The following is a 57,671-nucleotide window of genomic DNA, read 5'->3' as shown; positions in this document are numbered from 1 at the left end:
GTCGGTGCATTCATACTGACAGATACATTGTCTACAATGCCGGCGATGTCTTTAGTTACATCTCTGCCATGATATGCATTTGCCTGCCCATTTGTATTGACACGTATATAAAACCCTTTTTCCTTAAAGTATTTAGCCACTTTAACTAATTCGTCTATCTTGATCATCGGTTCCCCAAAACCGCACATGACCATTTTTTTTAATCCCGTAAATTTTTCCGCCTCGGCTATTATTTCTTCGGCTGTCGGTTCCTTGTCAAGCCATAATTCAAATCCTGCTATACCGTTATTTGTATTCCTTATACAGAAATTGCATCTGTTGGTGCATTTGTTCGTGAAATTAACGTAGAGCGCATCTTTTATCTTATATACATAGATGTCCTTTTTATCCTTCATATTTCTCCAATACATTAAAAAGACGCTTAAAATTTACTATGTTTATTTCACGCATCTCTTCAAATGATATCCCCTTTATTTGAGACAGTTTTTCAATGGTATACCTAACATTTTCCGGCCTGTTCGTCTTGCCGCGAAACGGTTGCGGCGATAGATAGGGGCTGTCTGTCTCTGCCATTAGCCTGTCAATTGGCACATAATCCGCAGCTTCTACAACCGACACGGCATTTGAAAATGTAACCGTTCCGGAAAACGATATATAAAACCCCATGTCAAGAGCTATCTTCGCCGTCTCTTTAGAGCCGCTGAAACAATGAAAAACGCCGTTGACTCCGCTATGAGCTTTAAGTATATCGATAGTATCTTTAGTTGCTTCCCTCATGTGTATTACAACTGGAACTTTTAAGCTTTTAGCCAAAGACAGCTGTTTTTCAAAAACGTCTTTTTGAACGTCTTTAGGCGAGAACTCATAGTGGTAGTCAAGCCCGATCTCCCCAATAGCAACCGTCCTTTTAAAATCCAAAAGCTTCTTTATTTTATCAACAGTTAAATCGCCAAAATCTTTTGCCTCATGGGGGTGTACCCCTACAGCGCAGAAAACTCTTTCGTTTTCTTTGGATATTGAAACCACCTTATCCATATCATTTAAACAGGTGGCGCACTCCATAAAACCGGCCAGATCCTTATTTAAAGATAACAAGATGTCTTTTCTGGCACTATCAAGAGCCTCGTCGGTAACGTGTGCATGGGTATCAAACAGCCTCATTTAGTTCACCTTTAACCCGTCGCCTAAATCTTTGTCAGACGTCATAAGAGTAAGTTTCTCTCCTTCCCCGGCAGCAAGCAGCATGCCGAAAGACTCAACTCCCCTTATCTTTGCCTTCTTTAAGTTGGCAATCACTATTATTTTTTTGCCTATAAGCTCTTCGCAAGTATATGCATTTTTAATTCCGGAGACTATCTGCCTTGTTTCATCTCCTATTTTCACCTTAAGTTTATACAATTTATCGCTTTTTTCAATAGTCTCGCAGGATACTATTGTAGCTAAGCGCAGGTCTAGTTTAGCAAAATCTTCATATGAAATTTCACCTGCAGCAGATTCTTTTTTTTCTTCTGTTTCTTTTTTTGCCACCTCGGCTTGTTTTTTTGTCATCTCTTCTAATTCTGCTAATTCTTTTTTAACATCTATCCTTGGGAATATTGCTTTCCCATTAACAACTTTTGTAGATCCAAGCCTTCCGAATTTTGCTGTTTTTACGTCGCGCAACTCTTCACTAACACCAAGTCTTGATAATATCTCTTTTGATGTATCCATTAAAAATGGATTAAGCGCTATACCGACAATCCTAAGCCCCTCGGCTAAATGATACATGACAGACGCCAGCCTTTTCTTTTTAGTTTCATCCTTAGCCAGGACCCACGGACGAGTTAAATCTATATATTTATTCAGGCTACCTACTAAATCCCAAATATCCGAAAGCGCTTCAGGGATATTAAGTGCATCCATATCTTTAACTATCCGTGGCATAAGTGAAGTCGTTTTTTGTTCGATCTCTTCGTCGAATTCCGTCTTTTCTATATTTACCGGCACTGTTCCGTCAAAATATTTTTCCACCATTGCAATAGTCCTTGAAAGCAGGTTGCCTAAATCGTTTGCAAGGTCTGAATTTATCCTGAATAGCAGTTCTTCATTTGAAAACACACCATCCTGCCCAAACGGGACTTCTCTAAGTAAGAAATACCGTATGGCGTCAACGCCGTACCTGTCTATAAGTTTAACAGGGTCTACTACATTTCCTTTGGATTTACTCATCTTTCCGCCGTCTAAGACTAACCAGCCATGCCCAAAGACCTGCTTTGGCAGCGGCAGCCCTAATGCCATTAACATAATCGGCCATATGATTGTATGGAACCTAACTATCTCCTTTCCAACCAGATGCAAATCCGCCGGCCAGTATTTTTCAAATTTAGACTGGTCCTCTCCTAAATATCCAAGAGCTGTTATGTAGTTAGAAAGCGCATCCAACCATACGTAAACCACATGCTTTTTATCAAAATCCACGGGTATGCCCCATTTAAGCGAGGTCCTGCTTACACATAAATCCTCTAAGCCCGGACGCAAAAAGTTATTTAGCATCTCGTTCTTTCTGGATTCCGGCTGTATGAACTTAGGATGGCTTTCTATGTATTTTATCAATTTTGGCGCATACTTGCTCATCTTAAAGAAGTATGCTTCCTCCCTTGCCTTTTCAACAGGTCTTCCACAATCCGGGCATTTGCCGTCTACTAACTGCCTCTCTAACCAGAACGCCTCGCACGGAGTGCAGTACCAGCCTTCGTATTCACCTTTATAAATATCGCCTTGTTCATAAAGCTTATCAAACATCTTCTGAACGGATTTAACGTGCCGCTCATCAGTGGTCCTTATAAAATCATCGTTTGATATCTGCATTAAGCTCCACAAGTCTTTAATCGTTTCGACTATAGAATCTACATACTCTTTCGGCGAAACATTTTTTTCTTTGGCTATTCTCTCTATCTTTTGCCCATGCTCATCGCTCCCCGTCAAAAACATGACGTCGTATCCCTGCTGGCGTTTAAAGCGTGCTATGGCATCTGCGGCCACAGTACAATAAGCATGACCTATATGCAGTTTATCACTCGGGTAATAGATAGGAGTTGTAATATAGTATTTTTTCATAAATAAGTCTCCTTAAATTCCTTTGCTTATTTAAAAAGCCCCTAAAACCTTTTGGGTATAGGGGCATTATAATAACACGGTACCACCCTATTTGTCCGTTTTTAACGGCAACTTTAGGTTAGCGATTATAACGTATCGCTCAAAAAACGGCTTAAAGCTAATAAATTCACTTAAGCGGCTACAAAAACCATGTTCACATTTAAACCTGATACCGGTTTTCACCTTGCCCGGCTCTCTTTTAATAAGGCTTATAAACGTTACTCTTTTTTGTCATTGCTTTTAAAATATATATTTGTAAAAATTATAGTATTACGCCCATTAAATGTCAATATTTGAGGGCTTGTACAATATATTTTTTACTTATATGAAAGTTTTTATTACTTCAGATAATTTCTCTATTCCAATATTTATCTTTTCTTCGCTGGCCATGGAAAAATTAAGCCTTAGAGTGTTTTTATGCCCGCCAGCGGCAAAGAAATATGTTCCAGGCACAAAAGCAACTTTTGCCTTAACAGCTGCTTTAAACACTTCAACCGCATCTACATAGTCAGGAAGCGTCGCCCATATAAATAACCCACCGTCCGGATGCGTAACTTTTATTTCCTCTGGAAAATATTTTTTTATAGCAGACTGCATTGCATTGATCTTCTTGGTATACATTTTACATATTTTTTTTATATGTCCGTCTAACATTCCCTCTTTCACATACTCAAGGGCTATTTCCTGTGTAAGGTTTGGCGTATGCACGTCTATCCCCTGTTTTAATATATTAAACTTTGCAATTATATCAGAAGAAGCATTAACAGCGCCTACACGCAGCCCCGGTGAAATTATCTTTGAAAAACTCAGCAGATTAACTACTATGCCCTGCGTATCCATGCTCTTTATAAGCGGGAGTTTTTCTCCGCTGTATCTTAACTCACGATATGGGTCGTCTTCTAATATAAGTACGTTATATTTTTTACATACGTCATAAACTTCCTGCCGGCGTTTTTTGCCCATAGTCTTCCCTGTTGGATTTTGGAATGTAGGAATGGTATATAAAAATTTAGGTTTGTTTTTAACGATAGCATCTTCAAGCTCTTTTAATATTATGCCCTCATCATCCATAGCAACTTCAACTACGTTAGCTTCATAAGTAAGAAAAGTCTGCAGCGCTCCCAAAAACGTAGGGCTTTCAACAAGTACGCTGTCCCCTGGGTTCAAAAACGCTTTGCTCATAAGCTCTATTCCCTGAGACGAGCCAGTAGTTATGATAATCTCATTATTTGAAGCGTTAACGCCGTATTTTTTATACATATCAACAACTACATCTATAAACGCAGGCATTCCAAGCGTTCCGCCGTATTGTAAGATAGTATCGCCTTTTTCCAAAAGTGATTTTTGTGAGATTTTGGCTATTTCCTCTTTAGGGAAGCTTTCCGGCGCCGGATTCCCTCCCGCAAAGGATATTATATCCGGGTCTGCCAGAAGCGAAAATATCTGACGGATAGCGCTGCCGGATACATTATCAAGCCTTTTTGCAAAACTGTACATTTTATTCTCCTACTTTTAAATATTAATTTATTATAAAATGTTTTTATAAATATTTCAAATATATAAAGGAAAATTAAGAATACTATTTAATAGCATAATTTGATATAATTATCTTCTAAAATCGATATCATGTATGATATAATAAAAATGTTTTATATTTTATAAACGAAAGGAGATTTTTAACATATGGAATACTCACACGAAGTTGAGCAAATGACCTGCGTAAAAAAAGGTCCTAAACATGGCCCGGCGCCAATTCCCTGTGAAGGAAAATGGGTCGAATCAAAAGAAGTAAGTGACATTTCAGCTCTAACGCATGGCGTTGGCTGGTGCGCTCCACAGCAGGGAGCCTGTAAACTTACTTTAAACGTCAAAAGTGGAATAATAGAGGAAGCTTTGATTGAAACACTTGGATGTTCTGGTATGACACATTCAGCCGCAATGGCAGCGGAAATCCTTCCTGGAAAGACTATATTAGAAGCCTTGAATACAGACTTGGTATGTGATGCTATAAACACAGCTATGAGAGAACTTTTCTTGCAGATAGCTTACGGAAGAAGCCAGACTGCTTTTTCAGAAGGCGGCCTCCCGATCGGTGCAGGCCTTGAAGACTTAGGAAAAGGCCTTCGTTCACAGATCGGCACTATGTACTCTACAAAAATTAAAGGCCCAAGATACTTAGAAATGGCTGAAGGGTATGTCCTTGAAGTCGGCCTTGATGAAAACGATGAAATTATCGGATACAAATTTGTAAATTTAGGCAAAGTAATGGATGCAATCAAAGCCGGCAAATCCTATCAGGAAGCTTTTGAAAAAAACATCGGTACTTATGGGCGTTTCGCGGATGCAGTTAAAGTAATTGATCCGCGCAAAGAATAGGAGGGTGTTTAAGATGGTCAGATTTGAAGGATATGAAAGAAGAATTGAATCCATTAGGAAAGTAATGAAAGAATACGGCTTTGACTCTTTTGAAGAATTAAAGAGCTTTTGCGTTGATAAAGGAATAAACGTTGAAGAAATAGTCAGGGCAGTTCAGCCTATAGCATTTGACAACGCCGTTTGGGCATATACTCTTGGCTGCGCTATAGCAATTAAAAAGAATGCTAAAAAAGCAAGCGATGCAGCAGAAGCTATTGGCATTGGACTCCAGGCTTTCTGTATACCAGGATCTGTAGCAGACCAAAGAAAAGTAGGGCTAGGCCACGGCAATTTGGCTGCGATGCTACTGCGTGAAGAAACCTCATGTTTTTGCTTCTTGGCAGGGCACGAATCCTTTGCTGCAGCTGAAGGCGCTATCGGCATTGCCAGAACTGCTAACAAAGTCCGGAAAAAACCTCTTCAGGTTATATTAAATGGCCTTGGAAAAGATGCGGCACAGATAATTTCCAGAATAAACGGCTTTACACATGTTGAAACAAAATACGACTATTATACAGGAGAATTAAAAACAGTATTTGTAAAACCATATTCAAATGGCGACAGGGCATTAGTACGCTGTTACGGAGCAGACGATGTTTCCGAAGGCGTTGCTATAATGCAGCATGAAAAAGTCGATGTATCTATAACAGGTAACTCGACCAACCCAACTCGTTTTCAGCATCCTGTTGCTGGTACATATAAAAAATGGGCTGTTGAAAACGGGAAAAAATATTTCTCGGTTGCATCAGGCGGCGGAACAGGCAGAACTCTTCATCCAGACAACATGGCTGCCGGCCCTGCAAGCTACGGTATGACTGATACAATGGGAAGAATGCATGGCGATGCACAGTTCGCTGGTTCATCTTCAGTTCCGGCACACGTTGAAATGATGGGACTTATCGGGATGGGAAACAATCCTATGGTAGGTGCATCTGTTGCTGTTGCCGTTGCTGTAGAAGAGTATTTTAATAAATAATTTTAGCAAATAAAAAAACCGCTTTGTTAGCGGTTTTTTTATTTTTAGTTTAAGATTCTTGCTGAGCGTTCATTTTGTTTTTTCTGAAAGATAAAATTTCTTCTATCAAAACATAAATCGCTCCGATAAATATATTAGAATAGTAAGTTATAAGACGCCACATAAGCATTGCTAAAAATATCACATCCGATTTAAAGAACATGGCCATGAATCCATAAAAACCAATTTCAGATGCTCCTGTCGCTCCTGGCATTGGGAAAAGGGTGACTGTTACAGTTAAGAACACCTGCAGGAATATTATATCTAAAATCATTCCTCCGGTTTGCCCAAAGGCCAAATATATCCACGTAGTTATTGAATAAAGCGATAACAGATGTACCAATATCATTAAAAAATTTATAAAAACTTTAAGCTTGTATTTTTTAACATAACCTACGGCCATCCTAAAATCAGAAACCAGCTTCATAAGGCTATTAGTTGTTTTTTCCTTGTTTTTTATAATCTTTAAAAAACAGCCAAACCTGATGAGCGCCGTGCCGATTTTTAATACCCAACTCTCTCTAAAAATAGACAAAGCCAAAAGCACAACCACTATAAAGTTTGTTAAAAACCCTACAATAGAAAGCCAGAATATACTATTGATAGTAGCAAAATAATAAGACCCTCTTAATACCATTCCTAAAAGGAAAAGTAAAAAAGTGCCTAATTGATAGCATATAAATTTGATCAACATTATGCAAGTAGAAGTGCCGACCGGTATACCGTCCCTCTTCATATACATAACTTGCATAGGCTGCCCGCCCGTTGACGAAGGGGTAAGTGCACTATAGTATTGTCCAATAATCGCAATGCGAAAAGTTTTTAGAAAAGAAACTTTCTTGTACATGAAGCCGGTAACATATTTAAGGCTCACAGCATCCATGATCCAATACATGCCAATAGAAAAAACACCTAATAAAACGTATTTGAGTTTTAATGTTGGAATTATTTGTACAGCGCCTTTAAAATTTGGATCGAATAAACCAAAAGCTACTATTACTCCTACTGTTATAAGTATATAGATTAGTCTTACGAACTTCTTCATGTTGGATTTCATAAATCACTCCAAAAATAGGTGTTTTTTTCTTAAACTCTATGATCCCAAAAATAAGGCCATAACTTTACGCTTACCATTTTAGCATGCAGCAATTTACATTACAAGCAAAATGTGGCTGACTAATGTGTAATAAATTACAGTACAATATAATTATATTTATAAATAATATTTAAGATGTATATTTTAATATAAATATAGCGTTTAGGATCCCCTCGTTTCCTTGACTTTTAACTTTTATAAGTTATATAATATATAAGGTTAAAAACTGCATTTTTTCGTAATAAATGCTGGAAATTATAAATAGTTGATATTTTATTTATAACGTTTTTATCAACTACAAATTTAAGGAGGTTTGCTACTAATGGCAAAAAAACAAACGATAGACGGTAATACCGCTGCCGCCCATGTCGCATATGCCTTTTCAGATGTCGGTGCTATATATCCAATAACTCCATCATCACCAATGGCGGAATCTTGCGATGAATGGGCTGCTCATGGTAGAAAAAATCTTTTTGGGAATATCATGAAAATGTCTGAGATGCAATCCGAAGCCGGTGCTGCCGGTGCCGTACATGGCTCGCTTGCTGCCGGTGCCCTAACATCTACATTTACAGCTTCTCAGGGATTGTTGCTAATGATACCAAACATGTACAAAATCGCTGGAGAACTTTTACCTTGCGTCTTCCATGTAAGTGCAAGAACTCTTGCTACACATGCTCTTTCAATTTTCGGTGACCATTCTGACGTTATGGCTTGCCGTCAAACCGGTTTCGCTATGATCGCTTCTGCTTCTGTTCAGGAGGTTATGGATTTAGGCGCTATATCACATTTGTCTACTATAAAAAGCAACGTACCTTTCCTTCACTTCTTCGATGGTTTCAGAACATCCCATGAAGTATCTAAAATAGAACTTTTAGATTATGAAGACTTGGCTAAGCTTACTGATTTTGAGGCTATCCGCCGTTTCCGTGACAGAGGTATGAATCCTGAGCATCCGCATCAGCAGGGAACTGCAGAAAACCCGGACACATATTTCCAAAACCGCGAAGCTTGCAATAAATACTACGATGCAACTCCCCAAATTGTTCAGGGAGCTATGGATGAGTTTGCAAAGCTTATTGGCAGACAGTATCACCTCTTTGATTACGTCGGTGCACCGGATGCAGAATATATAACAGTTGCTATGGGTTCATCCTGCGACGTTATTGAAGAAGCTATAAATTATTTGAACAAAAAAGGCGCAAAGTTAGGCCTTATAAAAATAAGGCTTTATAGACCTTTTTCAATAAAAGATTTTACAAAGGTTATACCAAAGACAGCTAAAGTAATTTGTGCTCTTGACAGGACTAAAGAACCGGGTGCTGCCGGAGAACCTCTTTACCAAGATGTTATCACTGCACTTGCTGAAGAAAAAATCAATATCAAAGTCATCGGCGGAAGGTACGGGCTCAGTTCTAAAGACTTTACTCCATCTATGGTTAAAGCCATCTATGACAATATGCAGTCCTCATCTCCTAAAAACCACTTCACAGTTGGTATAAAAGACGATGTTACAAATTTATCTTTAGATGTTAAAGATTATATTGATTCTGCTCCAGAAGGCTTATACCGCTGTAAATTCTTCGGTCTTGGGTCTGACGGGACTGTAGGCGCTAACAAAAACTCGATTAAGATAATAGGTGACCACACTGACATGTATGCCCAGGGCTACTTCCAGTATGATTCTAAAAAATCCGGTGGTATTACCATTTCTCACTTAAGGTTTGGTAAAAGCCCGATACAGTCTTCTTATTTCATAGATACAGCAGATTTGATAGCCTGCCACAATCCTTCTTATGTCACAAGATACGACGTATTGGAAGGTATAAAAGAAGGCGGAATATTCCTTTTGAATTCCCCATGGTCTGCTGAGGAGATGGAAAGCCAGCTCCCTGCTCCTATGAAAAACACAATCGCAAAGAAAAACCTTAAATTCTACACTATAGATGCTATTAAAATAGCAAGAGACATAGGTCTTGGCGGCAGGATCAATATGGTCATGCAGGCAGCTTTCTTTAAAGCAGCCGGTGTATTACCAGAAGCCGATGCTTTTAAATATATGAAAGAAGCAGTTAAAAAGACTTATGGCAAAAAGGGTGATAAGATTGTAAATATGAACAACCAGGCAATCGACAAGGCTGCAACAGAGTTGATAGAAGTAAAATATCCTTCTTCCTGGGCAACTGCATCTGAAGGTGCTCCAATGGCAGAAGTTGCAGATAATGAATACTTTAAAGATTTCATTCATCCTATCATTGCATTAAAAGGCGACAACCTCCCTGTCAGTGCATTCGATCCTAAAGGATTTGTCCCGACAGGCACGACAAAATACGAAAAACGCGGAATCGGCGTTACAGTTCCAGAATGGATACCTGAAAACTGCATAATGTGCAACCAGTGCTCGCTTGTTTGTCCGCACGCTTGCATACGTCCTTTCCTCGCAACAGAAGAGCAGTTAAAAGGCGCTCCTGCCGACTACGTCGTTAAAGACGCCCGCGGCAAAGACATTGCAGGCCTTAAATTCAGGATACAGTTAAGTCCTCTTGATTGTACAGGCTGCGGTAACTGCGCAGATGTCTGCCCTGCCAAGGAAAAGGCGTTAAAGCTCGTTCCTCTTGAAACGATTTCCGATAAGGAAGATAAAAACTGGAACTTTGCTGTCTCATTAGATAAACCTCAGGTTAATGTAAATAAAAACACCGTTATCGGCAGCCAGTTCTTACAGCCGTTGTTCGAGTTCTCAGGCGCTTGTGCCGGATGCGGTGAAACACCTTATGTTAAATTAGTTACCCAGCTTTTCGGAGACAGGATGGTAATAGCTAATGCTACCGGATGTTCTTCAATATACGGCGGAAGCTCACCTACATGCCCATACACAAAAAATGAAAAAGGGCAGGGGCCTGCCTGGGGCAACTCGTTATTTGAAGATAATGCAGAGTTCGGCTTTGGTATGAATATCGCCTTAACGCAAAGACGCGATGCGCTAAAAGACAAAGTTAAGGAAATATTGAGCTCTGACATTTGCAATGCCGAATTAAATGAAACTTTAAAATTATGGCTTGATAACGCAGACGATGCAGATAAATCCAGAGAATATGGAGATAAGCTTGCTAAATTGATACCTGAGCTTTTAAAAGACTGCAAATGCTGCAACAAAAAACTTTTGGAAGAAATATATGCAGATAAAGACCTGTTCACTAAGAAATCCGTTTGGATAATCGGCGGAGACGGATGGGCATATGACATAGGTTACGGCGGGTTAGACCATGTAATCGCTATGGGTCAAGATGTAAACATACTCGTTCTAGATACAGAGGTTTACTCAAATACCGGCGGCCAAGCATCTAAATCGACTCCTACAGGTTCTATTGCAAAATTTGCTGCTGCTGGTAAACGTACCCGCAAGAAAGACTTAGGAGCAATAGCCATGACATATGGATACGTATACGTAGCATCAGTATCCATGGGTTCAAATCCTGCACAGCTTCTTAAAGCTTTAAACGAAGCTGAAAAGTATAAAGGGCCTTCACTTATAATCGCATACTCTCCGTGTATCAACCATGGTATAAACATGAGCCATTCCCAGTTGGAAGAAAAACGTGCGGTAGAAAGCGGTTATTGGCCGTTATACAGATTCAATCCAGAATTAAAAGAAGAAGGCAAAAATCCGCTTTCAATAGACTCTAAAGAACCAACTGCAAGTTACCGCGACTTTATTCTCGGTGAGAACAGATATAAACTTTTGTCCCGCCAGGATCCTGAAACAGCTGATAAATTATTTGAGGATGCTGAAAGCGAAGCTAAAGACCGTATGAACTTGTATAAAAAACTTGCTGATAAATGTGATAAATAAAATATCATAAATAAAAAACCACCTCATATGAGGTGGTTTTTTTATATCTTATTTTTCAATAGAAATTAAAGTTCTTGGAACTATTCCTTTAATTATATCATTTAAATGGTATTTTGCATTGGCAATGATAACCGTAGTTCCAGAATCAATAGGGATCATAGCAAATTTAAGCTTTGCTGCCGCTCCGCCTGCCATCTTGCGGGAAGAGCCGTTGCAGTATGTAATGATCTCATCTACCTTCTTTTCTAATTTTTCATAGCTTTCAGCAATGATTTCGGGGATAAGGGTATTAGGATCGTCTTTATCCTTAAAAATCCCGTCTACAGACGTCAATAATACTAAAAGACGTGCGTTCAGTATCTTGGTGATAATGGCTGCAGTCTCATCGTTGTCAACACATTCTACAATATTTTCTTTCTTGTTTCTAAGTGCGGCTATTTCCATACGCCTGTTTTCCTCTGAACATACAGGATCGTTGTAGTTTATTATCGGTATGGCGTTTTGGTTTGCCGCTCTAAAAAGAAGTTTTTTTATGTGCTCCTTCTTTTCTTCGTCGTTAAAATGTGCATGTTCAACTAAGACCTGCCGTACCGAATACTTAGGATTTATGAATTTCCTATAGTTCTGCATCAATATAGCCTGTCCTTGTGCGGCATAATCTGCCTTTATCTCATCCATATCGCCTTTAAGCTCTCTTTGCCCGTTTCTCTTCATATAATCAAGCCGGCCTATCTCTGTCGCGCCGGAGCTAATTAATGCATATCCAGGCTTAAGTTCGCTTGCCAGACGCGAAAAGATGTTATAATCAAGATCGTTGTCTTCTTGACGTATAAGAGCCATAGAACCGATTTTTACGACAACATCAAAATCAAAGTTTGCCATTTTGTCATTACTTCTCCTACTTGTTTTATCTTTTAAAAAAATAAACTTAATAAATTACAACATAGATGTTATCACATTAAAGCAAAAAAGGGAATGTTTTTTACATATAAGGTAATAATATTTATATATGTTAAAATTTAAGTTTTTCGTTTTTATTAAAATAATATAACTAATAAATTTCTCGTTTTAAAAGGAGGCTTTAGTTCTTTATGCAAATATTTGAGCAGATAAACACAATAAACGACTTTATTCAAATGGTTCACTCACTAAACGATACCGTAAAAACACCTATACACTATTACTCCGAATCTTCTTTTAACCGCATATATCAAGGGCAAATAAATATATTTTTGGAAGAGTGTCAAAAAGACGGCCTATTATCTTTAAAAGATAATTTCTGCTTTTTATTGTCTCCGGGTATAAATGCAGTTAAAAACAGCAATATCAGTATACTCAGGCCAGCTTACGACCGGGCAATAAAAAGAATAAGCCGGCTTTATACTGACATAGTCATTTAATAATGCCGCCATATTTTTGTGTTTTGAATAAAAGTTTGTTTAGCGGGAAAATTTTTAAAACAGGCCTTAAATCATCAAAGACCTATAAAAATGCAAATAAATATTATTTTAACCTGCGCGGGCTACCGATTATCTCTAAAATTTTATTTAACCTATTCATTTGCTGTTCGGTAAATGAATATCCGCTAGATGCAAGCCTTAAAATCCTGTATTCTGCAGAATCGTATTTTTTTGCAATAAGCATACAGGATATTATCTCTAGTTCAATTAGTTTTCTCTTTTCATCATCAGAAGTAAACAAAACATACTCATCGAAGAACTGAACAGCAAGTTTATACTGCCCTTTGCCTTTATAATAGTAGCCTTTTTTAAGGTCTTCCTCTGCTACATCGCGAAAAATCTGTTCTACTGCCTTGACCGGGTTGTTTTTGTCTATAGATACAACGCTTACCTTTTTTGATTTTATTATATTTTTTATTTCGCTTGAAGTAGCAGGCTTTAAAGTGTGTGCTCTTGATAGGTTGTCATTTGATCTTCTACCTTGAACGTAGAAAGTATCTTTTTTATCATCTGGTACCTTATCATATAAAACGTGCTTTTTCACTTCTACCCTCTCTTCTCCCTCTTGCTCACCATTTTCATTTTTATAATAATATACTCCTCCTTTTTTGACTATAAATATAGCCAGTATTATAAGGAGCGGTATTACTATCATTATTATATAAAATACAAATAATTTAAGGTTGCTGTTAAATAAACTCGTTATAGAATTCCAAATACCAGCAAAAAATCCTGCGTCACTATCAGTTGCATTTAGCGTACTGTTCTGCGATGAGATGGTTTGAGTAAAAGAACCATCCATGTTTGCAAGTGTATTCGCTGTAGTTATACTAAATACAATTAATATAGAAATTAAAGCTATTAAACATATTAAAGATGTTTTTTTGCGATTACCCATAAAATTACATAGCTTTTATGATAAACTAAAGTTGTAATTTAAGCTTACCTCCAAATTTTTAAAACAATATCTTAACCACTTATAAATCTTATTTTATTTGGTTTCACATATTTTGTAAATACCTATAAGGCAACTTTTTACAATTGAATGTATAATATTCATAAGTTTTTAGCTATTTTCACATAAAAATTAAATATTTTATGCTAAAAAGCCCATATATTTCTTTTCTAAATCGAGCAAAAATTTTTTTCGTTGGTTTCCAGATGAGAATCCGCTTATATCCCCTGAAGAATGTATAACGCGATGACAAGGTATTAATATGGCCAATTTGTTAGCCCCGGCAGCATTACCAACTGCACGAGCTGCCTTTTCTTTTCCAATGCCTCTAGCCATTTCAGCATAGCTTCTAGTCTGCCCGTACGGTATTTTTATAAACTCATTTAAGACTTCTTGTTGAAACTTTGTCCCAATTGTGCGTATCGGCAAATCAAAACGCTTTCTTTTGCCGCAAAAGTATTCATCTAACTGCAAAGATGCGGCCCTTAGTAGATCCGTTTGCTGAAATGTACCCTCTACAGGCATTTGGCTAAATGAGGACATAATTATATACCCGCCTCTTTCGGCCAATAAAATATCGCCAATTGCAGTGTTTAATATAAAGTTATAAGTTTTTTCTTTATCATCAAAGTACATATCTTAACACTTTTTATTTTTTATTCCGCATCCTTGCGGCCCGCCGTTTTTAGCATAAGGGCAACTGCTGCAATCACCAGTGCATCTTCCTTTGTTTCTTATGATAAACCTAATAGCCAAAACAACTGCTATTAAAATCACGACAGCTACGATTATGTCAATAAGTTTTATATTTAAAAGAATCAAAAGGGACCCGCCCTGATAAATAATAAACGCAACTATCCATGCTATCAAAGTCTGTGATGCCATTGCCGCTACAGACTGCCACCACGAATTCATTTCCCGCCGAAGCGCCGCGACTGCTGCAACACACGGCATATATAAAAGAGTAAAAACTAGGAATGAAAATGCCGCCAGCATACTCATACTTTGTGTTAGAGCCGCTCTTAACATAGTTGCGTCCGAGACGTTAAACAAAATAGACAATGTGCTTATAACTGCTTCCTTGGCAGTTAACCCGGTCACTAAAGCTGTAGACATCTGCCAGTTGCCAAAACCTAACGGCGCAAATATAGGCGCAAGCAATGTACCTATGTTTGCAAGCATACTGTCTGAGCTGTTTGCTACGATGTTAAACCTAAAATCAAACTTTTGAAGTATCCATATGACTATGGTTGCCACGAATATTATAGTAAAAGCCTTTCTTATAAAATCCTTTGCCTTTTCCCACATATGGAGCATCATGCTTTTAAGAGAAGGCAGCCTGTATGCAGGGAGTTCCATAACAAACGGAACCGGATTTCCTTTAAAGATCGTCTTTCTTAAAAGCAAACCGTATAAAACTGCAACTGCCATGCCAAGCACATACAGCCCTATCATAATGACCGCCCTATATTTTACGAAAAACGCCATTATAAATACTGCATATATAGGCAGTTTTGCACTGCATGACATAAACGGCGTTAACATTATGGTCAGCTTTCTGTCTCGCTCGCTTGCAAGAGTCCTCGTTGCCATTATCGCCGGTACTGAACAGCCAAATCCTATAAGCATAGGAACAAACGACCTGCCGGATAAACCCACTTTTCTAAGCGGCTTGTCCATAACGAAGGCAACACGCGCCATATAACCAGAATCCTCAAGCATAGACAAGAAGAAAAATAATACGATAATTATCGGCAAAAATGACAAGACACTTCCTACGCCTGCAAATATTCCGTCTATAATAAGGGAATGCATCGTTTCATTTAACCCAAATGATGTAAGGGCAATATCTACTATATTAGTTACCTCACCGACCAGCCAATCCATTAAGCTGCCTAAAAACGCACCTAAAACGTCAAAAGTCAGATAAAACATTATACCCATTATCAAAAGGAAAATTGGTATGGCAAGATATTTATTCGTTAAAACTTTATCTATCTTTAAAGACAGTATTTGTTCCTTAGTGTCTCTTTTCTTTTTAACCGTTTCTTTAACGACAGATTCTATATAGTTATAGCGCATGTCCGCCACGGCGGCTTCCCTATCCGTATTAAGCGCGGTCTCCATCTCTTTGGTGATGTGATCTAAAATATCCAGTTCATTTTGATTTAGCTTAAGTGTTTGTATTGTGGGCTGATCGCCTTCTATAAGTTTTGTTGCAGCAAAACGCACCGGTATATTCCTTGCATTTGCATGATCTTCTATCAAATGCGCAACTGAGTGAATAGCACGGTGCACTTCGTTTGAGCAAAAATCCATCCTTTTTGGCTGTTCCTTTGCGCTTGCGACCTCCATGACGCGGTCTATAAGCGTACTTATACCTTGGTTCTTAGCTGCCGCTATCGGAACTACTGGAACGCCTAATTTTTCAGATAATTTGGGTATACTTATGGCCCCGCCGGAAGCTGTTACCTCATCCATCATGTTAAGTGCAACTACCATTGGGATATTTAATTCTATCAACTGAAGCGTTAGATATAAGTTTCTCTCTATATTAGTCGCATCGACTATATTTATTATACAGTCCGGACGCTCCTTTATTAAAAAATCTCTTGTTACCACTTCTTCAGAAGTATAAGGGGAAAGAGAGTATATCCCCGGTAAATCGACAACTGTCGCAGTTTTTGCCCTTTTGATTATACCCTCTTTTTTCTCAACAGTGACTCCTGGGAAATTACCAACATGCTGGTTGCTTCCCGTAAGTTGGTTAAACAACGTAGTCTTCCCGCAGTTCTGATTTCCTGCAAGTGCAAAAATCATATTTTTAATCCCCTATATTAATTCAACTTCAATATTTCTGGCTTCCTCTAAGCGAATGGTCAATTCATATCCCCGGATAAACAGCTCTATCGGGTCTCCCATAGGCGCCACTTTTCTTATCATGACTTTTGTCTTTGGCGTAAGCCCCATATCAAGCAACCGCCTTCTTAGCGCGCCTTCACCCTTTATAGCAGTGATAACTGCGCTTTTACCCATTTGTAACTTATCAAGCGTCATAAAACCCCTCTTATTTTAAAAATCTTACCTATCTAAATTTACATCAATATTTTATTATGTCAAGATACTTTCGGCACTAATTTTTCTCCATCATAGTCTATCGTTATAGTCTGCCCGGTCGACACCTTGTCTTCGATTATCATCTTAGCAACCAAAGTCTCAACTTTGCTCTGTAAGACCCTTTTTAGCGGCCTTGCACCATAGATTGGGTCATAACCCGTTTCTATAATATATTCTTTTGCGGCATCGGTCAAACTAATTTCTATCTGTTTGTCTTTTAAACGCTTTTTTATATCCTCTATAAGCAAATCTACTATCTTGCCTATTTCCTCTTTTGTTAAAGATTTATAAAATACTACTTCATCTATACGGTTTAAGAACTCAGGCCTAAAGTGTTTTTTAAGCATTGCTTCCACCTGCGCCCGCGCTTCGGCGCTTATTTCACCGTTTTTGTCCATACCTTCCAATATAAACGAAGATCCTAAGTTGGAAGTAAGGATTATAACCGTATTTTTAAAGTCTACCGTCCTACCCTGCGAATCCGTAATACGCCCGTCGTCTAATACTTGCAAAAGTACGTTCCAAACGTCTGGATGAGCTTTTTCTACTTCATCGAATAGTATTACAGAATAAGGTTTTCTCCTTACCGCCTCTGTAAGCTGCCCGCCTTCTTCGTAGCCGACATATCCCGGAGGTGCACCGATAAGCCTTGAAACTGAAAATTTCTCCATGTATTCAGTCATATCTATCCTTACCATGTTCTTTTCATCGTCGAATAACACTTCTGCAAGCGCACGCGCCAGTTCCGTCTTGCCTACGCCTGTCGGCCCTAAGAAAAGAAATGAACCTATCGGGCGGTTAGGGTCCTTTATTCCCGCACGAGACCTAATGATTGCCTCTGAGACTTTGGTTACGGCCTCATCCTGGCCTATTACCCTTTTATGAAGCGTATCTTCCAGAGAAAGGAGTTTTTCCCTTTCTCCTTCCATAAGCTTAGATACCGGTATCCCTGTCCAGCGGCAGATTATCCTTGCTATCTCCTCTTCGGTGACTTTATCCCTTAAAAGGGTATTTTTGCCTCTGCCCTTTTCGGCTACTTTTTCCTGTTCGCTTAACTCTTTTTGAAGCTGCGGCAGCTTGCCGTATTTTATTTCTGCAGCACGGTTCAAATCGTAGTGCCGTTCTGCTTTTTCCATCTCTGCCCTTAGCTGTTCTATTTCCTCCCTAAGTTTCTGCACCTTTGAAATAGCGTTCTTTTCATTTTCCCATCTTGCCTTCATTTCCTTAAATTTTTCTCTCATTTCTGAAAGTTCGCTTTGGATCTCGTGCAGATGTTCTTTTGATAATTCGCCCGTCTCTTTTTTAAGGGCTGCCTCCTCTATTTCATGCTGCATTATTTTTCTTGATATATCGTCTAATTCCTGCGGCATAGAATCCATCTCTGTCCTTATCATCGCACATGCTTCATCGACTAGGTCTATTGCCTTATCTGGCAAGAATCTATCCGATATGTACCTATTTGAAAGAACTGCCGCCGATATAAGCGCCTGGTCCTGAATCTTTACGCCGTGGAATACTTCATACCTCTCCTTTAAACCACGGAGAATGGATATGGTGTCTTCAACTGTCGGCTCATTTACCATAACCGGCTGGAAACGGCGTTCAAGCGCCTGATCCTTCTCAATATACTGCCTATATTCGTTAAGGGTCGTAGCACCTATACAGTGGAGTTCCCCTCTTGCAAGCATAGGTTTTAAGATATTGCCCGCATCCATAGCGCCTTCCGTCTTGCCTGCACCGACAATAGTATGAAGTTCATCTATAAATAGAATTATCTTGCCTTCGCTCTTTTTTATCTCTGTTAAAACTGCTTTTAAACGTTCCTCAAACTCACCCCTGAATTTTGCGCCCGCAATCAACGATCCCATATCAAGTGAAAAAAGCTGCCTTTCACGCAAATTTTCAGGTACGTCGCCCCTTACTATCCTGAGAGCCAAACCCTCGGCTATAGCTGTTTTTCCTACGCCCGGCTCGCCTATTAAAACCGGGTTGTTTTTAGTCTTTCTCGAAAGTATACGAATAACGTTTCTTATCTCCTCGTCTCTGCCGATAACAGGATCTAATTTTTGGTTACGCGCCAGTTCAACTAAGTCAGACCCATACTTATTTAATACATCGTATGTATCTTCCGGTGAATCTGAAGTAACTTTTGCGTTCCCACGGACACTTGATAGGGCAGACAAAAATTCATTTTTATTAACTTTGAAATCTGCGAATAACTTTTTTAAATTTGAAGATGCATTTTCAATCAAAGAAAGCATAACATGTTCTACAGACACATATTCGTCTTTCATATGCTGCGCCATATTCTGTGCCTGTGTTAAAACGCGCTCAACATCTTGGGAAACATACACCTTGTCTATTTCCCGCCCTGCCACGCTTAATTTAGGCATCCTTTCTATGGATTTCATTATTTCATCTTTTAAATCATCAACCGATACATTTGATTTCTTTAAAAGCTCGCCAATAAGGCCACCTTCTTGCGAAATCAATGCATATGCTAAATGTTCCTGTTCAATTTGTGGATTTTGATATTCACTGGCAAGGCTTTGAGCCTCTTTTACTGCCATCATTGTTTTTTGCGTAAATCTACTTGCATCCATTTTTAACCCCTCCTTTAAATGATAAGTGAATTCTTAAAGTAATCGATATACAGTCTTTCTATTTCGTCTATTGCATAATCTCCGTTTTCAAAGTATGCTTTTAGGGCACTGTCAAAAACATTTATATAGTTTGTTATCGCCTCCGCTACCTGCTGGGTAGATAACTTTTTTAAAGGAGTTACGAACTCTCTTTGGTATTTACCTTCCTCAATTGAGGCAAAAACTTCCCCCTCTTTAAAATGCTTTGCCGCATGACGTTTCTCAAGCGACATCCAAAGTTTAAAAAAGCCTGAGACCGTGTCTAAAAGTTCTTTATTCTGCGTTCTGAACGCGGCTATTAGCCTTCCTACGTGCGGAGCCTGGTTTCTGTTTAGACGCACGCAATAACGTATAGACGGATTATATTTATATTTAATAACACTTTTTAAAAGTAACATGCCCTCGCCGGACTGCTGAATACGGAATTGGCCTATTTCCTCTATTAAATCCTGCATTTGCAAAAAGGTATCTTCCCTTATTTTTTCAGGAGTAATAAGGCTTACGTATTCGGCCAATATCTGATTTATTAGATTAGACCGGCTTGTGTTTTTCTCATATGCCAAGCGGTCTATTTCATTTACCACCTTGTCCATAAGCACAAGGCTATAGACATTTTTATTCATCGTACTTATCTCCTTATCTTAAAATAATTGTAGCATTAATTAATAATTTGTCAAGCATTTTATATAATTTTTGTTGTAAGTTTTGCGTAAATAAAAAAGAGATGCAATAATGCATCTCTTAAAAATACTATCCTAAGTTATTTAACTGCTATACTGCCCAGTATGCCCGATTCATAATATCCATTTGGCGATGATATCACGATACTTGCTTTATATGTCCCTTTAGCAATGTCACCGGGAAGAGTCAAGCTAAACCCTCCGTTTTCCCCGTCGCTGCCATAGCTCTCAACAGCAGAGGTCTTAAAATCTTCTTTAAGTATAGGAAATGCTTCAAGTGTATACTCTTTTTCTCCGCTAAGCCTAAGAACTATGCTGTCAGTAGACGTATCAAAACAACCAGGGTCAAAATACCCGCTTACTTTAATTGTTTTTGATACGGTTTCGGTTTCAAAATAAGCATTTAATCCCCCAAGTTTGCTGCCGGAAATATCATATTGCGGTGCTTCCATGTTGGGCGCAGTAGAAATAAGCTCGTCTATATTTCTCTCTACTATCTCGGCTATAACGGCATCTGGCTCCTTAGTTTCCAAATAAGAATAATTATAAGGGAATTCTGCCGAGAAGTAGGCCCTGCCCACATTTGAACTTATAAGCGGAAAAAGTGCTTTGCCGAAAGAATCCCTGAACATCAATATCCTAAAGCTGTTTTTATCGGAAGTCGTGCCATTTAATACGTCGCGGTCTAAATTAACCGGCCTATCCGGAGTATAGTCCGTATCTATCAGAAGCTTGATACGCTCTGTCCCTCCCTTTAGTGCAGGCAGGACAAAATAATGAAGGTCCCCGCCGTAATCGTATAATTTTTCTGTTTCAACATCTTCGTATTTATTATAATCAACGCTTTCTTCAGTAGCTGCACCCATGATTGCGCGATAGGCGATTAACGCACCTAGATCATTCCAATGGGTATCTTCCTTATAGTAAAGAGTGCCTAAATCAAGGTTTTGCTCTAACTCACTTTCTAAGTCTAAATAGTTAACCCCTCTTCGTTCAAGTTCTTTTTTTAGTAAATCAATATTTTTTATATCGCTTTCCTTAACCAGATAATTCGGCATATACTCAGGGTAAATGGAATTTTTATTAGGTACTACGGTAAAGACAAAATTTATACCTTTATCGTTTAAATATTCCTGCTGCATCAAAAGTACTTTTGCTATCCTGTCGATACTTCTTTCACTTAGAACATCTTTCCCTAAATAATCGTCTAGAGTCTCTTTAAAGAAAAGCCAGCCGTCTTTTCCTATAATAGCCTTTTCATTCAACGTCTCATTAAATAAATCCATAGTAAGTTCGTTAAAGGCGGTCACCATCTCCCCTTTAAACGCAAAATTGTCAAGCAGATAGCTATCGAATTCCGAAGGAAAAGACAAATTAGCGCCATCTTCGTCTGCCAAAGAAGGCAGGCTGTTTAGCACTCTGTTTTCATAATTGGCATTTTCATATCCAAAAAGCAAAAAAACAGAAGGTATAGTGCATATGGCAAAGAATACTATTATGAATATCAATTTATATATTTTTTTATTCACTAAAAATAGCTCCTTTTAAAACCTAAAGTAAATAAACGGATTATAAGCCGACATGGACAAATAAAGCACGCTTAACCCAAACAGCATTAAAGACAAGGCATAGCTTAAAGCGTTTGCCCACCTCCCCTTTATGCGCTCTTTTATATAGCCGCAAATCGGCGTACTCGCTATTATTGCAGCAATAAATACAAAAATCGTCATCGGCGAAATAATAGTGCTTAAAAGCGAGGCCGACTCACTTGTAAAATTAAACCCTAAAAACATATTTTTAAGCATAATCATAGCACCATTTAGTGTATCCGACCTAAAAATAACAAACCCGACGACTACAACCAGCAGTGCATATATTCTAGACAAACCTGCCGGGAACTTCCTCTTTTTAAAAGCGTTGATATCTTCAAGCAGTAAAAACAAACCGTTATACAACCCCCAGACTACAAAAGTCCAGTTAGCACCGTGCCAAAGCCCTGTTAGAAAAAACACCGTTATTTTATTTACGTTTGTCCTAAGTTTGCCTCTGCGGTTTCCTCCCATCGGTATATATACATATTCTTTAAACCACGTTGAGAGTGATATATGCCATCTGCGCCAAAATTCCTTAATATTTTTTGATATATAAGGGTAGTTGAAGTTTTCAAGAAAGGTAAAGCCAAACATTTTGCCAAGCCCTATCGCCATATCTGAATATCCCGAAAAATCAAAGTATATCTGAAGCATATAAGCTATTGCGCCGGCCCACGCTATTAAAACATTTAACTCACCGGCATTAAGCGCATACACCTTATCTGCAACCATTCCCAAAACATTAGCTACAAGCACTTTTTTAGCTAAGCCTATGCTGAACCTGCGTATCCCAAGAGCTGTTTTTTCTATAGTCATCTCCCGTTTTGTCAGCTGTTCCTCAATGTCATGATATTTTACTATAGGCCCGGCTATAAGCTGCGGAAACAATGAAATATATAAAACGATATTTAAATAGTTTTTCTGCGCGCTTATCTTGCCCATGTATACGTCTAAGACATAACTCATAGCCTGGAATGTAAAAAATGAGATCCCAATCGGCATCGCGATCTTAGCAACTGCAAGGCTTAACCCTGTCAGTGAATTAAAAGTATCTACCAGAAAATTTGTATATTTAAAAATTACTAAAAGGCCTATATTAAATATAATAGTTAAAACTAGAAATGCTTTTTTTCCCTTGCCAGTACTCCTCGAAATAAAAAGGGCTAAAAAATAGTTGGCAATCGTTGAGGCTATCATCAAAAACACATATATAGGTTCGCCCCAGGCATAAAAAAGCAGGCTAAAAATAATTAAAACAATATTTTTAACCTGTATGTTTTTAAAAAGTAAATTTACCCCAAATACTATTGGAAGAAATATAAATAAAAATGTTACAGAACTAAAGACCAACTATTTACCCCCTACCTTACTTTCATATTAGCTGATATCAGTAGCTAGGTGAGTAAACATATATTTCCTCTATTTCATCGGCTGCGCCCATCAAAAACTGGATGCGCTCTGCTTCGATATCCGTTTCGTCGTTAGTAGTACTGTATGTCATATATCCATCGTCAAAGTAATCTTCGCCATAAACGGAAATTATATCGTCCTTAGTGTCACCGACTTTTATCCCTTTTGAAGTAGAGTAAGTAGAATCTGTCAAAGTAAACATCTCGACTACATCCTTACCCTCAACAGGAACCGTATTTACTATTATACCTGGATAAGTAAAAGTTTTATCCTTCCCGTCGTATACACAGCTTATAACTTCCATATACTCGTATCCATCACCTAAAGCTGCCAAGATAGGAGCTGAATCTACCCTTAATTTATAATCGGCTCCATTAACAGTAACTGCAAGATCCTCTTTAGAAAAACCGGCGGTCTGCGATGCATCGGTACTTTCGTTATTTTCGCTGCATGCTGATAAAACAGCGAAAATTAACATTAACCCCATAATTAAAGCTATTTTTTTCTTCATAATGTTTTCCCCACTCTTTATTTAAAATAATCTTTCGTGACCATGGTAATAGATGAAAAATCTATATCCGTAGTCATAAAATCATGGCAGTCAGTATCTGAAAAATGCCACCACTCACTGCTGATCGAATCAAATCCCGCTTTTTTCATTATACTTGTCATATAATCCACATTTTCTTTTGCCGTTTCAGACCACGAATCATTTCCCCTGTTTGCATCTTCGTTTAAAGTATGTATCTCGGTCGGGAATTCCAGCTCATTTCCATTCGCATCTAAAAGCGACATGTCCACGGCCGCACCGCGGTTATGGTTAGATGCCGTGGTTTCCGGATTAGCTATATATGAGCTGTTTTTCCTAATGTTGTAAAGTATCTTTTGCACAGACAAAGGGCGGTATGCATCGTATATCCTAATCGTATACCCATCTGCTGCAAACAGGTCCGCTGCCTTTTTAAGCTTTTTAGCTGTGCCTAACTGTAAAAGCGGAACTGCTTTTTTATATAGAACTTTTCCTGTAAAATTTTCATCCGTGGCAAATATTAGCGAAATATCCGCGGAGGGAACATATAACCTTACATCTACCAAATTATTGGTTAGCATTACAGGTGTTACACCATCTTCTTCATACACCAGGTTGCCGTCTTTATCTTTTTTCTGCTCGGTTTGTTTAGGCAATACTGCATAGAGCACTTCGTCCTCTTTAACTAAAAAATCAGTGTAAACGTATCCATACTGCCCGTCCTCAAGCTTTACTTTGCTGTATTCTCCATAAGAGGAAGATATAAGTCTTACCTTTTCCTCGTATCCAAGCGTTCCTATAACATTATCTTTAGAATCTTTATTTGGGGTAGACCTTACATTAGCTTCATTTACCCTTATCTTGTAAGCTTCCCCTTCTTCTGCAGTTTGGTTCTCACTAGAAACTGAAGCATTCGAAGTTGAAGTGTCCTCTGTCTGGTTATCTGTGCTGGTCGGTGTTGGTTCTTCACTGTCAGCATTATTTCCGCAGCCGCAAAACAGCAGCGCAATCGATAATAGTATTAAAACAATTTTTTTCATTAGTATTCACTTTACCTTAAAAATCTTAATATCCTGCAGCTTCAAGCGTCTCGCTGTCAGTTGGGTCTATACGCAGCCTATTTCCGTTTTTGTCTTTTAACAATGCAGGTACACTAGACGAAGTAGTACCTTTAGGTGCCCCGTTTACTATCTCGATAACCGTCCCTTCCGGGCAATTATCATAAATGAATTTAGCCGCCTCACATACCATTCTAAGGCATCCTCCGGTAGTGGGTTTCCCTATCCCGTTCTCTCCGTTATAGTACTTAGGCCAAAGTGTTTTCGGGTTTTCCGTAGCATAAAGCGCTGAGTGTAAGTAAAGCCTGTTATGATATCTGCAAGCGTACTGCACGCACCCTCCGTCTTTAAAAGAATGCCACCTCTCCTTTGCTAAAATCGTAAATGTACCAGCAGGTGTTTTATTCCCGCCATGAGCGATTTTATATGTTTTGACAGCAATAGTATAATTACCGGCATCATCTTTTTCATATATGGTCATGGTATACGAAGCTTTTTCTATGTATATGTAATAAGGAGAATCGCTTGTAGAAGAATCATTATTCGTATTCTCATCAATTTGGTTCCCCGTATCTAAAACTAAATAAGCACCATAGACATAATCTAAAGTCCCGTCATCCATTAAAATCGTATAAAAGTCTCCGCTTGCGTCCACAACCTTAACCACGTCGTTTAGCTTAAGCGAACCGACTACATTATCCATATTATCGTTATCCGCACTGGAACGAATGTAAAGCTCCTCAGCATTAACACGATAATTAGTAGTTTGATATAATGTCTGGCTTTCAGTAGGAGATGGTGATGTATCAGGCAGTACATCCGGTTCTTCTATCTCCACACTTTCAGATGAATCTTTCGTTTCCCCACTACACCCAGCTATTATTGCAAACAACATAATAAAAATCAAAAACAGCATTAGGCTTCTTTTCATTTTATTAACTCGCTTTTCTTTTTATTATAAACATTATATATTACAGATTTATTAATATCAACAGTCTTGCTTTTCTTGCCAAATTAAAAACCACCACATAAAATATGACGGTTTTTAATTGTTTTAAGTTTCTTTATTAAAAATATAATGTTTATCTTATACTATGGCATTAAATCTCTTAATGCCGTCTTTCATAAGTACAACATATAACGCTATGCTTACCAATGCTATTGCGCAAGTTGTAATTATGTTAACTAATAATATGTTTCCAAATATTATAGCCATTGCAATGGGTATGCCTATAATTATCATTCCTCCAAAGACTGTAATCATAACAGATGCGCTTTGCTTTATTACCTGCGCCTCATGCGTCCAGCTCATCTTGGGCATTAAAAGGTTCATGTATAGACCAAAAATTGCTATAAAGAATGCAAAAGCAATAGGCATTGCAAATATAAATATAGTTGTGACCAAGTCCGTTTTAAGTATTAGCGAAAATAAAATCCCGCTTATAACGATTGTCGGAATACTTAGCATTAAGTTAACTAAAAGCTTGCTCCATAAAATTTTCTTTGTGCTGACAGGCATGCTCCTTGTTAACCAAAAAGTCTTTCCCTCAATCGAAATTGAACAAGCAGTTGTGCAAGAAAGAGCAATAAAAAGCGAAATAACGAGAGGAATAAACATCCCTATTACACTTGAAACACTTGGCATCTCCAGAAAGTCTAAAACTTGTTCCGGGCCAAAAAACAATATAGCGATCGCAAAGAAAACTAAGAGAATTAGACCTACGCCAGCATTTAAAACATAAAGAGGTGAAGAGAAGAATTTTTTCATTTCCCTCCTATAAATAGCATTTAATTGAGAACTTATCTTTAGCTCTTTCATTTTGTAGTTAGAAGAAGTCCTGCTGGTTGAAAGCGCGGTATGCATAGATTTAAACCAAATGGAAACCAAATATACAAACATTGCAAAAATTGCAATAGAGCTTCCGGCAAATGAAAGTATTAATTTTAAGTTCAAATCACATATGCCATTCATGTAAATGTATGCAAACGGATAGAAATTTCCTATTGCATTTACAACAGGCTCTGCTACGCTTTCAAAATTAACAACAACGTTTTGAAGCGAAAAATTGGCTGCCATTATAGCAAGAAAGAAAAGTAGAAATAATATTATATTTAAAGCATTCTTTCGTTTGAAGTGCGATGATATCAGTGATAAAAGCGACCCTATTATAGAAGCTACTAAAATTGGTATCATAGGTATCAGAAACAGAGTTAAAATAAAAGCTACATAAAACAATACCGGCGGGTTAACTCTCAGACAATAAGTTATCATTGCAGGAATCATTATTATTAGCATCATAGCTATATTAAAGCTATAGAGAATTATTATTCTGCTGGTAATAATTGTTCTTGGCTTTACCGGCATTGACATCAGTAAATCATAATCTTTGAAATTAAATAAAATACTTGCCGCTTTATACATCGTTGTAAAAAATATAATCAAAGATGACGCCGCCATCATTATGCCCAGTAGAAAATCCATTCTGCCATATTGTTCAAACCAATTAGCCATTACCTGGCTGTACATATACGACGTAAATGCAATGCCAATAAATGCGAGTGATAAAAGCAGGCCGAACGATATCATTTTTATACGTTTGCGCCTGTCCTTTTCACGGATGGCATTTATTCCAAAATTATTAATTACATAAACTTTTAAAATAGAATTTAATTTACTCATCTTCTATAAGCTCCAAAAATACATCTTCTAAACTTTCTTCGCCCCTAACCTTTTTCGTTTCCCCGGCTATGACGAGTTTTCCGTTCTTTATGATAGCTATTTTGTTGCATATCTTTTCAGCCACTTCGAGAACATGCGTTGAAAAGAATATAGCGCTTCCCTCTTGGCACAGCTCTTTCATTATTGTCTTTAACGTATATGTAGCTTTAGGGTCCAGCCCGACAAACGGTTCATCAAGTATAAGCAGCTTCGGCTTATGTATAAGTGCAGATATTACCAGAAGCTTTTGCTTCATTCCATGTGAATAAGCAGAAATAAGATCCCCTAGAGAGGAAGTCAACTCAAACATGTCTGCATACTTTTTAATGAGCGTTTCTCTTTCATACTTGGAGATCTCAAATACATCGCCGACGAAGTTTAAATATTGAATACCTGTTAGATAATCATAAATATCTGTATTATCCGGAATATAGGCAATCGCTTTTTTGCATTCGATCGGGTCTTTTTTTATGGATTTCCCATCTACAAATATATCTCCCTTTTCAAAATCCAAAATACCGACGATCGATTTTATCGTCGTCGTTTTACCAGCGCCGTTGTGGCCTATAAAACCAAAAATATCCCCTGCTTCAACAGTCAAGCTAAGGCCATCTACAGCTTTTTTCCCACCCTTGTAGGTTTTCTCAAGGTTTTCAATTCTTAACACTTTATTTTCTCCTTATTTTATAAAATGTTTATAAAAAATTATGTATATTATAATATATTTTATTTATATTGTCTTTAATTTTATAAATGTTAATTGTAAATTATTAAAAAAATTAAGAAACAAAGCTGAAAATCAGCTTTAGCGTAGCAAACGGATTAGAAACCTAACTCCGAATATTGCCCGGTACATCTTGACAGCCAACACTAAATGTACTAATATAATAAAAATAGTACAGATTGGAGAATTGCCGATAATTATGAACAAGAAGGCTCAAAAGATTCTGGAAACAACGGTAAAGCTGTTTATTAGGGATGGTATAAAAAAAATAACTATGGATGATATTGCAAAATATTCAAAATCATCAAAAGTAACAGTATATAAGTATTTTGTTGATAAGGACACCTTGTTCCTCGAAGTTAGCAAGTATATTTTTTTTAACTATACTGAAAGACTGAAAAGTATTATAACATCACATGATATGCTTATTAAAAAGCTATATCGCTTTTTAGATGTTATCAGCGATTTCTCCGACAGCAAGGAGTTAGAATTATGCAGAGAGCTTTCAGGATACAACAATATTATTGAAGCTGAATATGAGACGTATCTTCAAACATATAGGCATACACTGTTGACACTGATTAACTATGGAATAGAAAACGGTCTCATTAAAGGCAATATGGACACAGAGATAATTTATCGTTACATCGATATGGGGGTGGTATATTATCAACAATGTGCTGAGTATCGAAAAATTATAAATAACGATAGCGGATTCAAAAAGCGATTTATGTTATTTTATATCAGCAATATTTTCGTTGATGGAGAAAAAATACTATCGGCTATATAAGGAGATTTATGGGACAATCAATATTGGAATATTACATCAGCCTGGCAAAAGATGGTACCAAGACCTCAATTAGAGAACTCATGAATCATCTAAATAAGAGCATGACCTTAGCCGAATCAAAATTTATTGATTTTGCACTGGGGCACATTGACAATGATGAGGGGGTAAAAATCATGGAGCACTATTTATTTCATGGTACGCAGATACAAAGGAATTACTGCGCTTTATATTTCGGCAGGCGGGGCGAATACCTCATCATCAGAAAAGCATACGATGAAGGGCTGATTGACGCAAAACAAGCCTTTTCAAGGTGAATAGCTTAGTGGCTTGTTATATGAATAATGTAATTGATTAGCTTTCGTTAATCGGTATTTTGTATCTTGTAAGAGAAGTATCCCTTAAACCTTTTTCAGACTGAAATAAAAAATAGGACAAACGATAAAGTTTGTCCTATCGATGTTTATGGCGGAGAGGGGGAGATTCGAACTCCCGGTACGCTATAAACGTACACGGCATTTCCAGTGCCGCACCTTAGACCACTCAGACACCTCTCCTTGAGTCCAAAGATCTAAATACATTTGCTTTACAAGTCCGGATTTTATTTTAACAAATGGCGGCAAACTTTACAACACATTTTTTATAAGATCATACACTTACATCATCAGAATCAGATTTTAAATTAAATATCTCCTTAACTTTAGAAGCGACAGCTGCTGCCAAATCCCTTTGCCCCTGAGGCGTTAAATGAATAGAGTCTTCGTCGCTTGCACGTACATGGTCGGAAGCTGCCAAAAACTCGATATCGTATTCGCTAGATAGCTGGTTATAGTATTGCTTTAACTCCTTTGAATATTTAGATGCAGTGTTGTCATACTCGTAACCAAAGGCGGAATTTTTTATATCCTTTTCTATTTCAACAGGAGAAATAACTAAAATCTTGGGAGGTTTGCCGTTTTGGCCGTCTCCAAAAGCTAAAATCTTATCACATATTAAGCTTAATCCCCTGGTTATAATTATGGGGTTAGCATTATAAAAACATTTTAAATCGCTTGTTCCGAGCATTATTATTATCAGGTCAAGCGGGCTATGTGACATAAGGCAAAAATCCATAGTCTTTAGTCCATTCTTGTTTTCATTAAAAGGATCGTTAAAGACTGTTGTCCTTCCGCACATATTTTCTTCGATTATTTCAAAGTCCATTCCAAGCATGCTTCTCATTATAGACGGCCAGCGGTTCTTTTCATCGTAACGCTGCCCCTGCGTATCCTCAGATGGTGAAAATCCCCAGCAGTTTGCGTCTCCATATACCATGATCCGTTTCATATGATAAAATCCTCCAAAAGTTTATATAATTATATTATAGTCTATCACTGCATCTTTAAAAATCAAATAATAAATCTTAAATTTATTGTAAAAGCAAAACTGCTTTATTAAACTAAAAAAGTGTTATATAATATCTTTGCTCGTATTTAAAGACGATTTATTTACACGCCAAATAAATGTAACTGGGGAAATTTTATGATAAAACGAATAGTGATGACCGGCGGCGGCAGCGCAGGGCACGTTATGCCAAACATAGCATTAATGCCGATACTTAAAAAGCATAATTACGACATATGTTATATCGGCTCTAAAAACGGCATTGAGAAGGAAATAATAAAAAAGGAAGGTATTCCCTACTATGAAATCAGTACGGGTAAATTAAGAAGATATTTGAGCCTTAAAAATGTAACAGATCCGTTCCGTATATTAAAAGGATACTTTTCTTCAATCAAGATACTAAAAGAATTAAAACCGCAGGTAATCTTTTCCAAAGGCGGCTTTGTTTCCGTTCCCGTCGTTTTTGCCGCAAGCCATTTAAAGATACCGGTTGTACTGCACGAATGCGATTATACGCCGGGGCTGGCAAATAAGCTTACTATACCAAAGGCAAAAACCGTATGCGTTTCTTTTAAAGATACTTTAAAATATATATCCGGCAATAAAGCTGTTTATACTGGCACGCCGGTCAGGCCTTCTATTTTAACGGGAGATAAAAAAGCCGGCCTTGATTTCCTTGATTTTAAAGATAATAAACCAATTTTATTAATAATGGGCGGAAGTTTGGGAGCACACGCAATAAACACCGTTGTAGACAGTATTTTGCTTAAATTAATATCTTCTTTCAACGTAGTCCACATACGCGGCAAGAATAATTTAAACAACGAATTAAAAAATATAGAAGGCTACCGCCAGTTTGAATATATAAACGAAGAACTAAGCGATATATTTGCCGCAACGGATATAATGATATCGCGTGCGGGGGCAAATGCAGTCTTTGAAATACTGGCATTGCGTATCCCTGCGCTTTTAATCCCGCTACCAAAATCTGCAAGCCGCGGAGACCAGATACTCAATGCAAAGTATTTTTCTAAAAATGTCTATTCTTCTATTTTGTTTCAAGAAGATCTAACCGAAAAAAGCCTTTTAAGCAAAATAAACGCCCTTTATCACAAAAAAGAAAAATATATAAAAAATATGAGATCCGCGACCAAGAATTTAGCAGAAGAGAAAATAGTTGAGCAGATTCTAAAAGCTATCGAATAAAAAAAGCAGCCAAAATGGCTGCTTTTTTAAAATTTAAATTTTTTAATTTTTCCCGGTAAAAAGATTTGTGCTTAAATACTTTTCTCCCCTGTCCGGGAATATGCAGACTATAACGCCGTTATCTATTTTCTCTGAAACTTTATATGCCGCAAGAGCCGCCGCTCCAGATGACATCCCGCAGAAAATCCCTTCCTGACGGACGACCTTCCTGACCATTTCAAAAGCCTCTTCCGTATCTATCATAATAGTTTCATCGATAAGTTCAGGGTTATATATACTTGGGACTATCGCTTCTTCCATATTTTTAAGTCCCTGGATATAGTGCCCTTTAACCGGATGTGCGCAGACAACTTTGATGTCCGGCCGCAGTTCCTTTAAACGCGTACCAATACCCATTATAGTTCCAGATGTACCGATAGCAGATACGAAATGTGTAACTTTACCGTCTGTATCGGCGATTATCTCTTCTGCCGTAGTACTGTAGTGCGCAAGTTTGTTAAAGCGATTAGAAAACTGGTCTGGCATAAAATATTTATCCGGAAACTCCGAAACTTTCTTTCTGGCAAGGCGAATTGCTCCGTCTGTGCCTTCTTTTGCAGAAGTTAAAGTTATACTCCCGCCGAATGCCTTTATCATGTCCTTGCGTTCTTTTGATACTGCCTCGCTCATAACTATTTCTACATTATAACCTTTTAGCGCGCCTATCATAGCAAGGCCTATCCCCGTATTACCGGATGTTGGCTCTATTATTGTCTTGCCCTTGGTTAAAACGCCTTCTTCCTCGGCTTGCTCAATCATCTTAAGTGCTATTCTGTCTTTTATGCTGCCTGTCGGGTTGAAGCCTTCAAGCTTTGCATATACTTCTACGCCGTCCTTTTTTATGACATTATTTATCCTAACAAGCGGCGTATTCCCGATTGTATCTAAAATTGTATCGTAGACTTTCACCTATGCTCCCCCTTAAAGTGTTTGAAATATTATAATATATTATGTTTTATGCTATTCTTTTTGCCAATATGGCCGCATGTATATATTTATCGGCATCAGTTTATCTGTATACTCGGGAAAACGTCTTTTAAATTCCTCCAAAACAGTACTTTCCCCGGAAATGTAACTTATAGGGATACCGGTTTTCTCACTTAAACCAATAGCTACTTCCTGGCCGTAAATCAAATCTTCAACAGATGTCTCGTCTGCTAAATTCGTATTGTTAATTATTCCGTCAACTTTTAAATGCGAAACGTATTCGATAGAATTAAGCATCTCAAGCGTTTCGTCTATGCTGCCCTGAAGCGGCCGCCTTGCGTTTAAAACAAAGTATAGCTTAACATCGCTTTTAACAGCATCTATCTTATGTTTCAGCGCACCAAGCGCAGTGGCCCCTGCCGGGTCTCCCCCGCAATCCATAACTACATAGCTTCCGCTATCAAATACAGCGTAAATATCGACTGGCAAAGATGGCAAATCCACATTTGAATTAGCTCCCGGCGGCATTATGACCCTTATGCCCTTTTCATTCAAGAGTTCTTTGTGTTCAGAAGAACGAAAATACGGGTTTACTATATCAATGTCAGCTAAAATAACGTCTTTCCCCTGATCCTTTAATTTAAATGCAGCGTTTAACGCTATCTCCGTTTTTCCGCTGCCATAGTTACCGACAAATATCGTTATTTTATTCATTTTTTCTCCTAAAAATCCTAATAACAGGGTTTATAATTTCTTATTATATATTCAGCTATCTTTAAGCCGTCTACCGCAGCCGAAACTATCCCACCTGCATAACCTGCACCTTCACCTGCCGGGAAAAACCCTTTTAAGCTTACAGATTGGTAATCTTCTCCTCTAAGTATACGCACAGGCGAAGAAGTTTTGCTTTCTATAGCAGTTAAAACTGCATCGCCGTCGTCAAAGCCGCGAAAGCTTTTTCCAAAGGCTTTTATTCCCTGGCAAAGCGAATGCGTTATAAAATCCGGCAGACATTCACTTACGTTAGATAACTTGGCATATGGTTTGATGCTAGGCTTTATCGCCCCAAAATGCTTTCCTGCCCTGCCAATCAAGAAGTCTTCCAGCCTGCTTGCCGGAGCGCCGTAACCTTTTGCCATATCAAAACACACTTTTTCCCACTTGCGCGTAAGCTCTATACCGCTAAGAGGACTTTTGTCCATATCTTCTTCATTTACAGTAACTACGACTGCGCTGTTAGAGTTTTCCATGTCCCGCGCAAAGTGGCTCATGCCATTTACTGAAACTGCCATCTCTTCGCAAGACGAATTTATGACTTCTCCACCCGGGCACATGCAAAATGTATATACGCCCCTGCCATTAAAGGTCTTGGATAATCTATATTCAGCCGCGCCAAGCCTGGGGTTTGAAAAAAACTCCCCATATTGTACTTTATCTATTAATTCCCTTTTGTGCTCTATCCTAACTCCAATTGCAAACGGCTTTTTCTGTATGAAAATCCCGCTGTCATAAAGCATGTATATAGTATCCCTGGCACTTGAGCCTAAAGCTGCTATTAAAAGTTTGGTGTTTTCAGTGCTTTTTGCGTTTTTATCTTCTAATATAACTGAAGATACACTTTGATTAGCATCTGCTTTTATAGCTTTTAATTTGGTGTCAAACCTAAACTCTGCCCCGGCTTTAATGGCTTGCCGCCTTAAATGTACGATAGCTTTTCTTATGTTTTCCGTGCCCACATGCGGGTGTGCCAAATATGTTATTTCTTTTGGTGCGCCTGCCTTAACTAATTTCTCTAGCACACTTAAAACGCGCTTGTCTTTTATTCTTGTTGTAAGCTTTCCATCGGAAAACGTACCTGCACCGCCTTCTCCGAAACATACGTTGCTTTCAGGTAGAAATTTACCGCTTTCCTTTAGGTCGTTAAACTGGCTTTCACGCTTAGCCATTTCACTTCCGCGCTCGATTACTATGGGTTTAAACCCATACTCAGACAATAAACTGGCGCAAAAAATGCCACATGGCCCCGCCCCAACTATAATAGGGCGTTCATGCAGCTCGTTTTCACCGGTAGGCAAAGCCTGTGCATCAGTTAAAGATTCCATCTCAAACCCGGGCATGCCTTCCTCTTCTTTTGCGTTCTTTAAATAAACGTAAAGCGTATAACTAAAATGCACATTAGTTTTCTTTCTGGCATCAACAGATTGTTTTAAAATTCTAAAGCGGCTTATACGGTTTGAATCTATACTTAATTTTTTAGCCGCCGCTTTTAACAGCGAATTATCATCACTGTCAAGCGGCAGTTTTATTTCTTTCACTATTATCGGCATAACTTTAACGTCTCTAGCTTTCTATCTTGCCTATATGTACTACGACTGTTACATCTCCGTTCTTAACTATCTTTACTCCGTCTATTTCCTTTACTGACGCACTTACCGTAAAGTCTTTATCAGTACGATTTATATATATCGTCTCTAAATACGCTTCATCAATCGTATCTAAAATATCCTGCGGCCCTGCTATCTCCACTTGAGAGGGAGTTACAGTAACACCCTTAACCTCGTATCCATCGGCTAAAAGCTCCGTTCCTGAAATAGAATCCATTGCATTAATATAAACCGATTTTTTAGGCAGTACCTCCATGTTTACAACGACAGATGGGAAAGTATCTTTAATATAGACGTTGTCTAAAATGTTCCCTTCAGAATCATAAACATCTACAGGCATACTCTTATTTATATCGCTGGTTACATCGTCTAAATTAATAGTTACGATGCCTTGTTCCGCTTTTTCTATATCTACACGAGCACCGGATATTACAATAGTATCGCTGTCTAGTGTTGGTTCTCCATAATAATAGCTATCCGAATCGCCGCCGGATAATTCATATGTTACAGGTATCGTCCTGCTTATCTTTTCATCTATATTTACTTCAACATATGGTTCGATTATGGCTTCTACATTCCCGTATTGCGTAGTAACCGATACAGGCACCTGATAAGTACCTGTTCCGCTTATTACAGATAAATCTATAACAGGCATAATATTATCTTCCGTTACCTTCTGATAATCGCTGCGCCTTACTTCTACAGTTATATCTACAGTTGTATCAAGGCCCTCAATGCCTCCTATAATAGCGTACCCATTTTGTTCTATGGTTGAAGCATTCTCTATCCTTATAGGAATATCTTTTATAGTTACACTATAATAAGGATTTGTCTCGCTCATTACATAGCTCCAGATGAGCACTGCAAATATTATCGCTGCACCTTTTAATACCCAATTATTTTTTAACATCGAAAAGAATAATTTTATGTATTTCACTTAAGCCTTCTTCACCTTCTTCTTTATGTTGATAGGAACAGACTTAGCCATATTTTTTCTGAAAAATATATCTTCTAAAACTTCTTTTAATTGCTTTGAATCCATATAACGTGTTAACTTCCCGTCGTATGCCATAGATAGTATTCCTGTTTCTTCAGAGACTATAATGGTTGTACTGTCTGATACTTCCGAGATGCCAAGTGCAGCTCTATGCCTTGTCCCCAAATCCTTTTCGAGTTTCTTGTTATCGCTTAACGGCAGGAAACATCCTGCTGCAACTAAGGTTGTCCCACGGATTATAACAGCCCCATCATGAAGCGGGGTATTTGGCTGGAATATATTTTCAATAAGCTCCCCTGATATCTGTGCATTTAAAATAGTTCCTGTTTCAATCACATCTTTTAAGCCAACTTTTTGTTCAAAGACGATTATCGCCCCTATTTTTACTTTAGACAAATTAAGCAGGGCTTTTGACACGGCCTCTACACAGTGCTCGGCAGATTCCAGCACCTCACCGTTTACATAAAATAGCTTTCCTCTTCCGATACGCTCAAGCGCACGCCTTAGTTCCGGCTGGAACAAAATTACTACTACAAGCGCCCCGGCGTTTATTACGTTATTTAAAAGCCATGTAAGTGTTTGTAAACTGAGCCATTCACTAATTCTTGATACTATAAACAGTATGCCAAGCCCTTTTAAAACCTGCATAGCGCGTGTCTTGCTGGTAATCTTTAAAATGCCATAAATAACAGCCGCGACTATAATGATATCTATTATGTCACGTATGCTTACAAGCGCAAGACTATTTTTTATCATATCAATAAATTCAGACACTTTTACCCCACATTAAATATAATTAATTATTATTTATTATATCATTTTATGTAAAAAATGACTAATATTTTTTTATATTAGGTTTTCCATTATTTAAAGTGTTTGTTTTTTGCATATTTTAATGATAAAATTTATATATGGGTAGTTCTTTACATATAACTAAAAAAGGAGTTATAGACAGATTTGAAGGTGAGAATGCAGTAGTACTTGTAGGCGATGAACGTATCCTTTTAGACCGCTCAAAGCTTCCGGTAAATGCCAGGGAAGGATCTCATCTTTTGTTCTTAAAAAAAGGCATATCCATAGACAAAGAAAGTGAAACTAAGGCTCGCGAAAAAGTTAAATCTCTTTCAGATGAGCTTTTTGAATAATTATTTGAGGTATTTTATATGGATCTATTTGCTGTTATAAGTATCCCAGCAGTGATTTGCTTTTTAATTGGTATTGGGCTTTTATTTGTTGAAATGTTCGTCCCAGGTTTTGGTATTGCCGGAGTTTCGGGCATAATACTATTAGTAGTTTCTATACTCTTGCAGGCACAGAGCCTATTAGAAGGCCTGATTCTATTTTTAGCAATAGGGATTTTAGTAACTATCTTGGCACTTATCTTTTATCGCAGCGCCACAAAAGGCGCTATAGCAAAAACCGATATAGTGCTTAAAAACGAAATCAATTCCAACTCAAATATTCCTTTTTCTTTTGAAAAAGGAATAACAGGGAAAACTTTAACTACCCTTCGCCCGGCTGGAAGTGCGATATTTAATGGAATCAAAGTAGACGTTTTAACAGACGGCGAATACATAGCAGCAGGTACAACAGTAGCCGTTTCACAGATAGAAGGTAACAGGGTGTTTGTCACAGAAGTTAAAGACTAAAAATATTAATTTACAAGGAGAAAAAAAATGAATGATGCCAGTTCACTATTAATTATCATTGGAATTATTGTCGCTGCAATAATACTTCTTTCAATCTTCTTTAGTTTTGTACCAATAAGGCTTTGGATCTCTGCTCTTGCTTCGGGCGTTAAAGTTAAGATCTTTAGTTTAGTGGGTATGAGGCTTAGAAAAATTCCGCCTTCTAAAATAGTTATACCTTTGATAAAAGCAACAAAAGGCGGCTTAAAGTTAAATCAAAACGATTTAGAAGCACACTTTCTCGCAGGCGGTAATGTAGACCGTGTTTCAGATGCGCTCATTGCAGCCCAAAAGGCAGCAATACCTCTTGATTTTAAAAAGGCCACAGCAATAGACCTAGCCGGCCGCGATGTACTCCAGGCAATACGTATGAGCGTAAACCCAAAAGTCATTGAGACCCCTATAGTTGCTGCTATTGCAAAAGACGGCATAGAGCTTCGTGCAAAAGCCCGTGTAACTGTTAGAACGAATATTAACAGGCTTATCGGCGGCGCAGGCGAAGAGACCATTATCGCCCGTGTAGGCGAAGGTATCGTTACAACTGTCGGTTCTTCCGGCACACATAAAGAAGTTCTGGAAAATCCGGATAGGATTTCAAAGACCGTTTTAAGCAAGGGCCTTGATGCCGGAACCGCATTTGAAATACTTTCAATCGACATAGCCGATGTAGATGTCGGCAGAAATATCGGTGCACAGTTACAGATAGACCAGTCTGAAGCTGACAAGAAAATAGCCCAGGCAAAAGCTGAAGAGCGCCGTGCAATGGCAGTTGCTACGGAACAAGAAATGAAAGCTAGAGTCCAGGAAATGAAAGCAAAAGTTGTGGAAGCAGATGCAAACGTTCCTATCGCTATGGCCGAAGCATTGAGAGCCGGAAAATTAGGTGTTCTTGATTATTACAACATGAAAAACGTAATCGCAGATACTAATATGAGGGAATCTATTTCCGGAAATGTGACCGATTCGGATAAAAAAGATAAGTAAGGTGTTTTAAATGGATGGAGTACTTACTCTTATAATCGTTATTGGCGCTGTAATTTCTATTATCAACGCATTTAAGAAAAAAAATCAGCGGGATGAAAAATCTGACAATAACAACGAAGCTAATAACAGGCAAACAGTTAATACTGATGATATTAGCCAATTTTTCGGTTATAATAAGGCGCTTAATTTCTTTGAAAAGCAGTTTCAGCAAGAAACTGAGCAGGACATAGAAGTTAAAGATATGGGGTTTCAAGATGAAGAAGCGCTTCCGAGCCTTGAAGGCACATCTCTTGAAAATCAGGAAATGACGTTTTCCGTGCCACCGGTAAACTCTATTAAAACAGAACCAATAAAAGAATGGTCATCTCCTGTTTACGTATACGATTCAAATGCCTATAAAGAACATGATTATGATGATGCTTTAAATGAAACTGCCGGTAAAAGTACATTTTTAAACTTATTTTCAACCAAAGACGAGATAACCCGGGCAGTAATTTATTCGGAAATTTTAAGACCTAAGTTTAAAAGATCATAATTTAAAGAAAATAAAAAAGCAGCCTAAAAGGCTGCTTTTTTATTTGAGAGATGTTTAATTAAATTATATTAAATTACTGAAGTTCGATTGTTGCTCCAACTTCTTTAAACTGTGCAACAAGCTTATCAGCGTCTTCCTTGGAAACGCCCTCTTTAACTTTCTGAGGAGCTCCGTCGACCAAATCCTTAGCTTCTTTTAATCCAAGGCCGGTAATTTCACGGACAACTTTGATAACTTTAATCTTTTCAGCGCCTACTTCTTTTAATACTACATCAAACTCGCTCTTTTCTTCAGCAGCAGGAGCAGCACCGCCAGCAGCAGGAGCAGCTACAGCTACAGGAGCAGCAGCGCTTACGCCAAATTCCTCTTCCAAAGCCTTAACTATTTCAGCTAATTCTAAAACTGTCATGTTTTTTATTTCTTCGATAAATTTTGCTTTATCCATTTTTTGTTTCCTCCATAAAATATGTTAATTAGTTTTCTTTTACATTTTTAACTGCATTCAATGCATATACAAGGTTTCTCGGAACGCCGGACAATGCCATAACAAGGCCGGTAATAGGTGCATTCAAGCTTCCAAGCATCTTTGACAACAATTCTTCTCTAGAAGGCAATGTAGCCAAGGATTCCACTCCTTTTACATCCATAACCTTTCCGTTTAAAATACCGGATTTTATCTGAGTTTTCTTGAGTTTTTTAACAAAGTCAGATAATATTTTAGCTGGTGCAACCGGATCATCATAACTGAAGGCAACCGCTGTGGGGCCTTTTAAATAATCGTCTACCTTATCATATTCAAGTGCATCTGCAGCCCTTTTAAGCATGGTATTCTTTATTACCTTATACTCAATATCCTTTGCTCTAAACTGATTTCTAAGCTCAGTTGCTTCTGCAACTGTAAGACCGATGTAATCATAAAAAATGACTGCCTGAGCTTTTTTCATCTTTTCAGCGAGCTCATCTACTATAAGCTTCTTCTCGTTGATTATTTCTTTTGACAATAATTTCACCTCCTTATAGCTTCTTTAAAATAACAAAACCCTTTTTACAAACAACCAAAACAGCAGCTATAAAAAGGGTTAAATAAACCTTTTTCTACCTCGGCTGGCAAAATTTTAAGCGTTTTCACGCACCTGCTGTCTTAGGCTTAAATATTTAATTTTGACAAAATATATTTTACCCTAATTTATAGGATAAAGTCAACAAAAGTTTTTAATTTAAAAACTTAAGCGGATTGATTTTAATTCCAGGTCCCATAGTTGAAGATATTGCTACGCTTTTCAAATACGTTCCCTTTGCAGATGAAGGTTTAGCCTTAACTATAGCTTCCATCAACACTTTAAGGTTTTCAGATAATTTTTCGCTTCCAAAGCTCTTTTTACCGATAGGAACGTGAACTATAGACGTTTTGTCTACCCTATATTCAACTTTACCGGCTTTAATGTCGTTAACAGCCTTTGCTATATCCATTGTAACCGTACCTGATTTCGGGTTAGGCATTAAACCTCTTGGTCCTAAAATCCTAGCTATTTTACCTACAACTCCCATCATGTCTGGTGTTGCGACACATGCGTCAAAATCCATCCAGTTTTCTTTTTGGATCTTTTCTACCATCTCTTCTGCCCCAACAAAATCTGCTCCGGCATCCGTAGCATCTTTTGCCTTGTCGCCTTTAGCAAAAACTAAAACACGGACTTTTTTACCAGTTCCATGCGGTAAAACGACAACGCCTCTGACCTGCTGATCTGCATGACGCGGATCAACGCCTAATTTTGCTGAAAGCTCTATCGTCTCGTCAAAATTTGCTTTTGCAGTTGAAAGAGCTAACTCAATCGCTTTTTCTAAATCATATAGCTCGGTCTTTGTGTAAGTTGCCGCGCTATCTAAATATTTCTTTCCTCTTTTCATTTACTACCTCCTTGGTGGTTACTCGGCCGTTTAGCCTCCCACTTTCTAAAAAAGCTTAGTCTACAACCTCAACGCCCATACTTCTAGCAGTTCCAGCAATCATGCTCATGGCTGAATCAACGCTCGCTGCATTTAAGTCTGGCATTTTAAGTTCTGCAATCTCTTTAATTTGTGCTTTAGTGATTTTGCCGACTTTCTTTTTATTAGGTGTGTCAGATCCACTTTCTAATTTTATTGCTTTTTTAATCAACACCGCTGCTGGCGGAGTTTTAGTAATATATGAAAACGATCTGTCTGCATAAACCGTAATTACAACAGGGATTATAAGCCCTGCCTGTTTTGCCGTTTTCTCATTAAAGTTTTTACAAAACTCCATTATGTTTACTCCGTGCTGACCTAGTGCCGGCCCAACCGGTGGTGCAGGAGTTGCCTTTCCGGCAGGCAACTGAAGTTTTATATAGCCGGATATCTTTTTTGCCATTTAAATAGCCTCCTTATAGCGTGATGTGGTATATGCGGGTTTAACCCTCCCACGTATAAAAGCAAATAATGCCCTTATAATCTCTTTATCTGAACAAAGTCTAATTCAACGTCTGTATCTCTGCCAAACATAGACACAGTAACTTTCACTTTTTGTTTTTCCACGTTTATTTCTTTTACTATTCCAATAAAGCTCTCAAGCGGCCCCGTAGTTATCATTATGTTATCGCCTAAATCTACATTCAAGCTTATCGGTATAGCTTCAACGCCCATTGCCCTAACTTCTTTATTTGTAAGAGGTATGGGTTTAGACCCCGGCCCAACGAAGCCGGTAACTCCCCTGGTGTTTCTGACAACATACCAGGAATCGTCTGTTAAAAACATCTTAACCATAACATAGCCAGGAAACATCTTTTTTAAAATGTGTTTCTTCTTGCCATTTTTAACCTCGATAGATTCTTCCATAGGAACTTTAACTTCTAATATAACATCGTTAAGCCCGCTGTTTTGTATGGTTTTTTCGAGGTTTGCCTTAACTTTATTCTCGTATCCAGAATAGGTATGAACCACATACCAATATGCCTTAGTAGTTTTTTCCTGCTTAATAAAAACGTCATGACGTTTTTTCTGCTTTTCTTCACTTAAAGACTCTAAAGCATCTAAATCCTCTTCTGAATTTGCTTCTTGTTTCTCATCTTCTAATTCAATTGTATCTAATTCTTTTTCTTCTACCATTGGCACAACAAAAGGAAAACTCCTTTTAAGCCTCCTAAATTATTTAAGTAGTAATTTCCAAACTTGCGATAAAACAGTGTCAACTACAAATATTATCGCACCCATTACCAAAATAAAGATTATGACTGCGCTAGTATGCTTAACTAAATCCTTAAACGTAGGCCATGTAACCTTTTTGAGTTCAGAATAGACCTCTTTAAAGAACCTGATGATACTTTTTCTCTGTTTTTTCTGTTTTTTCTGCTGACGCTTTTTAGCTTTAAGTTTAGCTTCTTTTTCGCTTCCTAACAGCTTGGTTTTTGCCATAGTATTTACATCCTAAAATTTATTTTGTTTCTTTATGAGAAGTATGCTTTCTGCAAAATCTGCAGTATTTACGCATTTCCAGCCTGTCTGGATCGTTCTTTTTATTCTTCATTGTATCGTAATTTCTCTGTTTGCACTCAGTGCATGCCAGCGTTACCTTAACGCGCATATCAAAAACCTCCAATTTAAAGCAAACTAAAAAGGCCATAAGGCCCTCCGATTGCATGAGTTCCTTATTAGATTATCACATGCGCCAAACATTGTCAACGCATCTTATTTATTTTTTATATTTAAGCAAGGAGAATAATTTTTAAAAATTCTCCTTGCTTAAATATTATGTCAATTATTCAATAACCTCTGAAACGACTCCAGCTCCTACTGTTCTTCCGCCTTCTCTTATTGCAAATCTTAATCCTTCTTCTATCGCTATCGGCGTTATTAACTTTATCTCCATCTGGATGTTGTCTCCCGGCATTACCATCTCTGTTCCTTCTGGTAATTCGATTACTCCTGTTACGTCTGTTGTCCTGAAGTAAAACTGCGGCCTGTATCCATTGAAAAATGGTGTGTGCCTTCCGCCTTCTTCTTTGGTCAGTACGTATACTCCGCTCTTAAAATGTGTGTGCGGATGTATTGATCCCGGCTTTGCTAATACCTGCCCTCTTTCGATCTCTGTTCTTTGTATGCCTCTTAACAATACTCCGATGTTGTCTCCTGCTATTGCCTGATCCAGCAGTTTCCTAAACATTTCTACTCCGGTTACTACTGTGCTTTTAGGCTTGTCTGTTAATCCTACTATCTCTACGGTATCCTGTACCTTTACTACGCCTCTTTCTACTCTCCCTGTTGCTACCGTTCCTCTTCCTGTTATTGAAAATACGTCTTCTACCGGCATTAAGAACGGCTTATCTGATGCCCTTTCCGGTGTTGGTATATAGCTGTCTATTGCATCCATTAATTCAAAGATACATTTGCAGTCTGGATTATCTTTTACATCTTCGCCTGTCTGTGCTGCTTCCAATGCCTTTAATGCGCTTCCCTTTATAACCGGTATATCGTCTCCCGGAAATTCATATGCAGATAACAGTTCCCTTACTTCCATTTCTACCAACTCTAAAAGTTCCGGGTCATCTACCATATCTACCTTGTTCATGAATACTATGATGTACGGTACTCCTACCTGTTTTGCCAACAGTATATGTTCTCTTGTCTGCGGCATTGGGCCGTCTGCTGCTGATACTACTAATATAGCTCCGTCCATCTGCGCTGCTCCTGTTATCATGTTCTTTACATAGTCTGCGTGTCCTGGGCAGTCTACATGTGCGTAATGCCGGTTATCTGTCTCGTACTCTACGTGCGCTGTGTTTATCGTTATTCCTCTTTCCTTTTCTTCCGGTGCTTTATCGATTTCATCATACTTCGTTGCCTGCGCTTTCCCGTACTTTGCCAATACCGTCGTTATCGCTGCTGTCAACGTTGTCTTCCCATGGTCTACGTGCCCTATCGTCCCTACGTTTACGTGGGGTTTCGTTCTTTCAAACTTTGCCTTTGCCATTTTTATTCTCCTCCAAGTGTTTTATCTTTTTATTCCGCATTTTTGGAGCGGGTGATGGGAATCGAACCCACGTAACCGGCTTGGGAAGCCGACGCTCTACCATTGAGCTACACCCGCGCGCCCATGCTTAATTATTTATTTTATATTCTTTATATTTTTTTGTCAACGTTTAATCTGTCAGTTAAGTAACCCAATTATTCTTCCTTATATAATATATATATAACAAATATTTTGGTAATTATTTTTTTCATAAACTTAACCTTTTCTTATTATAAATTTTATATTAATATATAATTGATAGTTTTTATTTTACACAGATTTTACATTTAGGTGCATACGGATTTTACTTTTTTAACTTAAACTTATTAAAGTAATAAAGTAATGTGGAAAGGTATCGTCGGCGGATGTAGTGCCGGCATGGGGAATTTAATGAGCATATTTTCAATTTTATCACTTATTGGCGGGCTAGCTGTTTTCTTATATGGAATGCACCTAATGGGGGATGCTCTTGAAAAGCAATCTGGAAGTAAATTTAAACACATATTAGAAAAACTATCATCAAGTCCTTAAGGGGCGTCCTGCTTGGTGCAGGCGTTACTTCTATAATTCAATCCTCTTCAGCAACGACAGTCATGGTCGTTGGTTTTGTAAATTCCGGTATAATGAAATTAAGACAGGCAATTGGGGTAATAATGGGAGCAAACATCGGAACTACCGTTACTGCCTGGATACTTAGTTTGGTCGGGATCCAAGGTGATAGTATTTTAATAAAACTGTTAAAACCTGCATCTTGGTCTCCTGTAATCGCTTTAATCGGCGTTATATTTATTCTATTTTTAAAAAGCACTAAGAAAAAAGATGTCGGCACAATAATGATAGGCTTTGCCATACTGATGCTGGGGATGGAAACGATGTCTTCAGCCGTAAAGCCTTTAGCCGATATTCCCGAGTTTACAAATATATTGACACTGTTTTCAAACCCGCTCCTAGGGGTTTTGGCCGGAGCATTAATTACCGGCATTATACAAAGTTCTTCTGCATCTGTCGGTATTTTACAGGCACTGTCATTAACCGGCAGCATGACTTATGCAACAGCTATGCCAATTATTATGGGCCAAAACATAGGTACTTGCATAACTGCGCTTTTGTCTGCTATTGGAACTAATAAAAATGCAAAACGCGCTGCTGTCGTTCACCTTTATTTCAATATAATAGGTACGGTGACTTTCCTGACATTATTCTATTTGTTAAATTATATATTTAACTTTGCATTTGTAAATTATACGATCAGCCCAATCGGCATCGCAGTAGTTCACAGTATCTTTAACATACTTGGTACCTCTGTATTGCTGCCGTTAACCAAACAGCTTGAAAAGCTTGCGTGCTTAACTATAAAATCTAAAGACACCGGGCCTGAAGAAATCCAGCTTCTAGACGAACGCTTTTTATCAAATCCGTCATTTGCAATTGCTCAGGCCAAAACAGTTGCCCGTTCAATGGCAGAAAACGTTCGTGATTCGCTTATCCTTTCCCTTGATAACATGAAAAACTACAGCGAAACAAATGCGCAAAACATACTGGAATCCGAATCTAAAGTAGATATGTATGAAGATAAGCTTGGTACATATCTAGTAAAACTAAGCGGCAAAGACTTAACGGATAAAGACAGCCATGAGGCCTCAAAACTTCTTCATTGTATAGGAGATTTTGAACGTATCAGCGACCATTCTACGAACTTACTGGAAGTAGCCCAGGAGATGCGCGATAAAAATATAGTATTCTCCGATGAGGCAAACAAGGATTTAGACGTTATATATTCTGCAGTTAGAGAAATACTAAATACTGCAATCAAATCTTTTACAGACGATGACTTGACCCTCGCGGCTCAAGTAGAACCTTTAGAAGAGGTTATAGACCTGCTAAAGGCTCAAGCTAAGACAAGACATATAGACCGTTTGCAAAAAGGCACCTGTACCATAGAGCTGGGCTTCATATTTGCAGATCTTCTTGCAAACTTAGAAAGGGTGTCGGACCACTGCTCCAACATTGCTGTATGTATAATCGAAGTAAGCAAAAACAGCTTTGATACCCATAAATACCTAAATTCTATCAAAAGCTCAGGCGAGACTACTTACTCAAGGCTATTTGAAGAATTTAAAAATAAGTATACTTTATCATAAGTGCTTTAAACCTTTTAAGCTGACAAGGCGGTATTATGATCTATATAGTAGAAGATGATATAAATATACGGCAAATGGAAAGCTATGCTTTAAAAAACAGTGGCTATACTGTTTTAGAATTTGGTGACGCAAAAAGCTTTTTTGCTGAATGCAAAAATCAGCTTCCTTCTTTGGTTATTTTAGACATAATGCTTCCAGGCGAAGACGGTTTTGATATTTTGAAAAAGTTACGGTATGATGCCCTAACTAAAAATATCCCCGTAATTATCGTTACTGCAAAAGTCAATGAGTTAAACATAGTCAAAGGGTTAGACTACGGTGCAGACGACTATATAACAAAACCTTTTGGAATTATGGAACTTATATCAAGGGTAAAAGCTATTCTTCGCCGTACAAATATGGAAACCCAGATGTTATATAAATTTGGGAATGTTACGTTAGACGATGAAAAACATTTAGTTACAGCGGATAATACGGTATGCGACCTCACTTTTAAGGAATACGAACTGCTTAAATACCTACTTGCAAACCCATGTATAGTTCTTTCCAGGAATAAATTGATGGATAAGGTCTGGGGAACAGAGTTCGAAGGCGAAAGCCGTACTGTAGATATGCATATAAAAACTTTAAGGCAAAAACTCGGTAAATGCGGTGAAATCATAAAAACCGTTAGGAATGTAGGATATAAAATAGAATAAAAAGGATATTCTTAAATGAAAAAAAGGATAACTACCCTATTTATAGCTATAATTTTATTGTCAATTCTTATAACTACGGTATTTATAACCGTAATTTTCAAAACATCATTTTACGAACAGGCTAAAAATAATATACAATCAAACTCTAAATTAATCGCCCTAAATTATAATAACTCAAACGGCTATGATGAACTAACTACTTTAGGTTTAGATAATCTGCGTTTAACCATTATATCTACATCCGGAAACTTAATATTTGACAGCGGTACAGATATTGCGCAGGCAGACTACAGCCTAAATGCCACCGAAGTTAAAAGCGCAATTAATACCGGCAGCGGAGAATCGATACACGTGTCCGATGCTAATGGGTATGAAACATATTACTATGCAATAAAGCTAAGCGACGATAATATACTGATAACATCAATAAAATTAGCTGACTTATATACTGAATATAATCAAGCGGTATTTACGATAATAATTGTATCCTTGGTATTGATTTTACTTTCCGGCATATTATCGATACTGTTTACAAAGAGAATAGTCCAGCCTATTGAGGCAATGGCACATAATATCGATGAGATAGACAAAAATATTCCGTACAAAGAACTGGAACCTTTTGTTTTGTCTATTAAAAACCAGCATTTGCAAAAAATAGAGAATGCACGTATCCGCCAGGAATTTACGGCAAATGTCTCCCACGAATTAAAAACGCCTCTAACATCTATATCCGGCTATGCGGAAATGCTTGAAAACGGAATGGCTAAAGACGAAGATATAGCGGATTTTGCCTCTAAAATACATAATGAAGCAGGCCGCCTTATTTCACTCATAGGCGATATAATAAAACTTTCGGAGTTAGACACTCCATATTCAAATACAGATTTTGAAATTATAGACCTGTTTTCACTTGTAGAAAATACTGTTGAACTGCTCTCTTTTAATGCAGAAAGGGCAAGCGTAAATATATCTGCAAAAGGGTCTGCCTGCCTGGTTAACGGGAAAAGGGATATGCTGGAGGAGCTTATCTATAACCTATGCGACAATGCAATACGTTACAACAATAAAGATGGTTCTGTAACCGTCTCTGTTTTCAAGAGCGAAGGCTGCCCCGTGCTCCGAGTAAAAGATACCGGAATAGGCATTCCCCTTGAACTTCATGAAAGGATATTTGAGCGTTTCTATCGTGTAGACAAAAGCCGAAGCAAGGAAACCGGAGGCACCGGCCTTGGCCTTGCTATCGTCAAACACGTTGCTATACATCATAATGCAAAGATAAAAGTAGTAAGCCAGGTGGGTCATGGCACACAAATAGATGTAATATTCCCTCCGGTAATTTAAAAGCAGCCTTTAAAGGCTGCTATTAATTATTTCTTATTTTTTTTAGATGATATGTCATAACAAAGGGAATGGTGTAACTCAGGATCTATCTCTTTTATTATTGCCTCAAGCTCATTATCGCCATAAGTCGTAACTCTGCCTTTTGCAAACTCGTCGTCTATGTATTCCTTTATCTTAACTATTATCTTATCCTTCTTGTCTATTTTATTATCTGCATCTATTGCAAAATGTGCATTTATCCAGTGTGCTATTCCAGCGAGGCCGGAATGTGCATCGACTAAAACAACTGCAGGGCGATTAAGTATATGCTGTGTGTCAAATATATTGTATATCTCTTCGTCCTTTAGAAGCCCGTCCGCATGAATACCAGCTCTTGTAGCATTGAAATTTCTCCCTACAAAAGGCGTCTTGGAAGGGATATGATACTTTATTTCTTTCTCAAAATAATTAGCTATCTCGGTTATAACGGATAGGTCCATTCCTCCTGTATTACCCTTTAACTGTGCATATTCAATTGCCATGGCCTCAAGAGGGCAGTTCCCCGTTCTCTCTCCTAGACCTAAAAGCGAAGCATTTACGCTTGAGCATCCATACAGCCATGCTGTAACAGAATTGGTAACCGCCTTGTAAAAGTCGTTGTGCCCATGCCATTCTAAAAGTTCACTGCTAAACCCGGCATAAAACCTTAAACCGTATACGATACCCTGTACGCTTCTTGGAAGCGCAGCCCCGGGATAAGATATCCCGTATCCCATTGTGTCGCATATACGTATCTTTATTGGTATTTTAGTTTCGTCCATAAGTTTTTTAAGCTCAGATGCAAAAGGAACGACAAAACCGTAAAAATCTGCTCTCGTTATATCTTCAAAATGGCAACGCGGGCGTATGCCTTTATCAAGCGCCATCTTTACCACGCCTAAATACTTGTCTATAGCCTTAGAGCGTGTCAAATTCATCTTTTTAAAAATATGATAGTCCGAACAGCTGACTAATATTCCGGTTTCTTTAACGCCTATCTTCTTAATAAGTTCAAAATCACTTTCAGATGCACGTATCCAAGTCGTTATCTCTGGAAACTTGTAGCCTAACGCCAGACATTGTTCAACGGCTTCCCTGTCCTTTGCTGTATATACGAAAAATTCGCTCTGACGGATCAAACCATTTGGCCCGCCCAGTTTATTTTCAAATTTAAATAGATCCACTATCTGTTTAGACGTAAAAGGCGCACGGGACTGCTGCCCGTCCCTAAACGTCGTATCTGTCATCCATATATCTTCCGGCATGTTCATAGGTACTACCCTATGGTTGAAAGAAACTTTGGGTACTTGTTTATATTCAAACATATCTCTGAATAGCTGTGGGTCTTTAACGTCTTGCAACGGATACTGAAAATCGTTTTCCTCCAGTAAATTGGATTTTTTATCTAATACTAACATTTAACTCAATCTCTTTCCCTTTAATATTCTAGCTTTAACCTTTTACTTAAGCATATCCATAAATTCACTAATACGCTTTATGCCATCGGTTATATCTGCTTCCGATAATGCATATGAAAGCCTTACATAGTTGTCTGCTCCGAATGCAGCTCCCGGTATAACTGCAACCAATACGTTTTTAATCAGTTGCTCTCCAAAATCTGCCGATCCTGAAATTACCTGCCCGTTTATCGATTTGCCTATGGCTCCGCTTATGTTTACCATTACATAAAACGCACCTTTAGGGCGTATATAGCTTAAACCAGGTACTTTATCTAAAAGCGAACAAATCAAATTTCTTCTGTTGTCAAATACTTTGACCATATCTTTAATAAAATCATCATTTCCCTTTAATGCAGCAACGCTTGCATATTGTGCTATACTGTTTGGGTTTGAAGTTGCATGGCTTTGGTAAGAACCCATAGCTTTAGCCAGCTCCTTGTTGCTTGCAGTGTATCCGATCCTCCACCCTGTCATTGCGTAAGCCTTGGACATACCGTTTACGACTATTGTGCGCTCCTTTATGTCTTCTCCCAAAGATGCAATGCTTACATGTTCATTTCCATCGTAAACCAGTTCTGAATATATCTCATCTGAAATCACATACAGGTCGTTTTCTACGGCTATTTTCGCTATTTCCTCAAGTTCCTTTTTAGTGTATACACAGCCGCATGGGTTAGATGGTGAATTTAACATAATAGCTTTTGTATGGCTAGTTATAGCTTTTTTGAAATCCTCAATTGTCGGCTTAAATTCGTTTTGTTCCTTTCCTTCTATATATATAGGAACACCGCCGGCCATTTTTATAAGTTCAGGATAAGTAAGCCAATAAGGCGAAGGCAAAATGCACTCGTCCCCTGGATTTAATATTGCCTGGCATATATTGAAAAGCGAGTGTTTTGCACCATTGGACACAACTATACAATCCGCCTCATATGAAAGGCCGGATTTTTTATATAAATTTTCAGCTATAGATGTCTTTAACTCTCTGGTTCCAGACGCAGGAGTATATTTCGTAAAGCCTTTGTCTATAGCTTCTTTGGCTGCATCGCATATAAAACCGGGTGTAGAAAAATTCGGTTCCCCTGCCCCAAACCCTATTACATTTTTACCGGATGCCTTTAATTCTTTTGCTTGGGCGGTTATTTTAAGCGTTAATGAGGGTGATATTGTTAAAACCCTATCAGATAGTTTCATGTGTTCCTCCATATATTTTAAGAATGTTGTCTAAACATTTATTTCAAATCATACTATATATTATTATATAATGAAGTAATTTGCAAGTGTATTTTTTAAAAATTGCATTTTTTTAAATTGGATATTTCATTTTTTTTAAATTATTTTTTTGCCCAATAATAAATTAATTGTAAAAAATACCGCAAAGTATTGTAATTTTTGGCTTCATGATATAATATTAAGCTAATACTTAAGTCGTAAAATAAACCTTTTAAAGGAGAAATTAAATGAATAACTTTATCATTTCTGCCTGTTCTACAGCAGATCTTCCCCTTAAATTCTTTAAGGAACACAATATACCTTGCCTTTATTATTCATTTATTATTAATGACAAAGTCTATTCCGATGACTTAGGCACCACAATGTCATATGAAGAGTTTTATAATAGAATCGATGAAGGTGCAATGCCAACGACTTCGCAAGTCAACGTAGATACATATGTAAATACATTCGAACCTTATTTAAAAGATGGTTTAGATATACTGCATTTATCATTTTCATCCGGATTATCCGGTTCTTGTGGTAGCGCGTTTTCCGCGGCAGAAATATTAAAAGAAAAATACCCGGATAGAAAAATATACGTTATAGATACTCTTGCTGCATCTTTAGGCTATGGGCTGCTTGTCAATTACGCCGTGTCAAAGAAAGATGCCGGCGAAGACATAGATAAGATATATAACTGGATTAATGAAAATAAACTTAACCTTAACCATTGGTTCACAGTTAATGATTTACAGCATCTAAAGCGCGGCGGTCGTCTTGGCAGCGGTGCTGCATTACTAGGAACGCTTCTTCATATAAAACCAGTACTTCATGTAGATAACAAAGGAAAATTGATTCCTGTAAGTAAAACTGCAGGGCGTAAGAAATCTTTAAATGAATTGGTATCCAGAATGGAAGAGATGATAGTCAATCCTGATGGCCAGGAAATATTTATCAGCCATTCTAATTGTATAGAAGATGCAAATTACGTTGCCGAGCGTATTAAAAGTCATATCCCCGGAATAAAAAGAGTCTTTATAAATATGATAGGCCCCGTAATCGGCAGCCATACCGGGATTGGGACTGTTGCCGTATTTTTCCTAGGCAAAAACCGTGAAGAATTTAAAGATTGATAAAAGTTTTGTAAATGTAAAAGAATAATTATTTATATAGAAGGATATTTGGAGGAAAACAGTGAAAAATCTTATTATTACATTACTAGCCGTTATAGGCGTTGCTGCTATTATGTATTTTGGATGGGATTGGATATCTGCCGGCATACAGTCTTTATTCGATTCGGTTAAAGGGTTTTTTTCTAGTCTTTAGCAAAATTAGATTATTAAGATTCTTTAGCTTTCTTATATAATGCAAGTTTTTAGCAGTAATTATTCACTTTTAAATATGTAAACCAAAGGTCAATTTGTTTAATCGTTAATTATATTTAATGTTTAAATTTAATAAAAAACCGGCTTTTAAGCCGGTTTTTTATTACTTATTATTTGTTTGCATCTTGCCTTGAAATAATTTTATTAACGGCATGAAGCAATGCTAAAATACTGGATTCCAATATATCAGTAGAAAGCCCTCTTCCTATATACGTATTTCCATTATAGTTTACTTTAACCGTTACTTCGCCGAGCGCGTCTTCGCCCTGGGATACAGATTTTATCTTATAATCCATCAGCTTGAATTTCATCTGTACTATCTTTTCCACTGCTTTGTATGCCGCATCAACAGGCCCGTCGCCAAGAGAAACCTTTTCTACCATTTCTCCGTCGTGGTTTAAAACTATATTTGCAGTAGACGTAAGCGTATTTCCGCTGTTTATGATATACTTTTCAAGTTTGTAGTGCTTAACGGTCTGCGACTTATGTTCTACCAATGCCTCTATATCATAATCCGTAACTTCTTTTTTCTTATCGCAAAGTTTCTTAAACTCTTCAAAAGCTACATCCACTTCATCCTGAGCTAACCTGTAGCCAAGTTCACTTAATCTCTCCTTAAACGCATGAGATCCAGAATGCTTGCCAAGTATCATGCTGTTTTTAATAAGCCCTATTGATTCTGGCGTCATTATCTCATACGTTAAGCGGTTCTTCATGACTCCGTGCTGGTGTATGCCTGCCTCATGCGCAAAAGCATTAGCGCCAACTATCGCTTTATTCGGCGGAATGTTTACGCCTATGATACGCGACAACTTGTTACTAGAACGGTATAGCTGAGTCGTATCTATATCCGTATATGCGTCTAGGTATTGCCCTCTTGTTTGAATAGCCATTACCACTTCTTCAAGGGCAGCGTTCCCTGCACGTTCTCCTATACCGTTTATCGTACATTCTATCTGGGATGCACCTGCCTTAATTGCTGCTATAGAATTTGCAACTGCCATGCCAAGATCGTTATGGCAATGCACTGATACATCTACCCTGTCTATGTTTTCCACATTTTTCTTTAAATAAGATATAATGTCATACATCTCATCAGGAGTAGCGTATCCAACAGTATCAGGTATATTTACTACTGTTGCACCGCAATTTATCGCCATCTCCACCGCTTTTTTAAGGAACTCCCTGTCGCTTCTTGATGCATCTTCAGCTGAAAACTCCACGTTTGGCAAAAGCGACTTTGAATAGGTCACCATTTCACGTATTCTTTCCAAAACCTCATCCGGCTTCATCTGCAATTTATATTGCATATGAATATCTGACGTTGCGATAAAGGTATGAATCACCGGATTAGCAGCACCCTTAACGGCTTCATAAGCCGTATCGATGTCGCGTTTAACTGCACGGCAAAGTGATGCGACAGAACACTCTTTAATAACCTCTGCAATAGCCTTAACAGATTCAAAATCCCCGGGGCTTGAAATCGCAAAGCCCGCCTCTATAGTATCAACTTTGAGGCGTTCAAGCTGCTTAGCAATCTTTAGTTTTTCATTTAAGTTCATGCTGCATCCCGGCGATTGTTCGCCGTCTCTTAAAGTCGTGTCAAAAATTTTAATTTTTCTGGCCATTTTTACCACCTCATAAATTTATTTTTTATATAAAAAAACCTTCATCTCTATAAACAAAGAGACGAAGGTTTAATAACTTCCGCGGTACCACTCACATTAACGCAAAAATTGCGTTCACTTTATAGCGTCATAATATATAACGCTTGTTCCTTGATAACGGAGAACATACCCGGGCATTAATTGCCAGCTCGTAGGTGAGAGACCTATTTATAAGCATGCTGTCATTCCAGCTACCGACAGCTCTCTAAAAAGCTTTTAAAAGGTGTTTTATCCTACTTCATAGCATTTAAATTTGATTTTTAATATTTTATAACACTTATTTTAAAAAGTCAATACATTCCAAAATAAAAAACATTTATAAATATATATTTTGGAGATATTAATAATATATCAAAAATATCTGAGGAGGAAAAAATAATGGCCGAAAAAAAATGTAGCAACTGCAGAAGGCCTTTAACTGAAGAAGACGTAAGATACTGCTGTAGCTGTAATGCTCCCCTTTGTAAACTATGCTATGACAAAAAGAATGGTTACTGCGACAGTTGTGAGCTTAATTTTCCAAGAGTTATGTTTTAATATAAAAAAATAATCTTAAAAATAAAATCCGCTCGAAATATCGGGTGGATTTTTTGTAAAACATTTGAAATGTTATAATTCTTTTTATATAATAGGGTATGTGAATTTTTAGCAGGTTTTGGAGATTAAAATGGCAGAGACTGAAAAGAAAAACTTTATTGAAGAAATAATAGAAAATGATCTTAAGGAAAACCCGGATTTAAAGATCATAACCCGTTTCCCGCCGGAGCCAAATGGGTATCTGCATATAGGGCATGCAAAGTCCATATGCTTAAATTTTATGACGGCACAAAAATATGGCGGCAAATGCAATCTCCGTTATGACGATACTAACCCAACCAAAGAGGAGATGGAATACATTAACTCAATAGAAAGAGATGTTAAATGGCTTGGGTTTGAATGGAACAAAAAATGTTTTGCATCCGATTATTTCGATTATATGTATAGCAGGGCTATTATCTTGATAAAAAAAGGCCTTGCCTACATATGCGATCTAAACTCAGAAGAAATCCGCGAATATAGGGGGACTTTAACACAGCCCGGAAAGAACAGCCCATATCGGGAAAGAAGCATGGAAGAAAACCTAAAGTTGTTTGAAGAAATGAAAAACGGCGTATATGCCGACGGCAAAAAAGTATTGCGTGCCAAGATAGATATGTCCTCCCCTAACTTAAATATGAGGGACCCGGTCATATACCGTATACTAAAGGCTTCTCACCATAGGACTAAAGATAAGTGGTGCATCTACCCGATGTATGACTTTGCACATCCGCTGGAAGATGCTTATGAGGGAGTTACACACAGTATATGCACGCTCGAATTCGAATCCCACCGCCCGCTTTACGACTGGTTTATAAATAACTGTGATTGTGAAAACATTCCACACCAGTACGAATTTGCACGGCTTAATCTAACCCGTACAATAATGAGCAAACGGTATCTTAAAAAACTGGTAGACGAAGGTTTCGTATCCGGCTGGGACGACCCTAGGATGCCCACTTTAAGCGGTTTAAGAAGAAGAGGTTATACTCCGGAAGCGATACGGGATTTCTGCGACAGGATAGGCGTTGCCAAATCCAACAGCGAAGTCTCTTCAGCATTGCTCGAACATTGCATAAGAGAAGACTTAAATCTAAAAGCTCCTCGGCGCATGGCAGTTTTAGAGCCTCTAAAAGTTGTATTTACCAATTTTAATGACACCGAGATGTTACCCGCTGAAAATATGCCTTTTGATTCAACTGACATAAGGCAAATACCGTTTTCAAACGAGATATACATAGAAAAATCCGATTTCATGGAAGACCCGCCAAATAAATACTTTCGCTTAAAGCCTTTAGGCGAAGTAAGGCTTAAATACGCTTACATAATTAAATGCAATGAAGTCATCAAAGATGAGAACGGCAAAGTCTTTAAGCTTCTTTGCACTATAGACCCGCTTTCTAAATCTGGCGGCGAGACGGCAGGCAGAAAAATAAAAGGTACTCTTCACTGGGTAGATGCTATGACCGCCGTTCCTGCAACAGTGAATGTCTACGATTATCTTTTAACAGATGATAACCCCGAAGCAGACTTCAGCGAAAGGTTAAATAAAGACTCTAAGAAAGTTTATAACGCCTTTGTTGAGCCCTCCTTAAAAGGCTCCTCAATTGGAGATACTTTTCAGTTCATGCGCCAGGGATATTTTTCTGTAGACCCTGATACAGCAAAAGATAATTTAGTCTTTAACCAGGTAGTCGGTTTAAAAGACAGCTGGGCCAAAGTAGAAAAAAAATAAAATATTTACATATCCGTTTTATATTAAAGGAGTTTTATTATGCTAGTAAGAACGAGATTTGCCCCAAGCCCAACAGGCTATTTACATATAGGAGGTTTGAGGACCGCGCTTTACTCATGGCTGTTTGCGCGTAAAAACCATGGACAGTTTATATTAAGAATAGAAGATACAGACCAAAAGCGTGAAACTGAAGGTGCATGCAAAGTCATTTACGATACTCTTAACTTAACCGGCCTAACATACGACGAAGGCCCCGATATCGGCGGCGCCTTTGGGCCGTATATTCAAAGCGAAAGAAAAGAAATTTATTTAGAATATGCAAAAAAGCTGATAGAAAAAGGCGCAGCTTACTATTGTTTTTGCACAAAAGAGCGTTTAGATTCCCTAAGGGAAGGCAGAAAAGACGGAAATACCGCTTATGATAAACATTGCCTTAATCTCCCCAAAGAAGAAGTAGAGAGGTTATTAAAAGAAGGCGTTCCTTATGTCATCCGCCAAAACATACCAAACGAAGGCGTATATACATATAAAGATGAAGTATACGGCGAAGTATCAGTTCCTCTTGCAGACTTAGACGACAATATACTAATAAAATCAGACGGTTTTCCAACTTATAATCTGGCAAACGTAATAGACGACCACTTAATGGCAATAACACATGTAATACGCGGGGTTGAGTATTTATCTTCGACGCCTAAATACAATCTAATATACGATGCGCTTGAATGGCCAAAACCTATGTATATACATCTGCCCCCTGTAATGCGCGACAAAAATAACAAGCTTTCTAAAAGGCATGGAGATGCATCTTTTAAGGATTTCTTAGACAAAGGTTATTTAAAGGAAGCTATCATAAACTATATAGCGCTTCTTGGCTGGAGCAGCGGAGACGAGCAGGAATTTTTCACTTTAGACGAACTTGTTGAAAAATTCTCGATAAGCGGCCTTAACCGCTCACCTGCTATATTTGATATTGATAAACTAAAATGGATGAATGCACAATATATAAGGCAGCTGCCTCCCGTTGAGTTTTTACGCCTGTCTACACCTTATTATGTAAAAGTGTTGCCTCATAATCGTTT

The 57,671-nt window shown here is 37.9% G+C and carries 56 protein-coding genes, 2 tRNA genes and 2 other annotated features (2 of these 60 running past the window's edge); of the genes, 20 read left to right on the top strand and 38 right to left on the bottom strand.

Translation table 11 applies throughout. The features are described from left to right. The 4 genes from R2876_06680 to R2876_06665 form a co-directional block, all read right to left on the bottom strand. Nucleotides 1-395, bottom strand: partial view of a TatD family nuclease-associated radical SAM protein gene (locus R2876_06680; protein ID MEZ4358288.1) — the 5' portion only. The gene continues 208 nt to the left of window position 1, outside the view; 395 of the gene's 603 nt are visible here — the first part of the coding sequence; it begins with the start codon at nucleotides 393-395; its stop codon lies beyond the left edge, outside the window. Next, nucleotides 385-1,161: a TatD family hydrolase gene (locus R2876_06675; GenBank protein ID MEZ4358287.1), complete on the bottom strand. Its 777-nt coding sequence runs from the start codon at nucleotides 1,159-1,161 to the stop codon at nucleotides 385-387. The genes R2876_06680 and R2876_06675 overlap by 11 nt, the downstream gene beginning before the upstream one ends. Further along, nucleotides 1,162-3,096: a methionine--tRNA ligase gene (metG, locus tag R2876_06670; protein MEZ4358286.1), complete on the bottom strand. Its 1,935-nt coding sequence runs from the start codon at nucleotides 3,094-3,096 to the stop codon at nucleotides 1,162-1,164. It abuts the gene before it with no gap. Between the two features lie 56 nt (nucleotides 3,097-3,152). Beyond that, nucleotides 3,153-3,379 (bottom strand) — a binding site (T-box leader). Nucleotides 3,380-3,456: 77 nt separating this feature from the next. Beyond that, nucleotides 3,457-4,632, bottom strand: coding sequence for a PLP-dependent aminotransferase family protein (locus R2876_06665; GenBank protein MEZ4358285.1), 1,176 nt, complete (start codon nucleotides 4,630-4,632; stop codon nucleotides 3,457-3,459). Between the two features lie 186 nt (nucleotides 4,633-4,818). Between R2876_06665 and R2876_06660 the strand changes: the two genes are divergently transcribed. Together R2876_06660 and R2876_06655 are read left to right on the top strand one after the other, a co-directional pair. Continuing rightward, on the top strand, nucleotides 4,819-5,511 hold the full coding sequence (locus R2876_06660) for a hypothetical protein (GenBank protein ID MEZ4358284.1): 693 nt from the start codon (nucleotides 4,819-4,821) through the stop codon (nucleotides 5,509-5,511). 13 nt (nucleotides 5,512-5,524) lie between these two features. After that, nucleotides 5,525-6,526: a GGGtGRT protein gene (locus R2876_06655; GenBank protein MEZ4358283.1), complete on the top strand. Its 1,002-nt coding sequence runs from the start codon at nucleotides 5,525-5,527 to the stop codon at nucleotides 6,524-6,526. Between the two features lie 49 nt (nucleotides 6,527-6,575). On the opposite strand, the gene R2876_06650 is transcribed toward R2876_06655, so the two are convergent. Further along, nucleotides 6,576-7,622: a lysylphosphatidylglycerol synthase transmembrane domain-containing protein gene (locus R2876_06650; GenBank protein ID MEZ4358282.1), complete on the bottom strand. Its 1,047-nt coding sequence runs from the start codon at nucleotides 7,620-7,622 to the stop codon at nucleotides 6,576-6,578. Between the two features lie 361 nt (nucleotides 7,623-7,983). Here R2876_06650 and nifJ point away from each other — a divergent pair, with 361 nt between their 5' ends. Continuing rightward, on the top strand, nucleotides 7,984-11,514 hold the full coding sequence (nifJ, locus tag R2876_06645; protein MEZ4358281.1) for a pyruvate:ferredoxin (flavodoxin) oxidoreductase: 3,531 nt from the start codon (nucleotides 7,984-7,986) through the stop codon (nucleotides 11,512-11,514). A 48-nt stretch (nucleotides 11,515-11,562) separates the two neighbouring features. Here nifJ and R2876_06640 read toward each other — a convergent pair whose 3' ends face one another. Further along, nucleotides 11,563-12,396 carry a uridylate kinase gene (locus R2876_06640; GenBank protein ID MEZ4358280.1) on the bottom strand — a complete coding sequence of 278 codons (834 nt, stop codon included), beginning with the start codon at nucleotides 12,394-12,396 and terminating at the stop codon, nucleotides 11,563-11,565. 209 nt (nucleotides 12,397-12,605) lie between these two features. Here R2876_06640 and R2876_06635 point away from each other — a divergent pair, with 209 nt between their 5' ends. Continuing rightward, nucleotides 12,606-12,914 carry a hypothetical protein gene (locus tag R2876_06635; protein MEZ4358279.1) on the top strand — a complete coding sequence of 103 codons (309 nt, stop codon included), beginning with the start codon at nucleotides 12,606-12,608 and terminating at the stop codon, nucleotides 12,912-12,914. A 103-nt stretch (nucleotides 12,915-13,017) separates the two neighbouring features. Here R2876_06635 and R2876_06630 read toward each other — a convergent pair whose 3' ends face one another. The 13 genes from R2876_06630 to R2876_06570 form a co-directional block, all read right to left on the bottom strand. After that, nucleotides 13,018-13,776, bottom strand: a complete 759-nt coding sequence (locus R2876_06630; protein MEZ4358278.1) for a hypothetical protein — start codon at nucleotides 13,774-13,776, stop codon at nucleotides 13,018-13,020. 294 nt (nucleotides 13,777-14,070) lie between these two features. Further along, on the bottom strand, nucleotides 14,071-14,565 hold the full coding sequence (locus R2876_06625; GenBank protein ID MEZ4358277.1) for a methylated-DNA--[protein]-cysteine S-methyltransferase: 495 nt from the start codon (nucleotides 14,563-14,565) through the stop codon (nucleotides 14,071-14,073). Nucleotides 14,566-14,568: 3 nt separating this feature from the next. Further along, nucleotides 14,569-16,749: a ferrous iron transport protein B gene (feoB, locus tag R2876_06620; GenBank protein MEZ4358276.1), complete on the bottom strand. Its 2,181-nt coding sequence runs from the start codon at nucleotides 16,747-16,749 to the stop codon at nucleotides 14,569-14,571. 12 nt (nucleotides 16,750-16,761) lie between these two features. Further along, nucleotides 16,762-16,986, bottom strand: a complete 225-nt coding sequence (locus R2876_06615; protein MEZ4358275.1) for a FeoA family protein — start codon at nucleotides 16,984-16,986, stop codon at nucleotides 16,762-16,764. Nucleotides 16,987-17,045: 59 nt separating this feature from the next. Beyond that, nucleotides 17,046-19,649: an ATP-dependent chaperone ClpB gene (clpB, locus tag R2876_06610; protein MEZ4358274.1), complete on the bottom strand. Its 2,604-nt coding sequence runs from the start codon at nucleotides 19,647-19,649 to the stop codon at nucleotides 17,046-17,048. Between the two features lie 14 nt (nucleotides 19,650-19,663). After that, entirely contained in the window at nucleotides 19,664-20,311 is a 648-nt protein-coding gene (locus tag R2876_06605; GenBank protein ID MEZ4358273.1) for a hypothetical protein, read from the bottom strand. A gap of 137 nt (nucleotides 20,312-20,448) precedes the next feature. Continuing rightward, nucleotides 20,449-21,897: a hypothetical protein gene (locus R2876_06600; GenBank protein ID MEZ4358272.1), complete on the bottom strand. Its 1,449-nt coding sequence runs from the start codon at nucleotides 21,895-21,897 to the stop codon at nucleotides 20,449-20,451. Nucleotides 21,898-21,912: 15 nt separating this feature from the next. After that, nucleotides 21,913-23,310, bottom strand: a complete 1,398-nt coding sequence (locus R2876_06595) for an MBOAT family protein (protein ID MEZ4358271.1) — start codon at nucleotides 23,308-23,310, stop codon at nucleotides 21,913-21,915. A gap of 37 nt (nucleotides 23,311-23,347) precedes the next feature. Further along, nucleotides 23,348-23,881 carry a hypothetical protein gene (locus R2876_06590; protein MEZ4358270.1) on the bottom strand — a complete coding sequence of 178 codons (534 nt, stop codon included), beginning with the start codon at nucleotides 23,879-23,881 and terminating at the stop codon, nucleotides 23,348-23,350. Between the two features lie 17 nt (nucleotides 23,882-23,898). Continuing rightward, a complete protein-coding gene (locus R2876_06585) occupies nucleotides 23,899-24,939 on the bottom strand; it encodes a M15 family metallopeptidase (protein MEZ4358269.1) in 1,041 nt (346 codons plus the stop codon). Between the two features lie 25 nt (nucleotides 24,940-24,964). Further along, nucleotides 24,965-25,888 (bottom strand): L,D-transpeptidase family protein, encoded by a 924-nt coding sequence (locus R2876_06580; GenBank protein MEZ4358268.1) that lies wholly within the window; start codon nucleotides 25,886-25,888, stop codon nucleotides 24,965-24,967. 156 nt (nucleotides 25,889-26,044) lie between these two features. Further along, nucleotides 26,045-27,637 carry a hypothetical protein gene (locus tag R2876_06575; GenBank protein MEZ4358267.1) on the bottom strand — a complete coding sequence of 531 codons (1,593 nt, stop codon included), beginning with the start codon at nucleotides 27,635-27,637 and terminating at the stop codon, nucleotides 26,045-26,047. Beyond that, complete coding sequence (locus R2876_06570) at nucleotides 27,630-28,343, bottom strand: ABC transporter ATP-binding protein (protein MEZ4358266.1); 714 nt, start codon at nucleotides 28,341-28,343, stop codon at nucleotides 27,630-27,632. The genes R2876_06575 and R2876_06570 overlap by 8 nt, the downstream gene beginning before the upstream one ends. Before the next feature lie 256 nt (nucleotides 28,344-28,599). Here R2876_06570 and R2876_06565 point away from each other — a divergent pair, with 256 nt between their 5' ends. Both R2876_06565 and R2876_06560 read left to right on the top strand, forming a co-directional pair. Then, nucleotides 28,600-29,190 carry a TetR/AcrR family transcriptional regulator gene (locus tag R2876_06565; protein MEZ4358265.1) on the top strand — a complete coding sequence of 197 codons (591 nt, stop codon included), beginning with the start codon at nucleotides 28,600-28,602 and terminating at the stop codon, nucleotides 29,188-29,190. An 80-nt stretch (nucleotides 29,191-29,270) separates the two neighbouring features. Then, on the top strand, nucleotides 29,271-29,504 hold the full coding sequence (locus R2876_06560) for a hypothetical protein (protein ID MEZ4358264.1): 234 nt from the start codon (nucleotides 29,271-29,273) through the stop codon (nucleotides 29,502-29,504). A gap of 149 nt (nucleotides 29,505-29,653) precedes the next feature. Here the strand turns inward: R2876_06560 and R2876_06555 are convergent. Together R2876_06555 and R2876_06550 are read right to left on the bottom strand one after the other, a co-directional pair. Continuing rightward, nucleotides 29,654-29,744 (bottom strand) — tRNA-Ser (locus tag R2876_06555). 91 nt (nucleotides 29,745-29,835) lie between these two features. Next, a complete protein-coding gene (locus R2876_06550) occupies nucleotides 29,836-30,513 on the bottom strand; it encodes a GDSL-type esterase/lipase family protein (GenBank protein ID MEZ4358263.1) in 678 nt (225 codons plus the stop codon). Nucleotides 30,514-30,708: 195 nt separating this feature from the next. Between R2876_06550 and R2876_06545 the strand changes: the two genes are divergently transcribed. Next, the gene (locus R2876_06545) at nucleotides 30,709-31,776 is read left to right on the top strand and encodes an undecaprenyldiphospho-muramoylpentapeptide beta-N-acetylglucosaminyltransferase (protein MEZ4358262.1); all 1,068 of its coding nucleotides are present in this window, start codon (nucleotides 30,709-30,711) and stop codon (nucleotides 31,774-31,776) included. Nucleotides 31,777-31,818: 42 nt separating this feature from the next. Here R2876_06545 and R2876_06540 read toward each other — a convergent pair whose 3' ends face one another. Genes R2876_06540 through cdaA form a run of 5 tightly spaced genes read right to left on the bottom strand, consistent with a single transcriptional unit; the run spans nucleotide 31,819 to nucleotide 36,879 of the window. After that, complete coding sequence (locus tag R2876_06540; protein ID MEZ4358261.1) at nucleotides 31,819-32,724, bottom strand: cysteine synthase family protein; 906 nt, start codon at nucleotides 32,722-32,724, stop codon at nucleotides 31,819-31,821. Nucleotides 32,725-32,775: 51 nt separating this feature from the next. Beyond that, nucleotides 32,776-33,456 carry an ATP-binding protein gene (locus tag R2876_06535; GenBank protein ID MEZ4358260.1) on the bottom strand — a complete coding sequence of 227 codons (681 nt, stop codon included), beginning with the start codon at nucleotides 33,454-33,456 and terminating at the stop codon, nucleotides 32,776-32,778. Nucleotides 33,457-33,473: 17 nt separating this feature from the next. Further along, complete coding sequence (locus tag R2876_06530; GenBank protein MEZ4358259.1) at nucleotides 33,474-35,069, bottom strand: FAD-dependent monooxygenase; 1,596 nt, start codon at nucleotides 35,067-35,069, stop codon at nucleotides 33,474-33,476. 13 nt (nucleotides 35,070-35,082) lie between these two features. After that, complete coding sequence (locus R2876_06525; protein MEZ4358258.1) at nucleotides 35,083-36,036, bottom strand: CdaR family protein; 954 nt, start codon at nucleotides 36,034-36,036, stop codon at nucleotides 35,083-35,085. A 27-nt stretch (nucleotides 36,037-36,063) separates the two neighbouring features. Next, the gene (cdaA, locus tag R2876_06520; GenBank protein MEZ4358257.1) at nucleotides 36,064-36,879 is read right to left on the bottom strand and encodes a diadenylate cyclase CdaA; all 816 of its coding nucleotides are present in this window, start codon (nucleotides 36,877-36,879) and stop codon (nucleotides 36,064-36,066) included. A 155-nt stretch (nucleotides 36,880-37,034) separates the two neighbouring features. On the opposite strand from cdaA, the gene R2876_06515 reads away from it, so the two are divergent. From R2876_06515 to R2876_06500, 4 genes are read left to right on the top strand one after another with little or no spacing between them, the layout of a single operon-like run. Beyond that, nucleotides 37,035-37,268 carry a DUF3006 domain-containing protein gene (locus tag R2876_06515; protein MEZ4358256.1) on the top strand — a complete coding sequence of 78 codons (234 nt, stop codon included), beginning with the start codon at nucleotides 37,035-37,037 and terminating at the stop codon, nucleotides 37,266-37,268. Nucleotides 37,269-37,286: 18 nt separating this feature from the next. Beyond that, nucleotides 37,287-37,772, top strand: coding sequence for an NfeD family protein (locus R2876_06510; GenBank protein MEZ4358255.1), 486 nt, complete (start codon nucleotides 37,287-37,289; stop codon nucleotides 37,770-37,772). Between the two features lie 27 nt (nucleotides 37,773-37,799). Continuing rightward, nucleotides 37,800-38,795, top strand: a complete 996-nt coding sequence (gene floA, locus R2876_06505; protein MEZ4358254.1) for a flotillin-like protein FloA — start codon at nucleotides 37,800-37,802, stop codon at nucleotides 38,793-38,795. 10 nt (nucleotides 38,796-38,805) lie between these two features. Continuing rightward, on the top strand, nucleotides 38,806-39,330 hold the full coding sequence (locus tag R2876_06500) for a hypothetical protein (GenBank protein ID MEZ4358253.1): 525 nt from the start codon (nucleotides 38,806-38,808) through the stop codon (nucleotides 39,328-39,330). A gap of 73 nt (nucleotides 39,331-39,403) precedes the next feature. Here R2876_06500 and rplL read toward each other — a convergent pair whose 3' ends face one another. The 9 genes from rplL to R2876_06455 form a co-directional block, all read right to left on the bottom strand. Further along, nucleotides 39,404-39,775 (bottom strand): 50S ribosomal protein L7/L12, encoded by a 372-nt coding sequence (gene rplL / locus R2876_06495; protein ID MEZ4358252.1) that lies wholly within the window; start codon nucleotides 39,773-39,775, stop codon nucleotides 39,404-39,406. A 28-nt stretch (nucleotides 39,776-39,803) separates the two neighbouring features. After that, complete coding sequence (rplJ, locus tag R2876_06490; protein MEZ4358251.1) at nucleotides 39,804-40,340, bottom strand: 50S ribosomal protein L10; 537 nt, start codon at nucleotides 40,338-40,340, stop codon at nucleotides 39,804-39,806. A 14-nt stretch (nucleotides 40,341-40,354) separates the two neighbouring features. Then, nucleotides 40,355-40,494 (bottom strand) — a sequence feature (ribosomal protein L10 leader region). Between the two features lie 48 nt (nucleotides 40,495-40,542). Next, nucleotides 40,543-41,238 (bottom strand): 50S ribosomal protein L1, encoded by a 696-nt coding sequence (gene rplA / locus R2876_06485; protein MEZ4358250.1) that lies wholly within the window; start codon nucleotides 41,236-41,238, stop codon nucleotides 40,543-40,545. Between the two features lie 55 nt (nucleotides 41,239-41,293). Next, nucleotides 41,294-41,719 carry a 50S ribosomal protein L11 gene (rplK, locus tag R2876_06480; protein ID MEZ4358249.1) on the bottom strand — a complete coding sequence of 142 codons (426 nt, stop codon included), beginning with the start codon at nucleotides 41,717-41,719 and terminating at the stop codon, nucleotides 41,294-41,296. A 74-nt stretch (nucleotides 41,720-41,793) separates the two neighbouring features. After that, nucleotides 41,794-42,324 (bottom strand): transcription termination/antitermination protein NusG, encoded by a 531-nt coding sequence (gene nusG / locus R2876_06475; protein MEZ4358248.1) that lies wholly within the window; start codon nucleotides 42,322-42,324, stop codon nucleotides 41,794-41,796. Nucleotides 42,325-42,492: 168 nt separating this feature from the next. After that, nucleotides 42,493-42,759, bottom strand: a complete 267-nt coding sequence (gene secE / locus R2876_06470; protein MEZ4358247.1) for a preprotein translocase subunit SecE — start codon at nucleotides 42,757-42,759, stop codon at nucleotides 42,493-42,495. A gap of 19 nt (nucleotides 42,760-42,778) precedes the next feature. Then, nucleotides 42,779-42,928: a 50S ribosomal protein L33 gene (gene rpmG / locus R2876_06465; GenBank protein MEZ4358246.1), complete on the bottom strand. Its 150-nt coding sequence runs from the start codon at nucleotides 42,926-42,928 to the stop codon at nucleotides 42,779-42,781. A gap of 174 nt (nucleotides 42,929-43,102) precedes the next feature. Beyond that, on the bottom strand, nucleotides 43,103-44,314 hold the full coding sequence (tuf, locus tag R2876_06460; GenBank protein ID MEZ4358245.1) for an elongation factor Tu: 1,212 nt from the start codon (nucleotides 44,312-44,314) through the stop codon (nucleotides 43,103-43,105). 43 nt (nucleotides 44,315-44,357) lie between these two features. Then, nucleotides 44,358-44,431, bottom strand: a tRNA-Gly gene (locus tag R2876_06455). A 264-nt stretch (nucleotides 44,432-44,695) separates the two neighbouring features. Between R2876_06455 and R2876_06450 the strand changes: the two genes are divergently transcribed. From R2876_06450 to R2876_06435, 4 genes are read left to right on the top strand one after another with little or no spacing between them, the layout of a single operon-like run. Then, nucleotides 44,696-44,884 (top strand): hypothetical protein, encoded by a 189-nt coding sequence (locus R2876_06450; protein ID MEZ4358244.1) that lies wholly within the window; start codon nucleotides 44,696-44,698, stop codon nucleotides 44,882-44,884. Continuing rightward, nucleotides 44,857-46,494 carry a Na/Pi cotransporter family protein gene (locus R2876_06445; protein ID MEZ4358243.1) on the top strand — a complete coding sequence of 546 codons (1,638 nt, stop codon included), beginning with the start codon at nucleotides 44,857-44,859 and terminating at the stop codon, nucleotides 46,492-46,494. The genes R2876_06450 and R2876_06445 overlap by 28 nt, the downstream gene beginning before the upstream one ends. 35 nt (nucleotides 46,495-46,529) lie before the next feature. Further along, nucleotides 46,530-47,192: a response regulator transcription factor gene (locus R2876_06440; GenBank protein MEZ4358242.1), complete on the top strand. Its 663-nt coding sequence runs from the start codon at nucleotides 46,530-46,532 to the stop codon at nucleotides 47,190-47,192. Nucleotides 47,193-47,207: 15 nt separating this feature from the next. After that, entirely contained in the window at nucleotides 47,208-48,533 is a 1,326-nt protein-coding gene (locus R2876_06435) for an ATP-binding protein (GenBank protein ID MEZ4358241.1), read from the top strand. A gap of 26 nt (nucleotides 48,534-48,559) precedes the next feature. On the opposite strand, the gene R2876_06430 is transcribed toward R2876_06435, so the two are convergent. Both R2876_06430 and R2876_06425 read right to left on the bottom strand, forming a co-directional pair. Further along, nucleotides 48,560-49,969, bottom strand: a complete 1,410-nt coding sequence (locus R2876_06430; GenBank protein ID MEZ4358240.1) for a 2-isopropylmalate synthase — start codon at nucleotides 49,967-49,969, stop codon at nucleotides 48,560-48,562. Between the two features lie 42 nt (nucleotides 49,970-50,011). After that, on the bottom strand, nucleotides 50,012-51,205 hold the full coding sequence (locus R2876_06425; protein ID MEZ4358239.1) for a pyridoxal phosphate-dependent aminotransferase: 1,194 nt from the start codon (nucleotides 51,203-51,205) through the stop codon (nucleotides 50,012-50,014). A 266-nt stretch (nucleotides 51,206-51,471) separates the two neighbouring features. Between R2876_06425 and R2876_06420 the strand changes: the two genes are divergently transcribed. Then, nucleotides 51,472-52,359, top strand: coding sequence for a DegV family protein (locus R2876_06420; GenBank protein ID MEZ4358238.1), 888 nt, complete (start codon nucleotides 51,472-51,474; stop codon nucleotides 52,357-52,359). Between the two features lie 61 nt (nucleotides 52,360-52,420). Then, a complete protein-coding gene (locus R2876_06415) occupies nucleotides 52,421-52,552 on the top strand; it encodes a hypothetical protein (protein MEZ4358237.1) in 132 nt (43 codons plus the stop codon). A gap of 169 nt (nucleotides 52,553-52,721) precedes the next feature. On the opposite strand, the gene R2876_06410 is transcribed toward R2876_06415, so the two are convergent. Further along, the gene (locus R2876_06410) at nucleotides 52,722-54,239 is read right to left on the bottom strand and encodes a 2-isopropylmalate synthase (GenBank protein MEZ4358236.1); all 1,518 of its coding nucleotides are present in this window, start codon (nucleotides 54,237-54,239) and stop codon (nucleotides 52,722-52,724) included. A gap of 417 nt (nucleotides 54,240-54,656) precedes the next feature. Between R2876_06410 and R2876_06405 the strand changes: the two genes are divergently transcribed. The 3 genes from R2876_06405 to gltX all read left to right on the top strand — a co-directional run. Further along, on the top strand, nucleotides 54,657-54,815 hold the full coding sequence (locus R2876_06405; protein ID MEZ4358235.1) for a hypothetical protein: 159 nt from the start codon (nucleotides 54,657-54,659) through the stop codon (nucleotides 54,813-54,815). A 130-nt stretch (nucleotides 54,816-54,945) separates the two neighbouring features. Further along, nucleotides 54,946-56,589 carry a glutamine--tRNA ligase/YqeY domain fusion protein gene (locus R2876_06400; GenBank protein ID MEZ4358234.1) on the top strand — a complete coding sequence of 548 codons (1,644 nt, stop codon included), beginning with the start codon at nucleotides 54,946-54,948 and terminating at the stop codon, nucleotides 56,587-56,589. Between the two features lie 39 nt (nucleotides 56,590-56,628). Next, nucleotides 56,629-57,671: the 5' portion of a glutamate--tRNA ligase gene (gltX, locus tag R2876_06395; protein MEZ4358233.1), read on the top strand. The gene runs 424 nt beyond the window's last position; the window shows 1,043 of its 1,467 coding nt (coding positions 1-1,043); the start codon lies at nucleotides 56,629-56,631; its stop codon lies beyond the right edge, outside the window.

The sequence above is a fragment of the Eubacteriales bacterium genome (assembly GCA_041390245.1).
In the GTDB taxonomy this organism is placed as follows: domain Bacteria; phylum Bacillota; class Clostridia; order Christensenellales; family JAWKQI01; genus JAWKQI01.
The sequence above is the reverse complement of the archived record's forward strand: the minus strand, read 5'-3'. Positions and strand labels throughout refer to the sequence as shown.

Excerpts from the sequence above, each read along its gene's own strand:
- R2876_06585 (MEZ4358269.1), bottom strand. The coding sequence starts at position 24,939 with ATGAAAAAAATTGTTTTAATACTATTATCGATTGCGCTGCTGTTTTGC.
- rplA (MEZ4358250.1), bottom strand. The coding sequence starts at position 41,238 with ATGAAAAGAGGAAAGAAATATTTAGATAGCGCGGCAACTTACACAAAG.
- R2876_06440 (MEZ4358242.1), top strand. The coding sequence starts at position 46,530 with ATGATCTATATAGTAGAAGATGATATAAATATACGGCAAATGGAAAGC.
- R2876_06545 (MEZ4358262.1), top strand. The coding sequence starts at position 30,709 with ATGATAAAACGAATAGTGATGACCGGCGGCGGCAGCGCAGGGCACGTT.
- R2876_06550 (MEZ4358263.1), bottom strand. The coding sequence starts at position 30,513 with ATGAAACGGATCATGGTATATGGAGACGCAAACTGCTGGGGATTTTCA.
- R2876_06530 (MEZ4358259.1), bottom strand. The coding sequence starts at position 35,069 with ATGCCGATAATAGTGAAAGAAATAAAACTGCCGCTTGACAGTGATGAT.
- R2876_06625 (MEZ4358277.1), bottom strand. The coding sequence starts at position 14,565 with ATGTACTTTGATGATAAAGAAAAAACTTATAACTTTATATTAAACACT.
- R2876_06675 (MEZ4358287.1), bottom strand. The coding sequence starts at position 1,161 with ATGAGGCTGTTTGATACCCATGCACACGTTACCGACGAGGCTCTTGAT.
- nifJ (MEZ4358281.1), top strand. The coding sequence starts at position 7,984 with ATGGCAAAAAAACAAACGATAGACGGTAATACCGCTGCCGCCCATGTC.
- R2876_06435 (MEZ4358241.1), top strand. The coding sequence starts at position 47,208 with ATGAAAAAAAGGATAACTACCCTATTTATAGCTATAATTTTATTGTCA.
- R2876_06535 (MEZ4358260.1), bottom strand. The coding sequence starts at position 33,456 with ATGAATAAAATAACGATATTTGTCGGTAACTATGGCAGCGGAAAAACG.
- R2876_06660 (MEZ4358284.1), top strand. The coding sequence starts at position 4,819 with ATGGAATACTCACACGAAGTTGAGCAAATGACCTGCGTAAAAAAAGGT.
- rplK (MEZ4358249.1), bottom strand. The coding sequence starts at position 41,719 with ATGGCAAAAAAGATATCCGGCTATATAAAACTTCAGTTGCCTGCCGGA.
- R2876_06655 (MEZ4358283.1), top strand. The coding sequence starts at position 5,525 with ATGGTCAGATTTGAAGGATATGAAAGAAGAATTGAATCCATTAGGAAA.
- R2876_06575 (MEZ4358267.1), bottom strand. The coding sequence starts at position 27,637 with ATGAGTAAATTAAATTCTATTTTAAAAGTTTATGTAATTAATAATTTT.
- R2876_06400 (MEZ4358234.1), top strand. The coding sequence starts at position 54,946 with ATGGCAGAGACTGAAAAGAAAAACTTTATTGAAGAAATAATAGAAAAT.
- R2876_06560 (MEZ4358264.1), top strand. The coding sequence starts at position 29,271 with ATGAATCATCTAAATAAGAGCATGACCTTAGCCGAATCAAAATTTATT.
- R2876_06580 (MEZ4358268.1), bottom strand. The coding sequence starts at position 25,888 with ATGAAAAGAAGCCTAATGCTGTTTTTGATTTTTATTATGTTGTTTGCA.
- R2876_06410 (MEZ4358236.1), bottom strand. The coding sequence starts at position 54,239 with ATGGCCAGAAAAATTAAAATTTTTGACACGACTTTAAGAGACGGCGAA.
- R2876_06500 (MEZ4358253.1), top strand. The coding sequence starts at position 38,806 with ATGGATGGAGTACTTACTCTTATAATCGTTATTGGCGCTGTAATTTCT.
- R2876_06515 (MEZ4358256.1), top strand. The coding sequence starts at position 37,035 with ATGGGTAGTTCTTTACATATAACTAAAAAAGGAGTTATAGACAGATTT.
- secE (MEZ4358247.1), bottom strand. The coding sequence starts at position 42,759 with ATGGCAAAAACCAAGCTGTTAGGAAGCGAAAAAGAAGCTAAACTTAAA.
- R2876_06640 (MEZ4358280.1), bottom strand. The coding sequence starts at position 12,396 with ATGGCAAACTTTGATTTTGATGTTGTCGTAAAAATCGGTTCTATGGCT.
- feoB (MEZ4358276.1), bottom strand. The coding sequence starts at position 16,749 with ATGATTTTTGCACTTGCAGGAAATCAGAACTGCGGGAAGACTACGTTG.
- R2876_06665 (MEZ4358285.1), bottom strand. The coding sequence starts at position 4,632 with ATGTACAGTTTTGCAAAAAGGCTTGATAATGTATCCGGCAGCGCTATC.
- R2876_06635 (MEZ4358279.1), top strand. The coding sequence starts at position 12,606 with ATGCAAATATTTGAGCAGATAAACACAATAAACGACTTTATTCAAATG.
- R2876_06565 (MEZ4358265.1), top strand. The coding sequence starts at position 28,600 with ATGAACAAGAAGGCTCAAAAGATTCTGGAAACAACGGTAAAGCTGTTT.
- metG (MEZ4358286.1), bottom strand. The coding sequence starts at position 3,096 with ATGAAAAAATACTATATTACAACTCCTATCTATTACCCGAGTGATAAA.
- R2876_06525 (MEZ4358258.1), bottom strand. The coding sequence starts at position 36,036 with ATGTTAAAAAATAATTGGGTATTAAAAGGTGCAGCGATAATATTTGCA.
- R2876_06650 (MEZ4358282.1), bottom strand. The coding sequence starts at position 7,622 with ATGAAATCCAACATGAAGAAGTTCGTAAGACTAATCTATATACTTATA.
- R2876_06450 (MEZ4358244.1), top strand. The coding sequence starts at position 44,696 with ATGTGGAAAGGTATCGTCGGCGGATGTAGTGCCGGCATGGGGAATTTA.
- tuf (MEZ4358245.1), bottom strand. The coding sequence starts at position 44,314 with ATGGCAAAGGCAAAGTTTGAAAGAACGAAACCCCACGTAAACGTAGGG.
- R2876_06605 (MEZ4358273.1), bottom strand. The coding sequence starts at position 20,311 with ATGAATAAAAATGTCTATAGCCTTGTGCTTATGGACAAGGTGGTAAAT.
- rplL (MEZ4358252.1), bottom strand. The coding sequence starts at position 39,775 with ATGGATAAAGCAAAATTTATCGAAGAAATAAAAAACATGACAGTTTTA.
- cdaA (MEZ4358257.1), bottom strand. The coding sequence starts at position 36,879 with ATGATAAAAAATAGTCTTGCGCTTGTAAGCATACGTGACATAATAGAT.
- rpmG (MEZ4358246.1), bottom strand. The coding sequence starts at position 42,928 with ATGCGCGTTAAGGTAACGCTGGCATGCACTGAGTGCAAACAGAGAAAT.
- R2876_06420 (MEZ4358238.1), top strand. The coding sequence starts at position 51,472 with ATGAATAACTTTATCATTTCTGCCTGTTCTACAGCAGATCTTCCCCTT.
- R2876_06615 (MEZ4358275.1), bottom strand. The coding sequence starts at position 16,986 with ATGACGCTTGATAAGTTACAAATGGGTAAAAGCGCAGTTATCACTGCT.
- R2876_06405 (MEZ4358235.1), top strand. The coding sequence starts at position 54,657 with ATGGCCGAAAAAAAATGTAGCAACTGCAGAAGGCCTTTAACTGAAGAA.
- R2876_06425 (MEZ4358239.1), bottom strand. The coding sequence starts at position 51,205 with ATGAAACTATCTGATAGGGTTTTAACAATATCACCCTCATTAACGCTT.
- R2876_06630 (MEZ4358278.1), bottom strand. The coding sequence starts at position 13,776 with ATGGATGGTTCTTTTACTCAAACCATCTCATCGCAGAACAGTACGCTA.
- R2876_06590 (MEZ4358270.1), bottom strand. The coding sequence starts at position 23,881 with ATGAAGAAAAAAATAGCTTTAATTATGGGGTTAATGTTAATTTTCGCT.
- clpB (MEZ4358274.1), bottom strand. The coding sequence starts at position 19,649 with ATGGATGCAAGTAGATTTACGCAAAAAACAATGATGGCAGTAAAAGAG.
- R2876_06510 (MEZ4358255.1), top strand. The coding sequence starts at position 37,287 with ATGGATCTATTTGCTGTTATAAGTATCCCAGCAGTGATTTGCTTTTTA.
- floA (MEZ4358254.1), top strand. The coding sequence starts at position 37,800 with ATGAATGATGCCAGTTCACTATTAATTATCATTGGAATTATTGTCGCT.
- R2876_06430 (MEZ4358240.1), bottom strand. The coding sequence starts at position 49,969 with ATGTTAGTATTAGATAAAAAATCCAATTTACTGGAGGAAAACGATTTT.